The 54,970-nt window shown below is 70.5% G+C and carries 43 protein-coding genes, 1 tRNA gene, 1 other RNA gene and 1 pseudogene; 19 read left to right on the top strand and 27 right to left on the bottom strand.

Translation table 11 applies throughout. The features are described 5' to 3' along the window. From dnaX to Q0C41_RS05865, 4 genes are all read right to left on the bottom strand, one after another. A partial coding sequence (dnaX, locus tag Q0C41_RS05880) for a DNA polymerase III subunit gamma/tau (protein WP_291981822.1) occupies nucleotides 1–1,177 on the bottom strand: 1,177 nt, incomplete at its 3' end. A 51-nt stretch (nucleotides 1,178–1,228) separates the two neighbouring features. Beyond that, an RNA gene (gene ffs / locus Q0C41_RS05875) (signal recognition particle sRNA small type) lies at nucleotides 1,229–1,326 on the bottom strand. Between the two features lie 92 nt (nucleotides 1,327–1,418). Next, nucleotides 1,419–2,300 (bottom strand): carbon-nitrogen hydrolase family protein, encoded by an 882-nt coding sequence (locus tag Q0C41_RS05870; RefSeq protein WP_291981820.1) that lies wholly within the window; start codon nucleotides 2,298–2,300, stop codon nucleotides 1,419–1,421. A 6-nt stretch (nucleotides 2,301–2,306) separates the two neighbouring features. Beyond that, entirely contained in the window at nucleotides 2,307–3,224 is a 918-nt protein-coding gene (locus Q0C41_RS05865; RefSeq protein ID WP_291981818.1) for an SDR family oxidoreductase, read from the bottom strand. 31 nt (nucleotides 3,225–3,255) lie between these two features. On the opposite strand from Q0C41_RS05865, the gene Q0C41_RS05860 reads away from it, so the two are divergent. Further along, complete coding sequence (locus Q0C41_RS05860; RefSeq protein WP_291981817.1) at nucleotides 3,256–4,095, top strand: ChbG/HpnK family deacetylase; 840 nt, start codon at nucleotides 3,256–3,258, stop codon at nucleotides 4,093–4,095. Nucleotides 4,096–4,103: 8 nt separating this feature from the next. Here the strand turns inward: Q0C41_RS05860 and Q0C41_RS05855 are convergent, their stop codons facing one another. Both Q0C41_RS05855 and Q0C41_RS05850 read right to left on the bottom strand, forming a co-directional pair. Beyond that, on the bottom strand, nucleotides 4,104–5,546 hold the full coding sequence (locus Q0C41_RS05855; protein WP_291981815.1) for a hypothetical protein: 1,443 nt from the start codon (nucleotides 5,544–5,546) through the stop codon (nucleotides 4,104–4,106). A gap of 128 nt (nucleotides 5,547–5,674) precedes the next feature. Beyond that, nucleotides 5,675–6,418, bottom strand: coding sequence for an SDR family oxidoreductase (locus Q0C41_RS05850; protein ID WP_291981813.1), 744 nt, complete (start codon nucleotides 6,416–6,418; stop codon nucleotides 5,675–5,677). A 42-nt stretch (nucleotides 6,419–6,460) separates the two neighbouring features. Between Q0C41_RS05850 and Q0C41_RS05845 the strand changes: the two genes are divergently transcribed. The 5 genes and pseudogenes from Q0C41_RS05845 (at nucleotide 6,461) to Q0C41_RS05825 (ending at nucleotide 8,278) form a co-directional block, all read left to right on the top strand. After that, the gene (locus tag Q0C41_RS05845) at nucleotides 6,461–7,045 is read left to right on the top strand and encodes a TetR/AcrR family transcriptional regulator (protein WP_291981811.1); all 585 of its coding nucleotides are present in this window, start codon (nucleotides 6,461–6,463) and stop codon (nucleotides 7,043–7,045) included. A gap of 73 nt (nucleotides 7,046–7,118) precedes the next feature. Continuing rightward, nucleotides 7,119–7,523, top strand: coding sequence for a hypothetical protein (locus Q0C41_RS05840; protein ID WP_291981809.1), 405 nt, complete (start codon nucleotides 7,119–7,121; stop codon nucleotides 7,521–7,523). A gap of 104 nt (nucleotides 7,524–7,627) precedes the next feature. After that, nucleotides 7,628–7,805, top strand: a pseudogene (locus tag Q0C41_RS05835) (BrnT family toxin); the annotation flags it as partial. Further along, nucleotides 7,786–8,049: a ribbon-helix-helix protein, CopG family gene (locus Q0C41_RS05830; protein ID WP_291981805.1), complete on the top strand. Its 264-nt coding sequence runs from the start codon at nucleotides 7,786–7,788 to the stop codon at nucleotides 8,047–8,049. The pseudogene Q0C41_RS05835 and the gene Q0C41_RS05830, both read left to right, overlap by 20 nt. A gap of 139 nt (nucleotides 8,050–8,188) precedes the next feature. Further along, a tRNA-Ser gene (locus Q0C41_RS05825) sits at nucleotides 8,189–8,278 on the top strand. A 348-nt stretch (nucleotides 8,279–8,626) separates the two neighbouring features. Here the strand turns inward: Q0C41_RS05825 and Q0C41_RS05820 are convergent. After that, complete coding sequence (locus Q0C41_RS05820) at nucleotides 8,627–9,568, bottom strand: AraC family transcriptional regulator (RefSeq protein ID WP_291981803.1); 942 nt, start codon at nucleotides 9,566–9,568, stop codon at nucleotides 8,627–8,629. Nucleotides 9,569–9,661: 93 nt separating this feature from the next. On the opposite strand from Q0C41_RS05820, the gene Q0C41_RS05815 reads away from it, so the two are divergent. Continuing rightward, nucleotides 9,662–10,519, top strand: coding sequence for an SDR family oxidoreductase (locus Q0C41_RS05815; RefSeq protein WP_291981801.1), 858 nt, complete (start codon nucleotides 9,662–9,664; stop codon nucleotides 10,517–10,519). A 36-nt stretch (nucleotides 10,520–10,555) separates the two neighbouring features. On the opposite strand, the gene Q0C41_RS05810 is transcribed toward Q0C41_RS05815, so the two are convergent. Then, entirely contained in the window at nucleotides 10,556–11,122 is a 567-nt protein-coding gene (locus Q0C41_RS05810; RefSeq protein ID WP_291981799.1) for a YdeI family protein, read from the bottom strand. 190 nt (nucleotides 11,123–11,312) lie between these two features. Between Q0C41_RS05810 and Q0C41_RS05805 the strand changes: the two genes are divergently transcribed. Both Q0C41_RS05805 and Q0C41_RS05800 read left to right on the top strand, forming a co-directional pair. Beyond that, on the top strand, nucleotides 11,313–13,721 hold the full coding sequence (locus Q0C41_RS05805; RefSeq protein WP_291981797.1) for a helicase-related protein: 2,409 nt from the start codon (nucleotides 11,313–11,315) through the stop codon (nucleotides 13,719–13,721). Nucleotides 13,722–13,811: 90 nt separating this feature from the next. Then, complete coding sequence (locus tag Q0C41_RS05800) at nucleotides 13,812–14,903, top strand: ATP-dependent DNA ligase (RefSeq protein ID WP_291981795.1); 1,092 nt, start codon at nucleotides 13,812–13,814, stop codon at nucleotides 14,901–14,903. A 15-nt stretch (nucleotides 14,904–14,918) separates the two neighbouring features. Here Q0C41_RS05800 and ligD read toward each other — a convergent pair whose 3' ends face one another. The 11 genes from ligD to Q0C41_RS05745 form a co-directional block, all read right to left on the bottom strand. Beyond that, nucleotides 14,919–15,962: a non-homologous end-joining DNA ligase gene (ligD, locus tag Q0C41_RS05795; RefSeq protein WP_291981793.1), complete on the bottom strand. Its 1,044-nt coding sequence runs from the start codon at nucleotides 15,960–15,962 to the stop codon at nucleotides 14,919–14,921. 416 nt (nucleotides 15,963–16,378) lie between these two features. Next, nucleotides 16,379–16,750 carry a LysM peptidoglycan-binding domain-containing protein gene (locus Q0C41_RS05790; protein ID WP_291981791.1) on the bottom strand — a complete coding sequence of 124 codons (372 nt, stop codon included), beginning with the start codon at nucleotides 16,748–16,750 and terminating at the stop codon, nucleotides 16,379–16,381. 144 nt (nucleotides 16,751–16,894) lie between these two features. Continuing rightward, nucleotides 16,895–17,878, bottom strand: a complete 984-nt coding sequence (locus Q0C41_RS05785; RefSeq protein ID WP_291981789.1) for a YihY/virulence factor BrkB family protein — start codon at nucleotides 17,876–17,878, stop codon at nucleotides 16,895–16,897. Nucleotides 17,879–17,913: 35 nt separating this feature from the next. Further along, nucleotides 17,914–19,842, bottom strand: coding sequence for a PAS domain-containing sensor histidine kinase (locus Q0C41_RS05780; RefSeq protein ID WP_291981787.1), 1,929 nt, complete (start codon nucleotides 19,840–19,842; stop codon nucleotides 17,914–17,916). A 9-nt stretch (nucleotides 19,843–19,851) separates the two neighbouring features. After that, nucleotides 19,852–22,047, bottom strand: a complete 2,196-nt coding sequence (glgB, locus tag Q0C41_RS05775; protein ID WP_291981785.1) for a 1,4-alpha-glucan branching protein GlgB — start codon at nucleotides 22,045–22,047, stop codon at nucleotides 19,852–19,854. A gap of 2 nt (nucleotides 22,048–22,049) precedes the next feature. Next, nucleotides 22,050–22,607 (bottom strand): DUF2892 domain-containing protein, encoded by a 558-nt coding sequence (locus tag Q0C41_RS05770; protein WP_291981783.1) that lies wholly within the window; start codon nucleotides 22,605–22,607, stop codon nucleotides 22,050–22,052. Between the two features lie 60 nt (nucleotides 22,608–22,667). Beyond that, on the bottom strand, nucleotides 22,668–26,375 hold the full coding sequence (locus Q0C41_RS05765; protein ID WP_291981781.1) for a PAS domain-containing hybrid sensor histidine kinase/response regulator: 3,708 nt from the start codon (nucleotides 26,373–26,375) through the stop codon (nucleotides 22,668–22,670). 36 nt (nucleotides 26,376–26,411) lie between these two features. Beyond that, entirely contained in the window at nucleotides 26,412–28,412 is a 2,001-nt protein-coding gene (locus Q0C41_RS05760; RefSeq protein WP_291981779.1) for a TonB-dependent siderophore receptor, read from the bottom strand. Then, complete coding sequence (locus Q0C41_RS05755) at nucleotides 28,409–30,340, bottom strand: ATP-binding protein (protein WP_291981777.1); 1,932 nt, start codon at nucleotides 30,338–30,340, stop codon at nucleotides 28,409–28,411. Before Q0C41_RS05755 ends, Q0C41_RS05760 begins: the two co-directional genes overlap by 4 nt. Beyond that, entirely contained in the window at nucleotides 30,337–30,891 is a 555-nt protein-coding gene (locus Q0C41_RS05750) for a YfiR family protein (RefSeq protein ID WP_291981775.1), read from the bottom strand. Before Q0C41_RS05750 ends, Q0C41_RS05755 begins: the two co-directional genes overlap by 4 nt. A 148-nt stretch (nucleotides 30,892–31,039) precedes the next feature. Continuing rightward, on the bottom strand, nucleotides 31,040–32,182 hold the full coding sequence (locus tag Q0C41_RS05745) for a Gfo/Idh/MocA family oxidoreductase (protein WP_291981773.1): 1,143 nt from the start codon (nucleotides 32,180–32,182) through the stop codon (nucleotides 31,040–31,042). Between the two features lie 122 nt (nucleotides 32,183–32,304). Between Q0C41_RS05745 and Q0C41_RS05740 the strand changes: the two genes are divergently transcribed. From Q0C41_RS05740 to Q0C41_RS05725, 4 genes are all read left to right on the top strand, one after another. Then, nucleotides 32,305–33,756: a putative Na+/H+ antiporter gene (locus tag Q0C41_RS05740; RefSeq protein WP_291981772.1), complete on the top strand. Its 1,452-nt coding sequence runs from the start codon at nucleotides 32,305–32,307 to the stop codon at nucleotides 33,754–33,756. Between the two features lie 3 nt (nucleotides 33,757–33,759). Next, on the top strand, nucleotides 33,760–34,539 hold the full coding sequence (locus tag Q0C41_RS05735) for an ATP-binding cassette domain-containing protein (protein ID WP_291981771.1): 780 nt from the start codon (nucleotides 33,760–33,762) through the stop codon (nucleotides 34,537–34,539). Between the two features lie 112 nt (nucleotides 34,540–34,651). Next, nucleotides 34,652–34,954 (top strand): DUF3072 domain-containing protein, encoded by a 303-nt coding sequence (locus tag Q0C41_RS05730; protein WP_291981769.1) that lies wholly within the window; start codon nucleotides 34,652–34,654, stop codon nucleotides 34,952–34,954. A gap of 1 nt (nucleotide 34,955) precedes the next feature. Next, a complete protein-coding gene (locus tag Q0C41_RS05725) occupies nucleotides 34,956–36,554 on the top strand; it encodes a YdiU family protein (protein WP_291981767.1) in 1,599 nt (532 codons plus the stop codon). Nucleotides 36,555–36,558: 4 nt separating this feature from the next. Here the strand turns inward: Q0C41_RS05725 and ggt are convergent, their stop codons facing one another. Beyond that, entirely contained in the window at nucleotides 36,559–38,346 is a 1,788-nt protein-coding gene (ggt, locus tag Q0C41_RS05720) for a gamma-glutamyltransferase (protein ID WP_291981766.1), read from the bottom strand. Between the two features lie 29 nt (nucleotides 38,347–38,375). Between ggt and Q0C41_RS05715 the strand changes: the two genes are divergently transcribed. Then, on the top strand, nucleotides 38,376–38,840 hold the full coding sequence (locus tag Q0C41_RS05715) for a CBS domain-containing protein (RefSeq protein ID WP_291981764.1): 465 nt from the start codon (nucleotides 38,376–38,378) through the stop codon (nucleotides 38,838–38,840). A 36-nt stretch (nucleotides 38,841–38,876) separates the two neighbouring features. On the opposite strand, the gene Q0C41_RS05710 is transcribed toward Q0C41_RS05715, so the two are convergent. After that, a complete protein-coding gene (locus tag Q0C41_RS05710) occupies nucleotides 38,877–39,992 on the bottom strand; it encodes a Gfo/Idh/MocA family oxidoreductase (RefSeq protein WP_291981762.1) in 1,116 nt (371 codons plus the stop codon). 110 nt (nucleotides 39,993–40,102) lie between these two features. Between Q0C41_RS05710 and Q0C41_RS05705 the strand changes: the two genes are divergently transcribed. After that, entirely contained in the window at nucleotides 40,103–42,526 is a 2,424-nt protein-coding gene (locus Q0C41_RS05705) for a PAS domain S-box protein (RefSeq protein ID WP_291981760.1), read from the top strand. Nucleotides 42,527–42,534: 8 nt separating this feature from the next. On the opposite strand, the gene Q0C41_RS05700 is transcribed toward Q0C41_RS05705, so the two are convergent. Continuing rightward, a complete protein-coding gene (locus Q0C41_RS05700) occupies nucleotides 42,535–43,095 on the bottom strand; it encodes a hypothetical protein (protein ID WP_291981758.1) in 561 nt (186 codons plus the stop codon). Nucleotides 43,096–43,129: 34 nt separating this feature from the next. Then, nucleotides 43,130–43,642: a hypothetical protein gene (locus tag Q0C41_RS05695; protein WP_291981757.1), complete on the bottom strand. Its 513-nt coding sequence runs from the start codon at nucleotides 43,640–43,642 to the stop codon at nucleotides 43,130–43,132. Nucleotides 43,643–43,738: 96 nt separating this feature from the next. Here Q0C41_RS05695 and Q0C41_RS05690 point away from each other — a divergent pair, with 96 nt between their 5' ends. Then, nucleotides 43,739–44,773: a 2-hydroxyacid dehydrogenase gene (locus tag Q0C41_RS05690; protein ID WP_291981755.1), complete on the top strand. Its 1,035-nt coding sequence runs from the start codon at nucleotides 43,739–43,741 to the stop codon at nucleotides 44,771–44,773. Between the two features lie 43 nt (nucleotides 44,774–44,816). Here the strand turns inward: Q0C41_RS05690 and Q0C41_RS05685 are convergent, their stop codons facing one another. Beyond that, nucleotides 44,817–46,412 (bottom strand): nucleoside hydrolase-like domain-containing protein, encoded by a 1,596-nt coding sequence (locus Q0C41_RS05685; protein ID WP_291981753.1) that lies wholly within the window; start codon nucleotides 46,410–46,412, stop codon nucleotides 44,817–44,819. A 7-nt stretch (nucleotides 46,413–46,419) separates the two neighbouring features. Then, the gene (locus Q0C41_RS05680) at nucleotides 46,420–47,007 is read right to left on the bottom strand and encodes a carbonic anhydrase (RefSeq protein ID WP_291981751.1); all 588 of its coding nucleotides are present in this window, start codon (nucleotides 47,005–47,007) and stop codon (nucleotides 46,420–46,422) included. Between the two features lie 167 nt (nucleotides 47,008–47,174). Here Q0C41_RS05680 and rbsK point away from each other — a divergent pair, with 167 nt between their 5' ends. Then, a complete protein-coding gene (gene rbsK / locus Q0C41_RS05675; RefSeq protein ID WP_291981749.1) occupies nucleotides 47,175–48,092 on the top strand; it encodes a ribokinase in 918 nt (305 codons plus the stop codon). 97 nt (nucleotides 48,093–48,189) lie between these two features. Here rbsK and Q0C41_RS05670 read toward each other — a convergent pair whose 3' ends face one another. Next, nucleotides 48,190–49,248 carry an FAD:protein FMN transferase gene (locus Q0C41_RS05670; protein ID WP_291981747.1) on the bottom strand — a complete coding sequence of 353 codons (1,059 nt, stop codon included), beginning with the start codon at nucleotides 49,246–49,248 and terminating at the stop codon, nucleotides 48,190–48,192. A gap of 154 nt (nucleotides 49,249–49,402) precedes the next feature. Further along, nucleotides 49,403–50,344, bottom strand: coding sequence for an amidohydrolase family protein (locus tag Q0C41_RS05665; RefSeq protein WP_291981745.1), 942 nt, complete (start codon nucleotides 50,342–50,344; stop codon nucleotides 49,403–49,405). Nucleotides 50,345–50,525: 181 nt separating this feature from the next. Between Q0C41_RS05665 and Q0C41_RS05660 the strand changes: the two genes are divergently transcribed. Further along, on the top strand, nucleotides 50,526–53,123 hold the full coding sequence (locus Q0C41_RS05660; protein ID WP_291981743.1) for a c-type cytochrome: 2,598 nt from the start codon (nucleotides 50,526–50,528) through the stop codon (nucleotides 53,121–53,123). Nucleotides 53,124–53,322: 199 nt separating this feature from the next. After that, nucleotides 53,323–54,970 (top strand): glycoside hydrolase family 3 N-terminal domain-containing protein (locus tag Q0C41_RS05655; RefSeq protein WP_291981741.1); only part of this gene is annotated, 1,648 nt, incomplete at its 3' end.

Raw genomic sequence — 54,970 nt, 5'->3', positions numbered from 1 at the left:
GCGCTGCGGGGCGCGCCACGCCACCGCCGGGCAGCGGTCGACCGCTGCCGAGCGCCGCGAGCACTTCGGCAATCGGCATCAGGTTGCCGAGGTGAATCCACCGCAGCAGCGCCATCTCGAGGTGGTAGCGCGGCTGTGCGGCGTAACGCACGTCCTGCTCGGCCCGCGCCAGCACGTCGAAGGCCCGCAGCAGGTCCTCCCGCGAGAACCGCGCCGCCAGCGCCTGCAGGCGTTCGGCGTCGGTGGCCAGTTCGGGATCCTCGAGCCGCGTCGGATCGATGCTGACGATCATCAGATCGCGCACGAGGCCGGTCAGCTCCCGCACCACGAGCTTGAGGTCCTGGCCGGACTCGACGAGCCGACCGACGGCCTCGAAGACGTCGGACGCGCGCCCATCGGCGACGATCTCGGCCATGTCCATCAGCACGTCGCGGCCGATCAGGCCGAGCACCGATGCAACGTCGGCCGACGTGATCCGTTCGCCCGCGAACGCGATCACCTGATCGAACGCGCTGAGGGCATCGCGCATGCTGCCCTCGCCCGATCGCGCCAGCAGCAACAGCGCATCGGGATCGGCCTGGATCTGCTCGGCCTCGGCGATGCGGGCCAGCTGGTCGGCGACGCTGCGCGCGCCGATCGTCCGCAGTTCGAACTCCTGCGACCGCGATCGGATGGTCTCCGGGATCTTGTGCAGTTCCGTCGTCGCCATCATGAAGACGACGTGGGGCGGCGGTTCCTCGACCGACTTGAGCAAGGCGTTGAACGAACTGTTCGACAGCATGTGCACTTCGTCGATGATGAAGATCTTGTAGCGATCGCGCGCCGGGGCGATGCCCAGCCCCTCGATGATCACCTCGCGCACGTTGTCGACGCCCGTGTGGGTGGCGGCGTCGAGTTCGATGACGTCGATGTCGCGCCCCTCGGCGATCTCGACGCAGGCGTCACAGGTGCCGCAGGGATCGGCGGTCGGGCCGTGCTCGCAGTTGAGCGCCCGGGCGAGGATGCGCGCCGTGGTCGTCTTGCCCACGCCACGCGCGCCCGAGAAGATGAACGACTGGGCGATGCGCCCGCGTTGAATCGCGTTGCGCAGCGTCTGGGTGACCCCGATCTGCCCGACGACGTCGTCGAAGCGCTGGGGGCGCCACTTGCGGGCGAGCACCTGATACGGACGGGACACGGGTGTCTGGGTCGGGGTGTGAGGATTGGCCGGCCGGGCATCGATCCCACCGCGGCCCGGAGTCCCCATGCACACGGCAGGATCCCCTTAGCGCTGCTACCTTCCGGTCCTGACGCGTTTCGAGGTCTGGCGTTGCACAGGCTCCGGACCGCGGTGCGATCGACCACGGCCGGCGGCCATCCGTAGCGGCCGAACCCCCAGTGTAGTCCGGGGGTCACCGGCGGGCAAGGACCGCGCGGCGCTACGGCTGCGCGAGCCGTCCGTAGAGCTCGGGGCGCCGGAAGCGAAACGTGTACTCGAAGGCCGCCCGCGCCTCGATCTGCGCCTCGCGGTCGAGGTCGGCCACGACCATGTGGGCCCCGCGGTCGTCGTCTCGGTGGCGCGCCAGTTCCCGGCCGTCCGGCCCGAGCACGACGGCACCACCCCCGAAAGTCTGCTCGGCACCCGCGAACTCGACGTGACCGTGGACGTTGCACGCCACGCCGAAGATCCCGTTCTCGACGCAGCGGGCGTGCACGATGGGCCCGGCCCAGGCCCGCCAGCCCTCGGGGGTCACGGGCGAGGGGTCGGCGGCAAACGGAAACAGCACGATCTCCGCCCCCTGGACCGCCAGGAGCCGCACCGACTCCGGCAGGAAGGCATCGATGCAGATGGTGATGCCGACGCGTCCGATCGGGGTCTCGACGACCGGCGGCACCCCGCCGCCGTTGTAGAAGGGCATCTCGAACAGCGGGATGTGCATCTTGCGCCACGCGCCGAGCAGGCCCGTGGGCCCGACCAGCACGTGGGTGTTGTACAGCACCGCGCCGGCATCTTCGAGCAGTCCCGCGGCGATGAGCAGGCCCGTCGCCGTGGCGATGCCCGTGAGGCGACGCACCGACGGGCCATCGAGCGGCTCGGCCATCCGGCGGCCGCCCGTCAGCGCCTCGCGCAGCCACGCCGCGTGGTCCTCCTCCGGATGGTTGGGCAGGAAGCCCGTGAGGCTCAGCTCCGGGCACAGCAGCAGCGACGCGCCGGCGTCGGCGGCCCGATGCGCCCAGGTCTCGATGCCGTCGAGATTGTGACCGGGCTCACCGGGCTTGGCCTCGATCGCGGCCGCGGCCACGCGGACGTGCTGCAGCATGGTCGGCTAGGCCTTCCAGGCCGCGGCGCACTCGGCCGCGAAGGCGCCGAAGGCGCGCGGAGGGTGTCCGAGCAGAGTGGTGAGCCGCGCGACGGCGTCGGGGGACGCCCGCAGACCCTTCTCCTGGAAGTGGGCGTACATGTGCCGGAAGTCGAACGCCATCCAGTCAGGCAGCATCGTCAGGGCCTGCTGCTCCCACTGATCGAGGTCGTTGCCGCCATAGGCGATCGGGCGGCCGAGCGCCTCGCTCCAGGCGGCAGCCGTCGAGGCGCCAGTGGCGACCTCCGGGCCGACCAGGTCGTAGGTCTGCCCGGCGTGTCCGGACTGCGTGAAGGCGATGGCGGCGGCCTCGCCGATGTCGCGGACGTCGACGCGCGACGTGCCGACGTCACCGAGCGGCTGCGGATAGATGCCGTACTGCAGCAGCACGTCCTTGTACCAGACGTCGTTCTGGAAAAAGTTGTCGGGGCGCAGGATCGTGTAGGCGATCCCTGACGCCTTGACGGCCGCCTCGATGCCGACCTTGGCGCCGAAGTGCGGCAGCCACGGCGCGCCATCGACCTGGTGCACCGACAGGTAGACCAGATGCCGGACGGCCGAGCCGCGCATGGCGCTGATCGCGAGCAGGGCTTCCTGCGACTCGGTCGGACTGACGGCGTTGAGCAGGAACACCCCGTCGACGTCGGTGAAGACGCGACGCAGCGTCGGGATGTCGAGCAGGTTGCCTTCGACGGCGGTCACGCCCTCGGGCAGCCGCGCCTTCGCGGGATCGCGCGTCAGCACGCGGACCTCGGCGCCGCGTGCCAGCAGTGCCTTGACGACCTCGGAACCCACGGTTCCCGTCCCACCCGTCACCAGTACCCGCATGCCGTCCTCCTCAGGACTCGGGCGCGACCAGCCACGCACCGCCGGCGATCTTCGCACGGCCGCCTCTCCGCGGGGCTATAGTGCGCGGATGCGCCTGCTCGCCCTGCTACCCCTCGCGATCGCCCTGCTGACCCAGACGCCGGCCACCGAGATTCGCCTGATCGTCAAGGGGGACGACATGGCGGCCGGCCACGGCATCAACGTCGCGACCATCGACGCCTACACCCGCGGCGTGCTGACGACCACCAACGTGATCGTGCCGGGCCCCTGGTTCCCCGAGGCGGTCCGCCTGCTGCAGGCCAACCCGGGCCTCGACGTCGGCGTCCACCTGACGATGACCAGCGAGTGGGAGAACGTGAAGTGGCGCCCGCTGACCCATGCGCCGTCGCTGGTCGATCGCGACGGTTACTTCTTCCCGCTGGTGTCGCCGCGCCAGGGCTACCCCGCCGGCACGAGCCTGCGGGAGAGCAAGTGGACGCTCGACGAGATGGAGCGCGAGCTGCGCGCGCAGCTCGACCTCGCCAAGCGGCACCTGCCGCGGATCACCTACACGTGGAACCACATGGGGTTTGCCTCGGTCTCACCCGAGGCCACGGCGCTCGTGGCCCGCCTCAGCAAGGAGTACGGCCTGATCGTGCCGAGCGACCTCGGCATCCAGAGCGTGGGCCGCGTCTACGAGAGCCGGGACACGGGCGCCGTCAAGGCCGAGAAGCTGGCGCGGCGACTCGAGTCGCTGACGCCAGGGCTGTGGCTGCACATCGATCACGCCGCCACCAACGACCCCGAGATGCAGGCCTTCGGTCACGCCGGCTACGAGTGGGTGGCGGCCGACCGCAGCGCCAACCTCGAGGCGTGGACCAGCCCGATGGTGCGCGAGGTGATCACGCGCAAGGGCATCAGGCTGGTCGGCTACCGCGATCTGAAGTAACTGTTCGGTTACTTCTTCTTCGACAGGTTGGCGCACCGCGGGTCGTCCGGCGGCGGCGCCTCCTGCTTCTTGCGGCCGAAGCGGCCGAGCAGGCGGCCGCCGGGAATGGCATCGGCCACCGACGGCTTGTTGCGCTGCTGCTCGGCCAGCTGCGCGCAGTATTCCTCGTCGGAGAGCTTCGGGTCCGGCTTCGACCCGCTGCCGCCGCTCATCGCCGTCATGTCCATGACGCCCTCGGGCGAAATCATGTCGAGGCGCACCGACTTGTAGCTGACCCGCGCGAACCACTCCTGGTCCCAGGTCACCTTCGGATCGGCGGGCCGCGCCGGGTGGATGAAGGTGGCCTCGTCACCGAAGGCGGTGAACATCAGCATCGAGCCGTTCTTCGTCGCCGTGATCACCTCGGCCGGCACGGCGCAGTCGGTCGTGGTCGGCGGCAGCACGGCTTTCAGCTCGATGAGCCGCTTCACTTCGGCGGGCGTCAGGTGCTCCATCTGAACGAACGTCGCCGGACGCTCGGCCGACGACCACATCACGATGTTGGCCGACTCGTCGTCCACCTTCTCGGGAGCCATCACGCCGACCGAGTAGCCCGTGGCGCGCGGCGGCGCCGTCCAGCGGAGCGCAATCGCCCCCGACGGCTGCACCGTGGTCGAGGTGTAGGTCACCGGGGCCATGAACGTCTTGTCGTCAGGCAGCGTGAAGTCCACCTTGGTGGTGTAGGTCCCCTCGATGACGTGCGGTCCGGCCAGGGACGCGCCGAGCGGGAACGTCGCCTCGAGGTCGCGGTTCTTCTTGCGGCGATCGCCGTGCGGCCAGTCGCCGTAGGTCTTCGAGTTGCTGACCTGCGGCGTGCGCACCCCGCGCGCGCCGACCGAGGCCTGCAGCGCCTGCAGCTCGGGGTCGTTCTCACCGCGCATCAGCCTGTCGAAGGTGAGGACGACGGGCTGGCCGGGACCGGCCTTCTCGCCGCAGCCCCAGTAGAAGCTGATCTGCCCCTTCGGCTCCTTGTAGCCGGTGGGGACACCGACCTCGCCCTTCCCGGGCTGTGGGGTCTCCAGATAGATCGGCTGGTTCACCTGCGCGCCGGTCGGGAACGTGTGAAAGGCCTCGGGTTCGCCGGTGGGCGCCAGCGACGTGCCGAGCCGCAACTCGATCGTCTGGCTTGCCGACGGCGGCCCCGACATCGCCATCTTCATCAGGGAGCCCATCGAGGGGCGCCCACCGCTGGCCATGCCGCTCATCGCCATCAGGCCACCGCCGGTGGTGACGCCCATCCAGTACCGCGACTCCGGTGGCGTGACCGGCTGCTCGGACGCCGCAGGCGCCGCCGCCTTCGGCGTTGCGGCCCTGGGCGCCCCGGCCTTCGGCGCTTGCGCCAGGCCCGTCACGCCCACCAGCACCGCAAACACGGGTACGGCCGCCACGAGCACGGCCACAGATCTCCGCATGGTCGAATCCTTTCGGTCCGGGCCGCCTGGCAGGACAGATGCCCCACCAGCGGCGGCCTCAGGATTCAGTGTGGTCCCAGCCCGGCGTTTCGTGACAGCCGACGCGTCCGTCGGTGCGGTCCCGCCGCTCAGGCCGATGCCGGCTGCGGCTGCTCGAGCTGCCTGGGGCCGGCATGGAACGCCGCGCCGATCTGGCGCGCCATCGGGTCGGGCAGGATGTCCTCCTGGCCGGCCTCGAGGCCGTCGAGAATCGCGTGGGCGACGTCGCGCGGCGAGGTTTTCTCGAAGGGGAGGTCGGCAGCCATGTCGGTGTCGACCGGGCCCGGATACACCCCGGCGACGTAGGTCCCCTGCTCGCGCAGCTGCATGCGGGCGTACTGGGTGATCGAGTGCGTGCCGGCCTTGCTCGCGGCATAGGTGGGCGCCGGCGGGAAGCTGATGAACGAGGCGACGGAGGCGACGTTGGCCACCGCGCCGCCGCCGTGGCGGGCCAGGACGGGAGCCAGCTGCTGCGTGACCGCCAGGGTGCCGAGCACGTTGACCTCGAACTCGGTGCGCCCGGCCTCGAGCCAGGCGGCGTCGCCGAAGGCGCCGAACATGTGGGCGGCCACGCCGGCATTGTTGATGAGCAGCGTCACGTCGTCGGCTTGGCCGGCCAGGGTGGCGACCTGCGCCGCATCGGTGACGTCGAGCTCGATCGGCACGACGCGGCCGGAACCGCGGGCGACCAGATCGTCGAGCGTCTCGCGGCGCCGCGCGGTGGCGTAGACGCGAGGGGCCCCGCGTTCGAGCAGGGCCTCGACGAGCGCCTTGCCGAGACCGCGGTTGGCGCCGGTGACCAGCGCGGTGGTGGTGGAGAGGTGGACGGCCATGGGACGCACTCCTGTAGGAGAAAGGGAACGGGCGAATGGTCGGTGAATCGTTCACCCGATCCCTCTCCCCCGCAGGACCCCACCCCTTCGGGCGGGTCCTGCGTCGTCGACCGGCTGCTGGCCACCGCGGGCGAGTTGTTCTATCGGGACGGGATCCACGCGGTCGGCATCCAGCGAGTCATCGAGGAGGCCGGCGTCGCCAAGGCGTCGCTGTACGCCCACTTCAAGTCCAAGGACGACCTGGTCGCGGCCTATCTGGCGCAGCGCAGCGCGGCGGTACGCGCGGCGATCGTCGCCGAACTCGCGGACATCGCGGCGCCCACCGATCGCCTGTTGCACCTGTTCGATCGCGGCGTGGCCTGGATCGCCTCGCCCGAGTTCCGCGGCTGTCCCTTCCAGAACGCCCAGAGCGAGCTCGCCTGCGACACGCACCCGGGCCGAACCGTGCTGGCCGACCACCGCGCGTGGATGCGCGATCTGCTCACGGGACTCGTGCAGGAAGCGGGCGCGGCGGACGCGCCTCGGCTCGCGGGAGCGCTGATGGCCCTGCTCGAAGGAGCGGGATCGCGCGGCCCCGCGTCGCACGTCCGGACGGCGGGTCGTCGTCGCCGTCGCACGACGGCGTGAGCGGCGTCAGACCTCGACCGCAGCCGTCGTCAGGGGCCAGAGCGCGGGACGTCCTCGCGCCGGAGGGACATCGATGCTGAGCAACGTGCTGGCAGTCGTCGTGGGCATCATCGTGGGCGGGATCGTCAACACCGCGCTCGTCGCGATCGGACCGACGGTCGTGCCGCCCCCGGGTGGCGTCGACATGACGACGGCGGAGGGCCTGCAGGCGGGGATGGCGCTGCTGGCACCGCGGCACTTCGTCTTTCCCTGGCTCGCGCACGCCGTCGGGACGCTGGTCGGCGCCCTGGTCGCGGCGCGGCTGGCCCGCAGCCACCGCCTGCCCCTCGCGATGGTCGTCGGCATGGTCTTCCTGGCCGGCGGCATCATGGCGGCGCAGATGATTCCTGCGCCGACGTGGTTCGTCGCCCTCGATCTGATCGGCGCGTACCTGCCGATGGCGTGGCTCGGCGCGAGGCTGGCTGGCGCCCGAGGGTGAGGCACGCGACAGCGCCGGATGCGGCTGGACATTCGCAGGTACCGTGGTTCGTCGTGCCCACGAGGCTTGCGCAGACGCATGTTAAGGTATAGTTTTTATACCTAATGGAGTTCGAGTTCGATCCGGTGACATCGGCCTCGAACCTGCGCAAGCACGGCATCGACTTCGTCCAGGCACAGTCGCTCTGGCAGGACCCGCGGATCGGCCTTCACCACGACGCGTGCGGGTCGAGTGCGCATCATCTCCGTCAGAAGAGCACGCGATGAAGAAGAAGAAGCCTACCGCCAGGACGGAACCGCTGTCTGCTGCCCGGCTCGATGCCTTGCACGACGCGGGGGAGAACATGTCCGGGCACATGGACCTCAGCAAGGGCACTCGCCCCGGACGCGCGGTGCAGCGCGTGAACGTGGACATCCCCGTCGACCTGCTGCGCGAGATCGATCAGGAAGCGCGCCGGCTTGGCGTCACGAGGCAGGCGTTCATCAAGGTCCGTCTGGCAGACGCCCTCGTGAAGGTCGGTCAGTAACGAGGCGCTGACGGCCTGCCTCCTGACCTTGCCCGAGGGGGCTCACGTCACAGTTTGGCGTTGGCGGGGTCGCCGCCCTCCGCTAGACTGATGATTCCGCTCATGCGGCCCGCCGCGCGCGAGCCGCGGCGAGTCGAACGGAGAGATGGCCGAGAGGCTGAAGGCGCACGCTTGGAAAGCGTGTGTAGGGGAAACCCTACCGTGGGTTCGAATCCCACTCTCTCCGCCACATTCGCCTGCGGCGAATGTGGGCGGAGAGAGCCGTCTTCAGGCTGCGGGCCCTCGTCTGCGGCTCGGCCCCTGCAGCTCGAATCCCACTCTCTCGGTGGCGGTGACGTCACCACCAGTGCCTCGCGCCATCGCCTTCGGCTCGGCACACGCCTCCCCACCACCGCCACATCGCCAGCACCATGCTTCGCACCATCGCTTGCCCTGAGCGAAGTCGAAGGGCCTTCGGCTCGGCGCACGCGGCTCACACACCGCCGCGTCGCCAGCACCGGAACGTCGATGGGAGGGCCCGTTCGCCGAACGGGCCGTGGGGCCGCACCCACGCGCCTGACAGAACCAGCGACCGGCGCTACTCGGCCTGCAGGCGCCACGGCTGCAGCCGATCCCGTGCATCCTGCTGGCGGAACGCACGCGGCGACACCCCGGTCGTGCGCTTGAACACCTTCGAGAAGCCGAACGCGTCCTGATACCCCACGGCCTGGGCGACCTGCTCCAGGTTCTTGTCCGTCTCGCACAGCAACTGCATGGCCTTCTGCATGCGCAACGTGCGCAGGTGGCTCAGCGGCGTGTCGCCCAGCGCGGCACGAAAGCGCTCCGCCAGGGCCGTGCGCGACAGGCCCGCACGGCGCGCCAGGTCGTCCAGCGTCCAGGGGTGCGCCATGTCCTCGTGCATGACCGCCAGCACGATGCGGATCTGCGGGTCAGCCACGGCCTGGCTCCAACCCGGATGTTCGGCCGCTTGCCGCTGCGTCAGGTCACGCAGGGCATAGGTGAACACGGCGTCGAGCAGGCCGTGCACGATGGTGGAGGTGCCCAGGTCACCGCGGCGGACCTCGGCGTCCAGCAACCCGAGCGTCAGGGCCAGCGGCCCCAGTCGCGGCACGGACTCGGCAGGCAGCACGAACCACGGCGGCATCTCGCGCAGGAACGGGTGCAGCGGGTCATTCCACAACTGGTAGGCCCCGCTGATCACCTGGGCGTGGTGGATCGACGCCGGATCTCGCCCGTCACGCGCGAAGGTGCCCACAGGGACCACCTCGGTGGGCCGGTCCGCGCGGAGGCTGAGCACGTGGTGACAGCGGCGCGCCATCACGGCCACGTCGCCCGCCTGCAGCAGCAGCGGCTCGTCCAGCGTCGGCGCATGGATGAACAGTCGACCCGCCGTCACCGCATGGAGGCCGATGCTCCGCTCGCACGGGAACCGCAGCGACGCCGCTGATGTGAGGGTGCTGAGGTCGAGGAGTCGGCGTCGCACCCCCGCCTGCTGCAGCAGATCCGTGAGCAGATCCATGGGTCCATTCAACTACACGATCCGTACGGACGGACATGAAACCATGTACGAGTTGCCATTCCATCGACTCTTCTGAGGCCCGACACTGTCGTCATGGCAACCCTCACCGAGACCTCGTCGCACACCACCCTCATCGTCGGCGCCCACGGCACGGTCGGCTCGGCGTTGAGCCCGCTGCTGACCGCCCGGGGCCACCGCATCCGGCGCGCGACCAGCCGGACACCCCAGGCCGCCGACGACGTGCACCTGAACCTTCTGATCGGCGAGGGCTTGTCGACCGCCCTGACTGGCGTGGACCACGCGTTCCTGATGGCCCCGCCGGGACACCTCAATCAGGATGTCCTGCTGGCGCCCGTCATCGACGCCGCCCGCGCCCAGGGCGTGACACGCGTGGTGCTGATGTCCGCCATGGGCGCCAATGCCGACGAGCAGGCGCCCCTGCGCAAGGCCGAGCGGCACCTGCAGGCGAGCGGGCTCGCGTGGAACGTCATTCGCCCCAACTGGTTCATGCAGAACTTCAACACCTTCTGGCTGCAGGGCATTCGGCAGCAGGGGCAGATCTTCCTGCCCGTGGGTCAGGCCAGGGGCAGCTTCATCGATGCCCGCGACATCGCGGCGGTCGCCGCGACGCTGCTGACCACCGACACGCACGCCGATGCCGAGTTCGACCTCACCGGCGCCGAAGCGCTGGACCACGACCAGGTGGCCGCGATCCTGTCGACAGTGACAGGTCGCACCATCGGGTACACCGACGTCACACCCGACGCCATGCGCCCCGGACTGCTGGCGGCGGGCCTGCCGGCCGACTACGCGGAGTTCCTGCTGACGATCCTGGGCTACTTCAAGGCCGGGTACGCAGAGAGGACGACGGATGCCGTGCAGCGGATCACCGGCCGCGCCCCCATCGGCTTCGAGGAGTACGCGCGCGATTACCGCGAGTCCTGGGCCTGACGTCCGGCTCTGGACTGCACGGCGCCGCCGCGTACGTCAGATGTCGTCGAGACGGCCGCCGTCGTTCCAGTTGCCGAACATCTGCCCCTGCGCGGTGCGCGTCACGAGGTTGGCGAGACGCGTCGCGAACTCGTCGGGGCGGCTCCGCATCTCCTGGACGTAGCCCGCCCGCACGCGCTGATAGAGCGGGGGAAAGCTCGTGAAGGTCGTCCACGTGGCGGGGTCCGCGCGCAACGCGCGTTCGACCTCCGCCTCGAGGTGGAACGGCACGTCCAGATCGGGAAGTACGGCGCGGCCGGCGGCGGTCATCAGCCCGAGCGCGATGAGCCGCCGCGCCCGCGCCTTGTTCAACTCGGTCCAGTTGCCACGGGGGCGGCGCGGCGTGAAGCGCTGCGCCGACTCCTCGGCACTGATCGACTTGCCGAGGCCGTCGATCCACCCGAAGCACAGCGCCTCTTCCACACTGTCGAGATACGACACCGCGGCCGCTGCGGCCGGCTTGCGGGACACCAGCCAGATCTCACTGGCACTCGCATGGTGCGCCTCGAGCCACGCCCGCCACTCGGCCCGCGACGCCGGGCGATACATCTCCCCGACCTCCATCGTGCTCCCCCCTGCGCGTCCGGCGCGCCAACGACATGTTGCTGACGGTGACGGCCGGCTCGGAGAGCCGGCCCTACCCTACCGCGCACTGACACCCACCCTGCACGGTGAGCCAACCATGTTCGCTGCGCGCTTCATTCTGAATTCTGAATGAGAGTGCATCTGCCTCAATTGCTGCCAGAATCTCTCGATGCACGCCTGGTCCGTCGGGGACCACCTGACCCACCGCTTCAACACCGATCTCGGCACCGGACGCGTCACCGCCATCGAGGGCCGCATCCTCGTCGTCCATTTCCCGGAAGGCAGGACCACGCTGCGGCTGGCCTCGAGCAGCGATGCGCTCGTCCCTGACGCCGCACCAGTCCGCCAGCGCGACCTGTCCCCGCTCGAGCGGCTCGCCGCCGGCAAGGTCGACGAGACCGAGGACGTGCTGACGCGCCTCGACATCCTGCACCTGCTCGCCACCCGCGAGGCGCACGGACTCGGGTCGTTCCTCGGCGGACGCGTCCGTCTCTTCCCGCACCAGTTGCACGTCGCCGAGCGGGCCACCGCTCGCATGCCGGTGCGCTGGCTGCTGGCCGACGAGGTCGGCCTCGGCAAGACCATCGAGGCGGCTCTCGTGATGAACCGGCTGCTGCACACCCAGCAGATCGAGCGCTGCCTGGTCGTGGCGCCAGAGGCCCTGACGGTGCAATGGCTCGGCGAGCTGTGGCGCAAGTATCACCAGGTGTTCACGCTGCTCGATGCCCCACGCCTCGCCGACGTGGCGCGCGACTTCGGCACGGCCTTCAATCCCTTCGACGTCCATCGCCGCGCGGTGATCGCGCTCGAGACCCTCGTCGAACGACCCGACCTGACGCGCCAGGCCGTCGCCGCCGGCATCGACCTGCTGGTCGTCGACGAGGCCCAGCGCCTCCGTCGTCGTCCGCGGCACCCCGGCGAGCCGACGTACCGCGCGGTGGCCCCGATCGCGGCGCTCGGTCGGCACGTCCTGCTGCTCAGTGCGACACCCCTCGAAGACGACGCCCACGGCTTCTTCCGGCTGCTGCAGCTGCTCCGGCCGGACGAATTTCCCGAGGAGCTCGACGTCGAGGCGCGGCTCGCCTCGGGCACGCCACTGCCCCCCTGCACGAGTTCGACCCGCCGCGTCGACATCGGGGGACTTCCCCCGCGTGCGCCCGTCGCCATCGACCTGCCTCCCACGGCGTTCGGTGGCGTCGAGCTGCAGGCGCAGCTGATCGCCGAGGGTGCCCCCCATCGCGACCTGCTGGCGCGACGACGCGTGCTCGAACGCATCCGGCGCAGCCTCGCGTCCGGCGCGGCACTGACGGCCGTGCTCGGCCCGGACGACACGTCGCTGCGCGAACAGGCCGAGGCCATGGACCGCACCGACCCGCGCGTCGAGTGGCTGCTCGCGCAGGCCACGCGGTGGCGGGTCGCCAACGACAAGACCCTGGTGTTCGTCGCCCATCGCGAGACGCTCGACATGCTGCGCGACGTACTGTCGGCGCGCGCGCAGCTGGCCACTGGCGTCTTCCACGAGGCCCTGTCGGCGGCGAGACGCGACACCGAAGTCGCACGCTTCCGCGCCGACGACGGCCCGAGCCTGCTCGTCTCCACCGAGGCCGGCGGCGAGGGACGCAACTTCGAGTTCTGCGACCGTCTCGTGCTGTTCGACCTGCCATGGAAGCCCTCGACCATCGAGCAGCGCATCGGACGCCTCGACCGCATCGGACGACGGATTCCGGTGGAGATCATCTACTTCCGCCCCAGCGCGGGCATTGGCGCCCACGTCGTGCGGCTCTACGAGCATGCGGGGCTGTTCCGTGAGCCGATCGCCGGCGTCGAGCCACAGCTCGCGCTCGTGGAGGGCACGCTCGACACCCTCGCGCTCGATCCGGCGGCCACGCTGACCGATGCGCAGATCGCGCAGGTCCTGGCCGACGCCCAGGCGGCTCGCACGCGCATCCACGACGCGGCGTACCGACAACTGCACCAGGATCCCTATCGGGCGGAGCTCGGGCCGGCGATCCTGTCGCGCGTGCCACCTGATCTCGACGCGCTGATGGAAACCGTCGTCGTCCACGCGGCGACACGCCTCGGCTTCCGCGTCGAGCAGGTGCGCGGTCGACGCGCCTACGCGATCGAGTTCGGCAACGAAGCGCTCGTCGACAGCCTGCCCGGCGTGTCGGCGGGATCGTCGTTCATCGGGTCGTTCGATCGCGAGTACGCCGTCGAGGACGAGACGCGCGACTTCTTCGCCTCGGGTCACGCCCTCGTCGAGGGCATCCTGGCGCACTTCGAGGACGCCCCGAAGGGCCGCGTCGGCCGCCTCGAACTGCGCGTCCAGGGGCATCGCGGCGTCGGCCTCGTCGCGATCTACAAGGATGGCGCCGAGTTCGACGTCATCGCGCTCGACGACGACGGGCAGCCGCAGCCCGCCTGGGCGGAGGCCTTCCGTCGGCGACCGGTGGCGATTCGCCGCATGCCGGCACAGGACGTCGCCGCCCGCGACTGGCCTGCCCTCGTTGCACGCCTGGGTGCGCGCCTGGACGCGCGTCGCCCGCATCTCGTCGCGGCGGTCGTCGTCCGCGGCTGATGCCCCCTGACGGCCGGCTCGGAGAGCCGGCCCTACCCATGGCAATCGGCTGAGCTCGCGTCGCGGCGGCGCGGCGACGCACAATCGGGCATGGCGCACGCCACCGTCCTGCCCCCGGTCGAGCCGATGCTCGCGAAAGCCGCCACGGCCCTGCCGGAGGGCGAGGGCTGGTGCTACGAACCGAAGTGGGATGGCTTTCGCGCCATCGCCTTCCGCGCCGATGGCGACGTCCACATCCAGAGTCGCGACCTCAAGCCGCTGGACCGCTACTTCCCCGAGGTGCACGACGCGCTCGTCCGCGGCCTGCCTGACGGCTGCGTCGTCGATGGCGAAATCGTGATCGCCACCTCCGAGGGCCTCGACTTCGACGCGTTGCAGATGCGTCTGCATCCGGCCGCCTCACGTGTGCTGAAGCTCTCGACGGAAAGCCCCGCCTCGTTCGTGGCCTTCGATCTGCTTGCCGACGCCGAGGGGGACCTGCGCACACAGCCGCTCGCCGAACGTCGTCGCCGTCTGGAAGCGCTTGCGCACGGGTTCTCGCCATCGATGCACCTGACGCCGCTGACGCGCGACCGGGCGACGGCCGTGGACTGGCTGGCGCGCTTCGAGGGCGCGGGCCTCGACGGCGTGGTCGCCAAGCGCGAGACCGATGCCTACGCGCCCGGCCGACGCGTGATGGTGAAGGTCAAGCACGTCCGCACTGCCGATTGCGTCGTCGCCGGCTTCCGCTGGCACAAGACCGGCCCCGGTACGCTCGTGGGCTCCCTGCTGCTGGGCCTCTACGACGATGCGGGGGTGTTGCAGCACGTCGGGGTCACGTCCGCGTTCACGATGGCGATGCGACGACAACTCGCGATCGACCTCGAGCCGGAACGCGCGGAGGCCCTGCGCGACCATCCCTGGCAGGCGTGGGCGACGAGCGCGGGCGAGACCAGCCGCATGCCAGGCGCGCAGAGCCGCTGGAGCGCCGGCAAGGACTTGTCCTGGGAGCCGCTGCGCATCGGCCGCGTGTGCGAGGTCGCCTACGACCACCTCCAGGGCGATCGCTTTCGCCATGCCACCGTGTTCCGGCGCTGGCGTCCCGACAAACCGGCGAGTGCGTGCCGCTACGACCAGCTCGAGGTCACGACACCCTTCGAACTCGCGCGCGTGTTCGGCGCGATCGACATTGCTGACGAGTAAGTCAGCGGCGACGCCTCACGCCTGCGGTGGCGTGCGACGCGGCGCGCGGCGCCTCGACGGCTGCGCGCGCACGGGCTCGCCCTCCTGCTTGCGGTAGTGCGGCGGCCATGGCGCATCGCCGACGCCCTCGCGCGCATGCCGTTCGGACACATCGAGCAGCGCCGACAGGTCCTCTGGCACGTCGTCGATCCCCGCGTGCCGGTCGCCGACCTCGGCGAAGCGTGCCGGCATCGTGGCCAAGGTGAAGTCCGCGGGATCACAGAGGGCCACGTCGTGCCAGTCGAGCGGCGCAGAGACGCGGGCGTCCGCGGTCGGACGCACCGAGTACGCCGCGGCGACGGTCCGATCCTTGGCGTTCTGGTTGTAGTCGAGGAACACGCCGTGCCGTTCCTCCTTCCACCACTTGCTGGTGGCCAGGGCGGGCACCCGTCGCTCGACGTCACGAGCCAGCGCCAGGGCCGCGCGTCGCACCTCCGCGAAGGTCCAGCGCCGGTGCACCCGCACGAGGATGTGGATGCCGCGCGACCCCGAGGTCTTCGGCCACCCGGTCAGCCCGACGTCGTCGAGCGCCTGGTGGACGACGGTGGCCACCTCGCGCACCTGCGCCCATGGCACCCCGGGCACCGGATCCAGATCGATGCGCAGTTCGTCGGGATGGTCCAGATCGTCGGCACGAACCGGATGCGGATGCAGTTCGAGACAGCCGAGGTTGGCCATCCATGCCAGGGCGGCAGCCTCACGCGGCACCACCTCTTCGGCCGTGCGTCCGGAGGGGAACGCCAACGACACGACATCGATCCACGGCGGCCGCGACGAGGGCGCGCGCTTCTGGAAGAAGAACTCCCCGCCTACCCCGTGCGGGTAGCGCACCAGCACCGTTGGGCGCCCGTACACGCCTCGCAACGCGCCGTCAGCCACTGCCAGGTAGTACTGCACGAGGTCGAGCTTCGTGTGGCGCGTCTCCGGGAAGAGCACCTTGTCCGGACTGGTGATCACCACCTTGCGGTCACCGATGGTCACGGTGATCGGCGTGGAGGCGGCAGCAGGCGTACGAGACACGGCGTGTGTGATTCCGCTACGCCGAAAGCGCCTGTGTACGCGCGACCGACGGCGGTGGCATCGGCAGCGTGTTGGAGTGCGGCCGCACGACCGGAACGCGCCGGCCCCCGGTCTCTGCGGAGCCGGGCGACGGCCGCGTTCCCCACACCAGCCACACGGCGCACAGGCACAGACCGACGGCGAGCCACATCCAGAGGGCCCTGGCGTCGCGACGGTGAAGGATGAACTGTTCGGACATCGAGCCACGCTCCCGGCATCGTGCGCAGCAGTGCGCGCACCGGATCGTGCAAGCCGCGAGCCAGACTGGGGGCTGGGGGGAACCGGGAACCGGAAGCCGGGAACCGGAAGCCGGGAACCGGGAACCGGCCACCGGGCTCTGACGGAGCCCGGTGGCAGGTGGCCGGTGGCCGCGACGACTACGCCGTCGGGATCGTCAGCACCTGGCCGACCTGAATCTTGTCGGGATCGGAGAGCTTGTCCTTGTTGGCCTCGAAGATCTTCATGTAGGCGTTGGCATCACCGAGGTGGGCTTTCGCGATCTTGCTGAGGGTGTCGCCCGACTGCACCGTGTACTGCACGGACGGCGGGGCTTGCACGTCGATCACCGCGTGGAGGTCGTTCTGCCAGCTCGGCACCGACTTGAGCGCCGTCCAGATCTGGTTCTTGGCGTCCTCGGACGTGACCGTGCCGTGGAACACCAGCTTGCCGTCCTTCTCCTCGGCCGACCCTTGCATCCCGACGGTCTTGGCCACGTGAATCGCGGCGGCGTACGTATCTCGCAAGCTCATTGCAACAACTCCCTCGTCAGACGACGACAAAAGACAACTCCACCATGCCGCTCGTGGGCACATCCCGGAGCGACAGCAGAGGGGTGGCGACGCGTGAGACGCGTGGCCGGTCCCTGTAGATGCAACCGCAAGAAGCGAGGCACGTCAATCTGTGCCTTGGACGACAGACGTCGCCGCGGTGCCCGGCCGCGGGCGCCGGAGCGCCGCGTGGCGGGCCTGCCACGCGCGGGCGGCCAGCGCCCCGATCTTCCGACGCTCCCCCGGCACCTTCTCGCCGGGATCTTTGCCATGCGGCGACGCATGCTCGATCTCGGCATTCAGTTCGGCCCCGACCAGGATGGCCAGGCTCGACACGTAGAACCACAACAGCAGCACCATCACGCCCCCGACGGCGCCATAAGTCGCGTTGTAGTCGGAGTAGTGGGTGACGTAGAACCGGAAGCCGAGCGAGGCAACCAGCCAGAGCACCGTGGCGACAATCGCTCCAGGTGAGATCCACACCCATTCCTGCTCGGCGTCGGGGGCCACGTAGTAGACGATGGCGATCCCCGCCGACACGAGGGTGAACACGAGCGGCCACTGCAGGATCTTCCAGCTCCACTCGACGAGCGGCCCCATGCGCAGCGTGCGCCCCAGATACTCGGCGATCTCCGGACCGGCGAGCACCAGCGACACCGAGATGAGAAAGAACAGCGCCAGGGCGAGCGTCAGGCCGATGGCGATGAGCCGCACCTTCCACCACGGTCGGGCTTCCTCGATGTCGTAGGCCGCGTTCAGGGCGTTGGTCGCCGCGGCCATGGCGGCCGAGCTGCTCCACAGGGCGGCCAGCACGCCGAACGTCAGCAGCCCGCCGTCCTGAGACTCGGAGATGTGACGGATCTGATCGGCGATGAGCTCGATCATCTCCGGCGAGGCAATGGGGCTCAGGATGCGGACCAGATCACCCGAGAGGTCCTGGAGCGGAAAGAAGCTGCCGAGCGCCAGCAGGAAGAGGATGGCCGGAAACAGCGCGAGGAACAGGTAGTAGGAGAGCTGCGCCGCCAGGCCGAGACAGTCGTCGGCCACCATTTCCTTCGCGGTGCGCTTGCCGAGTTCCCCCCAGCTGATGGGGATGTCGAAGAGGGCCATGGCCCTCGACTGTTGCAAGGGGGTCGCCAACCCGCTCAGGGCTGGCTGCGCTCGAGCTGGTCGCGCAACAGCTGCGCGAGCGTCGGGAAGTCGATCGGCTTGTTGACGAACGGGAACACGGGGCCCACCCCCGCCGCCCGGGTCAGCATCTCGCTCGGGTAGCCCGACATCAACACCACGCGCAACCCCGGCAGACGATTGGTCAACGTCACGGCCAGGGCATAGCCGTCCATGCCGCCGAGAATCACGTCGGACAGGAGCAGATCGATCTCGTGGCTGTGGGTGGCGGCCACCTCCAGCGCCTGTTCCGCGTTCTCCGCTTCGAGCACCCGATAGCCACGGCGCACCAGGAAGCGTTGCGCAACCCGACGCACCGCCTCACGATCCTCCACCAGCAAAATCGTCTCGTTGCCGCCGGGCAGCGTCCGTGGATCCGGCAGCACCGGCACCTGCGACGCGGTGACGGGAATCGTCGGCAGGTAGACCCGCACGTCGCATCCCTCGCCGGGCGCGGAGACGATGGCCATGCCCCCGCCGGCCTGCGTCACGATGGCGAGGACGGTCGGCAGGCCGAGTCCGGTCCCACGGTCGTCGGCCTTGGTGGTGAAGAACGGCTCGAAGGCGCGGCGCTGCACCTCCTCGGTCATGCCCGCCCCATCGTCACGAATCGAGACGCAGAGGTAGGTGCGGCCGGGCTGGGCGGCGATGCCGGTGTCGTCGGCGCAGGTGGAGGCACTCACCAGCGAGGAGACGATGCGGACGGTGCCGGCATCGGTGATGGCATCGCGGGCGTTGACGACGAGGTTGGTGAGCACCTGCTCGATCTGTCCAGGGTCGGCGAGCACGCGCGGCAGTCCGGGCGCCCAGACGACATCCAGCGCGATCCGCGCGCCGAGCAGGCGCCGGAACAACGGCGTCATCCGCGCCACGACATCGTCGAGCTGCAGCGGTTCGGGCTGCACGACCTGGCGCCGACTGAAGGTGAGCAGCTGCCGGGACAGGTTGGTGGCCTGCTGCGCCGCTTCGCGGATGCCCTGGACTTCGTCGAGCACCGGGGACTCGCGCGGCAGCATCTGGCGGACCGCATCGCAGTGGCCCAGCACCACGGTCAGCAGGTTGCTGAAGTCGTGGGCAATGCCTCCGGCGAGGCGCCCCAGCGCTTCCTGCTTCTGCGCCTGCAGCAGCCGGGCCTCGCTGTCGCGCAGCGCCTGCTCGGCGGCGCGACGAGCCGTGATGTCCTGGCACACGACGAGCAACTCCGCGGTGCCGTCGGGGCCGGGCACCGCCCGCGCCCATTCCTCGACCCACAGCACGGCGCCATCGCGGCGACACTTGCGCAGTTCCCACGCGTGGGTGGTCTCGGGCTCGCGGAAGCCGAGGGCGACCTGGCGCCGGGCGGCATCGCGGTCCTCGGGATGGAACACGTCGGCGACGGGACGGCCGACGAGCTCGTCGCGGGCGTAGCCCAGTTGCTCGAGGCCCGTCCGGTTGACGCCGATGATGCGGCCGTCCACCCCGACGGTGAAGTACATGAGGGGGCTGCGCTGGTACAGCAGCTCCATATGGGCCGCGGTCGCCTCGCCGGGCCGGCTGCGTGGCTGGACGACGTCGAGGTCGAGCACGAGGGTGGCCCAGAGCGGCCGGGGCTCTGTCAGGCGCCAGGTGAGCAGCACCACGCGCACGTCGGCGCGCCCGGGGCGGCTGACTCGCTGCTCGCGCGGGGCCTGCGCTCCGAGCCACGCCGCGAGATCGGCAGGGGTGGTCCCGAACGCCAGCCCGAACACGTCGCGCACGGACTCCTCGCCCGGCGTCCATCGCCGATCAGCGCCAGCGAGCCAGTGCTGCACGCGCGTATTGGCCCCCAGCACGGCGCCCGTCTCGCCATCCCACACGAGCGCACCGCATCCCTCGTGCGCAAGCCACCACTGCACGTGGTCTGGCACGGGGATGTCTGACTGGGCCACGTGCGCGCCTCAGGGTGCGGGTTTCAGGACGACACAACTGAGCGGGGGCAGGGTCACGCTGAGCGACTGGGCATGGCCGTGGGCCGGTGCGGCGATCGTGGACACCTGCCCGCCGTTGCCGAGATTGGTCCCGCCATAGGCCGAGGCGTCACTGTTGATGATCTCGTCGTAGCGCCCGGGCACCGGCACACCCACGACGTAGCGTTCGCGCGGCACCGGCGTGAAGTTCATCAGCACGACGAGGAAGTCGGCCGGATTGGCCGCCCGCCGGATGTAGGTGATGACGCTGTTCTCGTTGTCGTTGCAGTCGATCCACTGGAAGCCGGTGTGGTCGTAGTCGCGCTCGAACAGCGCCGGCTCGCGCCGGTACAGGTGGGCGATGTCGCCGACGAACCGGAGCAGGCCGTCGTGCGGCGCGTGCTCGAGCAGGAACCACGGCAGCGACTCGGCGTGGTTCCACTCGCGCCACTGTCCGAACTCGCAGCCCTGGAACAGCAGCTTCTTGCCGGGATGCGTGAACATGTAGCCGTACAGCGCCCGCAGGTTGGCGGCCTTCTGCCACGAGTCGCCCGGCATCTTGTCGATCAGCGAGCGCTTGCCGTGCACGACCTCGTCGTGGGAGAACGGCAGGATGAAGTTCTCGTTGTAGGCATAGAGCATCGAGAACGTCAGGTGCGTGTGCTCCCACCGGCGGTGGATCGCATCCTTGGACATGTAGGTCAGGATGTCGTGCATCCAGCCCATGTTCCACTTGTAGGTGAAGCCGAGGCCGCCGAGGTGCACCGGCCGACTCACGCCCGGCCACGCCGTCGATTCCTCCGCGATGGTCACCACGCCGGGATGGCGCTCGTGCACCAGCGTGTTGAGCTGCTGCAGGAACGACACCGCGTCGAGGTTCTCGCGTCCCCCGAAGGCGTTGGGGACCCACTCGCCCGCGTTGCGCGAGTAGTCGAGATACAGCATCGAGGCCACCGCATCGACCCGCAGGCCATCGAGATGGAAGTCCTCGATCCACGCCAGGGCACTCGCGGTGAGGAAGTTGCGGACCTCGTTGCGCCCGTAGTTGAAGATCAGCGTGCCCCAGTCGCGGTGCTCGCCCTGCCGCGGATCGGCATGCTCGTAGAGCGAGGTGCCGTCGAAGCTGGCCAGCCCGTGGGCGTCCTTGGGAAAGTGCCCGGGCACCCAGTCGAGGATGACCCCGATACCGGCGCGATGCAGGGCGTCCACGAAGGCGCGGAAGTCGTCGGGCGTGCCGAAGCGACTGGTCGGCGCGAAGAAGCCCGTGACCTGATAGCCCCAGGAGCCGTCGTAGGGGAACTCGAGCACCGGCAGGAGCTCGACGTGCGTGAACCCGAGCTGCTGGACGTGTGCGATGAGCCGCGTGGCCAGGTCCTGATAGGACAGGAAGGCCCCGTCGGCGCCGCGCGCCCACGACCCGAGGTGCACCTCGTAGATCGACAGCGGTCGATCGAGTGCCTCGCGATGCCGGACGCGGTCGGCGATCCATTCGCCGTCCTGCCACTCGAAGACGCTGTCGGCGCAGACGATCGAGGCGGTGGCCGGTGGCACCTCCGCGGCCGACGCGCACGGGTCGGCCTTGAGGAACGGCGGGCCACCTGCGGCCGCGACCAGCTCGAACTTGTACCGCGCCCCGGCGCCGACCCCCGGCACGAACAGCTCCCACACGCCTTGCGGCAGGCGTTGTCGCATCGGCTGGATGCGGCCATCCCACCCGTTCCAGTCGCCCACCACGCTGACGCGGCTCGCATTGGGGGCCCACACGGCGAACCGCGTGCCCGCCACACCGTCGATCACGGTCGGGTGCGCGCCGAGCGCGCGATGCAGTTCCTGATGACGCCCCTCGCCCATCAGGTAGAGGTCGAGGTCGCCCAGCAGCAGCCCGAATCGATACGGGTCGTCGATCGTGACCTGCTCGCCGCTGTCTCGCCAGGTCACCTCGAGCCGGTAGGGCACGATCGCCGTCACGCCGGGCAGCACGGCCTCGAACAGGCCATCCGGATGCCGCACCGTCATCTCCTGCACCGCCGTCGCCTGACCGCCGATGGCGACGCGGACGGCCGTGGCCCGGGGCTGGAAGGTGCGGATGACCAGCCGCCCCTCCTCGAGGTGAGGGCCGAGGACGGCGAACGGGTCGCCATGCGTCGCAGTCAGGATGGCGCGGAGGGACGGATTGAGAGGACTCACGGTCAGGACTCCAGGGACGCGGCGGGGGGACGAACGGCGACCAGCCACGCATCGCGCTCGGCTTCGTCTGGGTGGTCGCCGGGACCACCCACCGACGTGACGCCCTGCGCATCGTAGACCGGGCACCACCCGATCACCGCGGTCAGGGCCAGGCCGACGGCGGCCACGCGGAGCGGCACCCGCATCGGCGCGGGCACGTCGCGGGTCGCGAGGATCGTCAGTCCGGCCCCGGTCACCCGCAGGAGACGCTCGAGATCGCCGACGTTCTGTCCGTGCTCGAAGGCATGCACCGTGGACGGGGCCAGCAGCCCCGCCTGCTCCAGCGCCCGCACCAGCGCGCGATTGGACGGCTCCACCAGCACGGTGTCGCCCACCCGCACGACCGGCGTGCGGCGAAGCCCGCCGGTCAGGCGCAGCACCTCCTGCAGGCCGTCGAGGTGATCGTCCACGTCGATGGCGTGGTGCGGCACCCGAAGGCGACGCAGGCACCGCAGCGTGCGCGCGGTGTCCACACACCAGGCGGCCCCCAGGACGTGGACGGCAGGCGAGACGTCGGTCATGACCGGGTCACGCTATCGGACTGCAGCAACCCCGTCAATCTGGGCGGGCGCCCGTGAAGCTCAGGCACGGGGCCGGGCGGGACCGTCGGTGAGACGTCGAACGATCTGGGGCACGACACCGAGGAACAGCGCGCTCTCGTGCCGGACGTCGCCCAGCAGTTCGGACAGCGGGCCGCCGTCGCCGTACTTGAGGAAGAGCTCGACCCCGCTGATCGCGCCGGCCAGCCGGACGGCGGCCAGCGTCGCGGCGGCGCCACGGATCTTGTGGGCGATGCTGGCCATCGCCACGGCATCGTCGGCCGCGGCCGCGGCGTCCAGCCGCTCGAGCTCCGCCGGCAGCGACTCGGCGAAGAGCACGAGCATGCGCGCGCCGAGATCGCCGTTGTTGTTGCAGCGCAGCAGGACTTCGGCCGGATCGAGGATGTCCTCGGCGTCCGGGGTGTCGCCGAGCAGCGCCTCCGGCACGAGGTCGGCGGTCGGCGTCGCCGTGGTGACCGACGCGGCGGTCGCCTCCTCGTCGGCCAGGGCCACGGCGCCATCGATGGCGAGCAGGCGCTGCAGGGTCCGCTGCAGCACGGTGCTGCGCACCGGCTTGGTGAGGTAGGCGTCCATGCCGGCGTCGAGACAGGCACGACGGTCGGCGGCGGTCGCGTTGGCAGTCAGCGCGATGATGCGGGGCGCCGGCGCGCCGCGATCGACGGCGAGGGCGCGGCGGATGTGCCGCGTCGCCTCGAGCCCGTCGAGGACCGGCATCTGGCAGTCCATCAGGATGACGTCGTACGGCACGGCCAGCGCGGCGGCGACCGCCGCCTCGCCGTTGCCGACGACGTCGACCTCGAGGCCCATCGCCAGCAGCATCTCGCGCACGACCATCTGGTTGATGGCGTGGTCCTCGGCCACGAGCACACGGCGCGGCCGTCCCCAGTCCGGCGCCCTGGTGCCATCGACGGGCATGACGCCGGCACCGACGACGGCCTGCATGATCGCGTCGAAGAGCGCCGCGCCGCGCACCGGGCGCTCGACCTGCTCGCGCACGCCCGAGACGTCGGCCGGCAGGTGGCCGTCTTCGGGCATGACCCACACGATGCCGGGCTCCGGGCTCATCTCGCGCAGCTGCTGCGCCAACGACGCGGCGCCTGGCGCGAGCCCATCGAGCAGCACGACGCCGAAGCGCCAGCGCGAAGGCGTGGTCGCCCGGACATGGCCGAGTGCGGTCGCACAGTCGCCGACGACGGCGGCGTCGAAGCGCCAGCCTTCGAGCAGCCGTCCGATCGTCTCCCGCTCGCGGTCATCGGGCAGCACCGCGAGCACGCGGAGCGGCACGTCGCCCTGCCGCTGGCTCTCGACCATGGCGGCATCGGCCACTTCGAGCGGCAGCGACACGGTGAAGGTGGCGCCGGCACGTTCGATGCTGCGCACCGCGATCGTGCCCTGCATCGCCTCGACGAGGCGCTTGCAAATCGTGAGGCCCAGACCGGTCCCGCTGTGGCGCCGGGTGCTGGAGGCATCGCCGGGCGTGAACGGTCGGAAGAGCCGCTCCACGACCTCCGGGGCCATGCCGATGCCGGTGTCGTGGACGTCGAGCCGCAGTATCGCCTGCCGCGTGTGCAGGTCCACCTGCGCGCTGGCCTGGACGTGCACCTCGCCCTGCTCGGTGAATTTCACGGCGTTGGCCAGCAGGTGCACCAGCACCTGACGCAACCGGCCGGGGTCGCCGATCACCCAGGTCGGCACGTCCTGCGTGACCGTGCAGGACAGGCGCAGCCGCCTGGCCGCGGCCGCCGAGGCCAGCACATCGAGGCTGCTCTCGACGAGGTCGGGCAGGTCGAACAGCGTGCGCTCGAGCGTCAGCGCGCCGCCGTCGATGCGCGACAGATCGAGGATGTCGGAGATCAGCGTCGCCAGGTGCGTCGCCGACGCGCGCGCCACCGCCACGTAGCGCGCCTGCTGGGCGTCGAGCCGCGTCGCCCCGAGCAGTTCCATCAACCCGAGCACGCCGTTGAGGGGCGTGCGCATCTCGTGACTCATCGACTTGAGGAACTCGCTCTTGGCGGCATTGGCCTTCTCGGCGGCGACGCGGGCCCGTTCGAGTTCCTGTTCGGCCTGCCGCCGCACGCTCACGTCGGTGATGGTGCCCGCCACGCCGATGAACAGGCCTTCTTCGATCACCGGTCGCGCATGCACCGCGGTCCAGCACGCCGATCCGCGGTGGGTGACGAACCGGAGTTCCTGCCGGCACTCATCCCTGCGGCCGGCGAGCATCCCCGCGCACATCTCCTGCGCCACGACGCGATCGTCCGGATGCACGTAGCCGGCAAACGGGTGCCCGATCGTCGCCGACACGTCGTAGCCGGTCAGGTCGTGCCAGGCCCGGTTGAGGAACGTCCACTGGCCGTCCGTGTCCAGCTGGAAGATCACCTGCTCGACCTGCTCGACCACACGCCGGTACTGCTGCTCGCTGAGCTGCAGCGCGTCCTGCGCCCGACGTTCTGCCGTGATGTCCCGCGCCACGGCGATGAAGGTGGTGACGACACCGGCCGCGTCGTGCACGGGCTGGATCTCGAAACTGACCCAGTACGGCACCCGTGCCTTCGTGTAGTTCACGGTCTCCACGCGGCAGCCCTGCCCCGAGGTCAGCGCCGCGCGCACCGCCTCCACGGCATCGAGGGGCGTCTCCGGGCCATGCAGCAGCGTCCACGCCACCTGCCCCACGACATCGTCCTCGGCGTACCCGTTGGCACGGAGGAACGCCGCATTCGCCCACTCGATGCGGCCGAGCGGATCGGTCAGCAGGATGAGATCGGTGGCGTGCCTCGCCACCAGGGAGAGCTTGCGCGTCTCGGCTTCCTCGCGCCTGAGCGAGGCGTGGCTGGCCGCCGCCTCCTGCGCCAGTCGCTCGCGAGAGGCCGCCAGCGTGTAGACCAGCCACGCCAGGCTGCCCGTCTGCAGGGCGCCGAGCAGCGTGACGACGCCGACGATGCTGCGGGTGCCGGTGGTGGTGCGGCGGGCATCGGTCATCGCGAGGACGAGCGGGCGCCCGCCGACGTCGATGTCGCGACGGGCCACCACCGCCTGCCCCGGGGCTGCGGTATCGAGCAGGATCGCCTGGGGACCGCTGCCGGCGGGATCCTCGACCCGCAGGCCCATCACCTCGCCGTCGATCAGGGTCGAGAAGAGATCGGCTGGCGCGATGAGCAGCGCCGCCCATCCCCGCACGGAGGCGGGGGCCGCGTCCGCAGGACCGACCACCGGGGCGAGATACAGCGCGAGGACCGTCGATCCGATCGGCAGCGCTGGCCCGAGTCGCGCCGCGCTGGTGGCGGCCAGATCGGCTGGCCGCATCGCCGCCAGCAACTGCAGCCACGTCTCGTCGCTGACGGCGCCGGCGCCGGAACGCTCCGAGCGGAACGCCACGCGCGTCGCGGCCGGGGCGGCGTCGCCGTTGGCCACGGTGCCCCCGGCCTCGAGATACGCGAGGCCCTTCACCGCGGGACACGTCGCGCCGCCAGCGACCTGCCGCCCCCAGGCCTCCCATTCGGTGGTGCTGACGACCGGGCGCGCCGCGAGCATCCCCCGCATGGCCGCGAGGCTGGCATCGAGGCAGTGGATCCGCTCGCCGAGGTGCGCCGGCACTTCCTCGGCCGACTGCGCGAGCCAGCGGCCGTCGCGCGCCGTGGTGGCCTCCCAGACCTGCCGGACGGTGACGAGGGCGACCACCGCCGACACCACGAACACCGCCGCACCGAGTCCGAGCGCCCGGGTCTGCACGGGGTCAAGGATATGCCGGCCGCGCAACTGGCCCCGTCAGAAGGTCAATGTCACCGCGGTGTACACCTCACGCTGGATCGCGACGTGGCCGGCCGTGCCTCCCGTGAACTCGACGTGCGCGGCCCGAGGCAGATTGCGGCCGACGAGCTCGAAGGTGGCGAGGTCGCGCCACCGCCACGCCACCCGGACGTCCGACGTCACGTAGGCCGGGATCTGGACGGCGGGCAACGCCCCGACTGCGCGGGCCATCCAGTCGGCCTCCCAGGTCCCGGGCAGATCGAAGGACCAGCGCAGGAGTCCTTGATGCTGCGGGCTGCCGCCCTCGCTGCGAGCTTCCTGCGACCCCGGCTGCGCGCCAGCATCGCGCGACAGCTGCACCCGCAACCATGAATACGATGCGGTCCAGCGCCACCAGGGCCGCGGCCGGGCATCGCCGGTCAGCTCGAGACCATGACTGTTGCCGTGCAGGGCGTTGACGAATTGCACGGGCAGGATCAGGCGGGGGCGGCCCGCGGCGCCTGGTTCGGCGCGCACAGCCCCGGCCCTCGTATCGAGCACGTCCTGATGGTGATTGAAGAAGGCCGACGCGGTCAGGAACATGCGTGATCCTGCGCGCACCCGATAGCCAGCCTCGTAGGCGAACAACTGCTCGGGCTCGAAGCCGTCGTTGGGCTCCAGACGAAGGAAGAAGGGGACCTGCGGCGACAGCACGCTGCCGGTGACGTAGTCGGCTTCGACACGCGACGGCGTCCGGACGGCCCGCGTAACCGAGGCCACGACCGTGTGCGCGGGATCGGGCGTCCACGCCAGGCGAACACTGGGCTGGACCTCGATGCCACTGTAGGCGTTGTGCTCGACCCGGGTGCCCAGCGACAACTCGAGCCTGGACGGCACCAGCGCGATCTGATCCTGCAGGATCGCGCTGTAGAGGTTGGTGGTGCGCCCTGCCGGGATGAACTGCCGTGGCGGCAGGGACCGCGTGTCGTCGGCGCTGACGCGATAACCCAGTCCCCACACCAGCCGGTGACGGCCGACCGGCGCCAGCGCCACCTGCAGATCGAGGTCCATCGTCTGGCGGGTTTCCTCGAAGGCGACGTCGCGGCGGTGGGTGCGGTCGTACCAGGCCTGCATCGTCACCGCCGTCCCCGTCGATGTGCGTGAGACCCACCGGGCGAGCAGATTGCCGCCGCCCATCGCCACCTCATCGTCCACCTCGCGACGGTAAGGTGCGTCGTACGAGGTGACCGTGACGCGCTGCCCGGCCTCGCCGCGAAAGAGATCGCCCTGCACGGTCAGGCGGCGGCGGAGGTCGGGCGTCCAGTCGGTGCGAAAGCCCGCCTGCCCCATCCGCCAGCCGTCGAAGGTGGGCAGCCGCAGCGGCGTTGCCGCATCGCGACTGGCGCCCTTGCCGTAGGCGCGCCACGTCAGCGAGCCGAGACGCCCGCCGTGACGCACCCCGAAGAAGCCGCGCTGCTCCGACCCGGCGCCGGCGGTCAGCAACGTGCCCTGGGTGGCGTCACTGGGCCGGGTGATGATGTTGATGATGCCGGTGACGGCGTTGGCGCCCCACAGCGTACCGCCGGGGCCGCGCACCACCTCGATGCGATCGACATCCTCCAGCAGCGTGTCCTGCATCTCCCAGTACGTGCCGGCGAACAGCGGCGAGTAGACGGCCCGCCCGTCGATCAGCACGAGCATGGCGCGCGACAGCCGATCGGTGAAGCCACGGATGCCGACAGCCCACTTGTTGGCATCGACCTGGGCCACGTGGACGCCCGGGGCCAGTCGCAGCGCGTCGGCGAGCGTGGTGACACCCGAGCGCCGGATGTCCTCGCGGGTGATGACGGTGACGGCCGCCGGCGTCTGCGCCGGGCTGTCGGGCACACGGGACACGGTGGTCACGTCGACGTCCAGCAACTGCTCCAGGGTCAGCGTGCGGACATCGTCGGTCACCTGAGCGCGAGCGGCGCCCACGGCCGGCGGCCCCAGCAGGAACGTCAGCAGCAGGGCACGGCAGAAGCTCGAACGGGAAGTCATGCGCGGCTCACGACGCCGGCCACCAGGCGCACCAGGTCGCTCGGGCGATAGGGTTTGGTCACGTGATGGAGGAAGCCGGCCTCCAGGCTGCGGGCCTGCTGGTCGTCCGACGCGTGCGCACTGATCGCGAGCGCCGCGGTCTGCCGGTGGCTCTCGGCGTCGAGTACCTGGATGCGTTCCAGCACCTCGAAGCCACTCACGCCGGGCATCGCCAGATCGCACAGCAGGATGTCGGCTGGTTCGCTGGCCCACTGCTGCACGGCGTCGTCGCCGTTGCGGGCCATCACCACCTCCGCACCGGCCTCGGTCAGCACGGCGAAGAGCAGGTCGCGCGCGTCGGCGTTGTCGTCGACGGCCAGCACCCGCACTCCACGCAGGGACGGCACCGGTGGGAAGTCTGTTTGCACGTCCGGTGCCACACCACTGGTGACACGCGACGGGAGTGTCACCGTGAAGGTGGCACCCGTCGACGGGCCGTCGCTGCTAGCCGAGACGGTCCCGCCATGCAGTTCGACCAGGTCCTTGACGATGGCCAGACCGAGGCCGAGCCCGCCCTGCTCACGCGTCATCGACCCGTCGGCCTGGCGGAACCGCTCGAACACGAACGGCAGGAACTCCGGGCTGATGCCCGAACCGGTGTCACGCACGGCGACGACCACCACCCCGTCGCCGCAACGGACCGACACGGTGACGGTGCCTCCCGCCGGCGTGAACTTCGTGGCATTGGACAGCAGGTTCCACACCACCTGCTGCAGCCTGGCCGCATCGCCGTCGACGTCGCAGCTGGTGCGGGGCACGTCGGAGACCAACGTCACCCCCCGGTTCCGGGCCGCGGGCCCGACGACGTCCACCGCGGCCTCGACGATCGTGCGCATGTCGACGGCGGCCAGTTGCAGTCGCAGCTTGCCGGTGACGATGCGCGAGATGTCGATCAGATCCTCGACCACGCGGGCCTGTGCCCGCGCATTGCGGGCAATGCTGTCGAGACCGCGGCCGAGCGTGGTCGACGAGGGAGTCGCCGTGGTGAGAATCTGCGCCCAGCCGAGGATGGCGTTGAGCGGGGTCCGCAGTTCGTGCGACACCGTCGCCAGGAACTCGTCCTTGAGCCGGCTGGCCCGTTGCTCGCGCCCGAGCAATTGCTCACGCTCCGCATGCATCAGGCGACGCGCCTCGATCTCGTCGCGCAGGGCGTCGTTGGACTGACGCAGCGTGCGATTGGTGGCTTGCACACGCGTCACCATCGCGTTGAAGGCCGTCGCCAGTTGCCCGATCTCGTCCTCGGTCGAGACGACGCTGACGAGCGTGGGCTCCTCGTCGCGCCCCATGCGCCGTGCCGCCTGGGCCAGATCCGCGATGGGTCGCGAGATCGCCCGTTGCAGTCGGCTGGCCAGTACGAACGCGACAACGCTGGTCAGGATCAGCAGCGTCGCAGCGGTCAGCCCCGACAGCAGGGCGCGGGCGCGCAGGTCGGAGAGGTCGCGGACGATCACCACGGTGCCGGCGGCACGTGCGTCGGCGGCGGGCAGGCCGGCCGTGGCGGGAATCTCGGCCATAGCCACCACTGCCACGCGTTCCGACTGCACCAGACTGCGCCGCGCCGGACACGGCACGCCGGGCTGACGCTGGTAGGCGCCGTAGAGTGAGCCGTTGGGCAGGTAGGCGCACGCGTACCGCACCACCGGGCGGACACGCGCCGTGCCGAGCACGCGGGCGATGGTGTCCGGTTCCTCGAAGGCCACAGCGGCCGAGAGATTGCTCGCCAGGATCTCGGCGAGGCTCTGGGCCTCCTCCTGTGCCGACTGCCTGAAGCGCCAGAGGTCCACCAGGGCGAGCCCGGCGACGGCAAGCAACACGGCCGTGGTCGCGACGAGGAGGGCCGTCGCCACCAGCTTCCGGTGGATGGGCATGCGCGCGAAGATGGCGCTCATCGGGCGAGCCCCCGCACCTCGACCGCAAGGCCGAGCAACTGGGAGTTGAGTCGCAGCCCGACGCGCTGCGCCGCGGCGGCATCGATGGCGAAGCGCAGCCGTGGGCCTGCCACGTGCAGGGCGATGATGCCGCCCTGGTCGAGGAAGTCCGGGTCGTCACCGACGGTCAGGACCGGCAGGAGGGCCGCGCGCGCCAGCAGTCGCTGGCGGCCCGTCGCCTCCCCGGGCAGGAAGAGCACATGACAGGGCGCCGGGTCGTCTTCGGGCGCAAGCACACGTGCGGCGAGAGGCTTGCCGCGCAGATGCGTGCCATGTGTGAGGTCCTGGAGGTGCTGAAAGACGGCGCCCGGGGCCGCGACGCACAGAACGAGGGGGGCGCGCGACCAGGACGAGGCAGGCCAGTCCACGAAGCCCGGAAATCGGGACAGGAACGCCGCCTTCAGCCGTGGCTCATCCGTGGTCTGGCCGAACGCGTCTGTCGCCCCCGCCAGGAGCAGGACAACCGCCGCGCACCGGACGCAGCCAAGGGGTCCACGTCGCTGGCGAGGCATCGCGCCGCCGATCCTATCGAAGCGGCATGCGTTCCGTCAGTAGATACTTACTGCTGAGTCTGTCGACTGACCATGCCGACGACACCGGCAGCCGTGGCCTGCAGCGATGGACGACGCGAGGCGACCATCGCTGCGCCCTTGGGCGCCATCACGGCGCGGGGAAGACGACCGCCTTGCCCGTCCTGGCGCTCTCGCGTGCGGCGTCGAGAATCTCCGACACGATCAGGTTGTTCTCGAGCGAGGTCGGGCCCGACGGCACGAGGCGTCCGCGCACCACGGCGGTGAGGTAGTTCAGCGCGTTCTGCTCGTCCACGGGCCAGTCCTCGGCGGGCACGTCCGCCATCGGCTTGCCCCGCAGCTTGGTCCGCACGGCGCCGCCACCGGTGGCCCACGCCGCGGCGCTCTCGGTGTAGACCTCGAGATCCTTGCGGTGATCGGGCCAGTTCCACGACGCCTGGACGATCGCCTGCGCCCCGTCGTACTCGATGACGATGGTCGCCTCGTCGTCCACCTTCGCGTAGATGGCGGGCTTGTGCGTCTGCGTCACGGCGGTCACGCGCAGCGGGCGCGCGTTGTCGAGCAGCCAGGTCGCGATGTTGGCGCCGTAGCAGCCGAAGTCGTAGAGCGCACCGGCGCCGTTGCGCACCGGATCGGAGAGCCACGCGAAGAACTCCGGCTGCGTGCCGATCTCCTTGGGTCCGAAGTGCCCGTCCATCGCCACGATCTTGCGGATGCGACCGCCGGTCTTCTCCTGATGCATGAGCCGCCACACGGCCCGGTGGCTGCGGTACCAGGTGGTCTCGTAGTTCACCAGCACCTGGATCCGTCCACGCCGCGCCGCCTCGGCGATCGCCTTCGCGTGTGCCGTCGAGACGGCCAGGGGCTTCTCCACCATCACGTGGACCCCGTGCCTGGCCGCGATCTCGATGACCTTCAGGTGATCGAACGTGTCCGTGTAGACCACGAGTGCTTCCGGCTTCGTCGTGGTGATCAGGCGGTCGAGGTCGGCGAACAGCTTCGCGGCATCGATGGCGTGAGTGGCCGCGAACTTCTCGCGCAGGCCGGCGTCGGCGTCGTACACGCCGACCAGCTCGATGTCGGTGCGCTTGACCATGGCGTTCATGTGCCCGCGCACGTGACCGTGCACGAGACCGGCGATGGCGATGCGGAGCGGTCGGGTCTCAGCCGCCTGAGCGGCAGCCGGGACCGGCGCCAGCGACAGCGGCGCCACCATCAGCCACGCCGCGAGCAGGATCAGGGTGCGCCGCGAGACCGCGGGGCGTGAGGACACGGATTGGGGCATGGCACGGGCCTCCGGATGACGGAACGGCGCGAGCGTATCACGCAGTTCCACGCCTGCCCTGCGGCGACGGGCGCTTGTGAAGCTGGACGCACCTCCGCTATGTTCGGCGGATGGCCGGACCGCTGACGCCCACGCATTTCCCGACGCCGTTGTCCGACTACCCGCCCGCCGCGGCGGGCGGCCTGCTGCAGACCCTCACGGATCGCATCAGCCAGGACCCGTTCAACCTGATCGCGACCGGCATCTTCCTCCTGGCCATCATTCACACCTTCATGGCGCCGCGGTTTCTCGCGCTCGCCCACCGGATCCAGCACCAGGCCGACCACGACGCCGATGCGGCCGGGCGCGCCCGCCAGCCGGCGTTCGCCTCCGAGGTGCTGCACTTCGTCGGCGAGGTCGAGGTGGTCTTCGGGCTGTGGGCCCTGGTGCTGATGGTGGCGGTGACCTGGAACCGCGGCTGGGACACGGCCAAGCACTACCTCAACGACACGGTCAACTACACCGAGCCGCTGTTCGTGATCGTCATCATGGCGCTGGCCTCGACCCGCCCCATCATCGTCTTCGCCGAACGGGCCATGAGCAAGGTGGCCGCCCTCGGCAAGGGCACCCCGGCGGCGTGGTGGTTCGCCACGCTCACCGTCGGTCCGCTGCTCGGCTCGTTCATCACCGAGCCGGCGGCCATGACCATCTGCGCCCTGCTCCTCGCGCGCCAGTTCTACGACCTCGAGCCGAGCCCCCGCCTGAAGTACGCCACGCTCGGCCTGCTGTTCGTCAACGTCTCCATCGGCGGCACGCTGACCCACTTCGCGGCGCCGCCCATCCTGATGGTGGCGCGCACCTGGGAGTGGGACCTCTGGTACGTGATGTCGCACTTCGGCTGGCGGACGCTCATCGCGGTGTTTGCCTCAGCCCTGCTGTACTACCTGATCTTCCGCAAGGAGCTGCAGACGCTGTCGGCCCGCCCCGCCGTGCGGGACGCCGAGGTGCCCGACTCCGATGCCGCCACCTCCGGGTTCGGCGCGCTGCTGCCGGTGCCGGCCTGGATCATCCTGGCCCACGCCGCGTTCATGGGGTGGACCGTCCTCAACTCGCACTACCCGGCGCTGTTCCTCGGCGGCTTCCTGTTCTTCCTCGGCTTCGTCAAGGCCACCAGCCCGTACCAGTCGGAGGTCTCGCTGAAGTCACCGCTGCTCGTCGGCTTCTTCCTCGCCGGCCTGGTCATCCATGGCGGGCTGCAGGGCTGGTGGATTGCCCCCGTGCTCGCCAGCCTGAGCGAGACGCCACTGTTCTTCGGTGCGGCCATCCTGACCGCCTTCAACGACAACGCGCTCATCACCTATCTCGCCACACTCGTGCCGAACATGAGCGAGACGGCGAAGCTCGCCGTCGTGGAAGGTGCCGTCACCGGCGGCGGTCTGACCGTGATCGCCAATGCGCCCAATCCCGCCGGGCAGGCCCTGCTGTCGCGCTTCTTCGGCGGGGCCATCGCGCCGCTGTCGCTGCTCGCCTCGGCGTTGCTGCCGACGGTGGTCGCGGTCATCTGCTACCGGTTCATCCCGTAACGCATGACCGACGCCCTGCTCGCCTTCTCGCACGTCACGGTCATCCGTGACGGCGCCACGATCCTCGACGACTTCTCCCTGGAGATTCCCGCCGGGCAGCACGTCGCCATCGTCGGTCCCAACGGCTCGGGCAAGAGCACGGTGCTCAAGCTCGTGACCCGCGATCTGTGGCCCGTGGCGCGGCCCGAGGCCTCGGTCACGGTGCTGGGGCAGCAGCGCTGGACGCAATGGGATCTGCGCGCCGCCATCGGCATCGTCTCCAACGACCTGCTGGCCACCTGCACGCGCAAGGTCACCGGGCGCGACCTGCTGCTGTCGGCGTTCTTCGGCAGCATCGGGCTGTGGCCGCATCACGCGCCCACCGCCGCGATGCACGCGCGGGTCGACGAGGTCCTCACCTGGCTCGGCCTGCCGCATCTGGCCGACCGCCTGATGACCCGGATGTCCTCGGGTGAGGCGCGGCGACTGCTGATCGGACGCGCGCTCATCCACCGGCCGCGCGCCCTCATCCTCGACGAGCCGATGACCAGCCTCGACCTCGGCGCCGCCCACGACATCCGGGCGACGATGCGGGCCCTGGCACAGGAGGGCACGACCCTGCTGCTGGTGACCCACGACCTGGCCGACATCGTGCCGGAGATCGGCCGCGTGGTGCTGCTCAAGCAGGGCCGCGTCGAGGCCGACGGCCCGACGCACGAGCTCCTCACCACCGAGCGCCTGACGGCGCTCTACGACCGGGCTGTCGAGGTGACCCACCGCGACGGCCACTACCACGCGTGGTGAGACCACGATGATGGATGGGCCGGCGGTGAGCCGCATGCGGATGGCGCCGGCTCGCCGAGCCGGCCGACTCCGCGGTCCCTGGTTGGCCTGGTCCGTGCAAGGGCGGGATGCCATGACCAGTGCGAACAACAGCCGTCCGGCGGGCGACCGCGACCAGCCGGGAGACATCCACGAGGCCGTCGAGGCCACGGGCGGCACCGGCATCGAACCGGGCCGCGGGCCGGCGTCCAACCTCCAGAAGGACCCCGATGACTGGACCACGGGCGACGAGTCGATGACCGACGCCCAGCGCTCGTACCTCACGACGCTGTCCCAGGAAGCCGGTGAGGACCCGCCGGGGGACCTGACGAAGGCCGAGGCGTCCAAACGCATCGATGCGCTCCAGCAGCAGACGGGACGCGGCATCGATCGCTGACATGAACCTTTCCGACCTCGAGTCGCTGTCCTTCGCCAGTGCGTTCGTCGACACCCTGCCCGGAGACCCGTCGTCGCGCAACGTGCCGCGACGGGTGCCGGGGGCCAGCTACTCGCTCGTCGCGCCGACACCCGTGGTGGCGCCGTCGCTGCTGGCATGGTCCGACGCTGTCGGGGCGCAGCTCGGGATCGCCCGCCCCCCGCTGGGGCCCGGGCCGGTGGCCGACGTACTCGCCGGCAACCGGCTGCTGCCGGGCATGCGTCCCTACGCGGCGCGATACGGGGGACACCAGTTCGGGCACTGGGCCGACCAGCTCGGCGATGGCCGGGCGATCACGCTCGGCGAGGCACAGGGTCCGGACGGCCGCTCGTTCGAACTGCAGCTGAAGGGCGCCGGCCCCACCCCGTACTCGCGCCAGGCCGATGGGCGGGCGGTGCTGCGCTCATCGGTGCGCGAGTTCCTGTGCTCCGAGGCGATGCACGGTCTCGGGGTGCCGACGACGCGGGCGCTGAGCCTGGTGGCGACGGGCGATCTCGTCGTTCGCGACATGTTCTACGACGGCCACCCCGAAGCCGAGCCGGGGGCCATCGTCTGCCGCGTCGCGCCGTCGTTCGTCCGCTTCGGACACTTCGAGATCCATGCCACGCACGGCGAGATCGACATCCTGCGGACGCTCGCCGACTACGTCGTCACGACGCACTACCCGGAGCTCGGCGCGCCCTCGAGCGCGACCTACCTCGCGTTGTTCGAAGAGGTCTGCCGTCGCACGGCTGTCCTCGCCGCGCACTGGACGCGCGTCGGGTTCGTCCACGGTGTACTGAACACCGACAACATGTCGATCCTCGGCCTCACCATCGACTACGGCCCCTACGGCTGGCTCGAAGGGTACGACCCGACGTGGACGCCCAACACGACGGACGCGGCGACGCGGCGCTATCGCTACGGCCAGCAGCCCAACATCGCGCTGTGGAACCTGGCGCGGCTCGGCGAAGCCCTGTCGCCCCTGATCGACACTCCGGACGACCTGCATCGCGGGCTCGAGGTGTTCCGCTCGACCTTCAGCACGGTCTACGGAACCATGCTGGGCGACAAGCTGGGCCTCGACACGCTCGACACGACCGGGGAGGACCCGCTGCTGACCGGGCTGTTCTCGCTGCTCGAAGCGGAGGAGACCGACATGACGATCTTCTTCCGCGGCCTCGCGCGGGTGCCGGTCGACGATGACGGCAGCGATGACTCGGCGTGGGTGGCGCCGGTGCGTGAGGCGTTCTACGACCCGGCCGTCCTGGACGGCCCGCACCGGGCGCGACTGCTGGCCTGGCTGCGCGAGTACGCCGCTCGCGTGCGCGGCGAACGACGCCCGCGCGAACAGCGCATGGCCCGCATGGACGCCGCCAACCCGAAGTACGTGCTGCGCAACTACCTGGCGCAACAGGCCATCGATGCGGCCATGACCGGCGACACGGACGTGATCGCGCGACTGCTGCGGGTGCTGGCGCGCCCGTACGACGAGCAGCCGGGCGAGGACGACCTGGCCCAGCGGCGCCCGGAGTGGGCCCGCCATCGTCCGGGCTGCAGCGCGCTCAGCTGCAGCTCGTAAGGTCCTACTTCCCTGTCGCGATGCCTTCGCGGCGCGGATCGGCGCCGGCCGCCCATCCGGTGGCCGTGCGCGCGATGCCCTGCACTCCCGACGTCTGCTCGAGGTAGCGGACCTCGTGCCCGCGGGCTTCGAGTGCGGCGCCGACGACGGCGTCGATGCGGTGCTGCTCCAGTTCGGTGGGGCCGTTGCGGCTGCCGAAGTTCGGCAGGCTGATGGCGTCCTGCACGGGCAATCTCCAGTCGAGCGTGCCGATGAGGACCTTGCCGACGTAGTTGATGATGGCCGAGCCGCCTGGGGATCCGAGCGTCATCTGCAACTGCCCGGACGTGCGGTCGAACACCAGCAACGGCGTCATCGACGATCGCGGGCGCTTGCCCGGCTGCACGCGATTGGCCACCACCGTCCCGGCCGCGTCGCGCGGGGTCAGCGAGAAATCGGTGAGCTGGTTGTTCAGCATGAAGCCGTGCACCATCTGGCGCGACCCGAACGCATCCTCGACCGTGGTGGTCATCGCGACGGCATGGCCAGAGGCATCCACCACCGAGATGTGCGAGGTGGACGCCTGCTCGAGACTCGGGGCCGCGACGGCCGCCTGTGTCCGGCCCGGCGGGACCCCGGGCTCGGCGCGGCCCATCGACCGTTCGCCCAGCAGCGTCGCGCGCTGGCGGATGTAGGCCGGGTCCATCAGGCCGGCGACCGGCACCTCCACGAACGCGGGATCGGCCAGGTAGGCGTCGCGGTCGGCGAACGCCAGGCGCCCAGCCTCCGCGAACAGATGCACGGCCTCGGGCGACACGCGCCAGTGCCCGGCATCGAGACGGGTCGGCGCGAGCGACCTGAGGTCGCGCGTTTCGAGGGTCCCCAGCATCTGCGCCAGCGCGACGGTGCCAGACGACGGCGGGGGAAAGCCGCAGATCCGCGCGGCACGATAGACGAAGCAGAGCGGGTCGCGCTCGACGGGCTGGTAGGCCGCGATGTCGGCCTCCGAGAGCAGCCCGGGGTTGGTCGGATGCGTGCGCACCTTGGCGACGATGTCGCGCGCGAGGGGTCCGCCGTACAGCACGTCGGCGCCCTCGCTGGCCACACGGCGAAGCACGGCCGCGAGCGCGGGGTTGCGCAGGCGGAACCCCGCCGGGTGCGGCTGCCCGTCTGCGGCGTAGAAATACGCCCGTGCATCAGGATCGGACGGCAGCGCCTTCTCGTTGGCGAGCAGACGTGCGAGCCGCGGGCTGATCAGGAACCCCTGCTCGGCCAGGGCAATTGCCGGGGTGAACAGTCGCGCCCAGGGCAGCGTGCCGTGACGCCGGTGCGCGAGCGCCAGCATGCGCACCACGCCTGGCACCCCGACGGACCGCCCACCGACGATCGCCTCGGCGGCGCGCATCGGCACGCCATCGCGCAGGAAGAGGGCGTCGGTTGCGGCCGATGGCGCCGTCTCGCGCCCATCGAGCGCCGTCGTCGTCTGGCCGTCCCAGTGCAGCAGGAAGGCACCGCCGCCGATGCCGCTGGACTGCGGCTCCACGAGCGTCAGCACCATCTGGACGGCAATGGCGGCATCGATGGCCGAGCCACCCGCCTCGAGCATCTCCGCCCCCGCCGCCACCGCGAGCGGATTGGCCGCCGCGACCATCCAGCGCGACGATGACCAGCCCGGCTTGTCGGTCCAGCCGCTGCCCGATTCGGGAGGGCCGTCCTGCGGCGTGGCCGCAGTGCGCCCGCTGCGCACAGGCGCGGCGCAGGCCGCGAGGAGAAGGAGTCCGGACAGGGCCAGGCCGCCCAGCAATCGCTGCATGAGGCGGAGCATACCGTAGGGCCATGCCGATGGCCGCGCCCTTGCATGGGAAAGCGGCCATGAACATCGAAGGCCTGATGACGCCCGATCCTGCCTGCTGTACGCCCGACACCTCCATCCAGGACGTCGCACGGATGATGGCGCTGCACGACTGTGGCGAGATCCCCGTCGTGGACGCCGCCGAGGGCGGTGCCCTCGTGGGTGTGGTCACCGACCGCGACATCGTCGTGCGCCTGCTGGCACGCGACAACGACGTGGCCAGCGCGACGGCCGCGTCGTGCATGACGCAGCCGGCGCTGTCTCTGCCCCCGGACGCCAAGGTCAGCGACGCGATCGAGATGATGCAGTCGCACCAGATTCGCCGCCTCCCCATCGTCAAGGCCGATGGCACCGTGTGCGGCATCGTCGCGCAGGCCGACCTGGCGCGATGGGCCACCTCCGAGCAGACCGGCGACCTCGTGCGCGACGTCTCCGAGCCGCAGCGGATCGGCTAGCGCGCGGCGTTCGCCGTCGCCGTGCTGCGGTCGCCGCTAGATGCTGGCGATGCGCAGCGAGCGGTCGAGTGTCGGTGGGGTGACCGTGGTGCGGGTGAGACCTGCCTGCATCACGGCCACGCCCAGGGCCAGCGAGCGCGTCGCCGCCTCGAGCGACAGTGCCGGGGCCTGCCCCGTCGTCATCGCGTCGAGCAGTGCGCCGAGCACGGACCCGCCGACGAGGTCCTCGGGCGTCATCCACGCGGACGGATCGACCGGGGACAGTTCGCGGTAGCCGGTGTAGCGCGGGCTGTCGGCCGGCGTGGCGACCTCCCAGACGTCGTTGCCGATCCGGACACGTCCTGCGCTGAAAACCAGATCGAACTGGAAGACGAAGTACTGCTTGGCGCCGCCGGTCACGAACACTTCGGTGCCATCCGCGAAGACGATGTGCGCCCGGCCGCCGCGGTCGTGGATGCCGTCGCGCAGCGCGCTGGCGTACCGCGCAGCATCCGCGGCGTCGCGCGTGTGATCGTCGCCTGAGGCGGCCGCCTCGTGGGCCGGTGTGTCGAGGTCGGCATCGACGCGCACCCAGGGACCGCACCAGGCCAGCAGCAGGTCCCACGCGTGGGTACCGGTGTGCACGACGTGCCCGCTGAAGAGCACGTGCATGGACTCGAGGCGGCCGAAGGTCCCCTCCCGAATCCAGCGGGACACGGCCCGGTAGCGTGGCTCGAGGCGCCGTGGGTAATCCACCACGGCGGCCGCGCCAGCGGCGGCCACCTCGCGTGTCAACGTCTCGCCGTCCTCGACGGTGCAGGCGACGGCCTTCTCGATCCACAGCCCACGCACCCCGGCCGCGATCGCTGCCAGGCTCATCGCCGCCCGGTCGGTCGCGTAGGCGCACACCGACACGATGTCGGGCCGCTCCTGCTCGAGCAGGTGATGGTAGTCGGCGTAGAGCGATGTGTCGGCGATGCCCCAGTCGATCCCGAACGCGGCCAGCCGATCGGCGTCCACGTCACACCCGGCGACGAGGGCCGTCCGCGGGTCGGCGGCGTACCACCCGGCGTGGGTATGGGGGCGCGGTCGCAACGGGTCCCGCTCCAGCAGCGAGGCGATCCGCCCGGTGCCGATGATGGCGGCGCGATGCGAGGAGGTGGGGCGGCTCATGCGCGGATCGTAGCGGCGGTGGCTCGCGTCCGGCCAGTGAGTTCCGTCTGCACGGGCACCACTCCCAGCTCAACCGTGCGTACAATGCACGCGGCGCGAGACGCCCATCCATGTCCGAGCGACGGTCCCACGGCGATGGTGCACTCGATGTGCAGGTGCTCGAGGCGCTGGCAGAAGGCCAGCCTCTGCTGGAGACCCTCGCGCTGATCGCCACCGGGCTCGAACGGGGCATCGACGGGGCGCTGGTCTGCGTCAAGCTCGTGTCCGATGACGGCCGTCGCCTCGACTACGCCAGCGCTCCCAGCCTGCCGGCCAGTTATGTCGAGGCGACGACTCAGCAGCCGGTCGGCCCCCTCGACGGCGCCTGCGGGACCGCGGTTCACACGCGCCGGGCGGTGTTCGTCGAGGACATCGCGACCAGTCCGCTGTGGCACCAGCACCGTGACGTCGCCCTGGCGCACGGATTGCGGGCCTGTTGGGCCCTGCCCGTGCTCGGCGCCGGCGATCAGCCCCTCGCGGCGTTTGCGGTGTATCACCGGACCCCGACCCGTCCCACCTGGGGACAACTGCGCGACCTGGATCGCTTCCGGCATCTCCTCCGCATCGCCGTCGAGCGCGATCGGAGCGAGCGCGAGCTCAGGGCAAGCGAGGAGCGTTTTCGCCTGGCCTTCCGCGACGCGGCGTTTGGCCTCGCGGTGTCTGACCTGAGCGGACGGCTGCGCATGGTGAACCGCGCGTTCGCGCGCATGCTCGGTTACGAGGTCGACGAACTGCTCGCGCGCGAGGCGCTGGATCTGACTCATCCCGACGATCGCGCTGACAGTGATCGGCATGCCCGGGAACTCGCCCTCGGCCAACGGCAGTCCTTCACGCGCGAGAAGCGCTATGTCGCCAGGGACGGGCGCGCCGTCTGGGCCCGCGTCACAGGGTCGGCACGGCGTGATGACCAGGATTGCGTCGCGGAGCTGTTCGTGATCGTCGAGGACATCTCGCGGCAACGGGCCCTCGAGCAGGAACGCCGCTACGAGCAATCGCTGCTGCAGATGGCGTCGCGCGTCGGCCGGTTCGGCGCCTGGATCATCGACCTCACGACTGGCGTGCCACACCTGTCGCGCGAGGCGCTCGACATCCACGAGCTCCCTCACGACACCGTGACGACACCAGAGGTGGTCCTCGCGCAGTACCCGACCGAACACCGGGCCAGGCTCGTCGCCTGCCTCGAACGATGCCAGCGCGACGGCACACCGTTCGACGAGGAGTTCCCGTTCATCACGGTCAAGGACACGCCACTCTGGGTGCGGGTGATCGCCGAGGCGTCGCGCGACGAGACTGGTGCGATCGTCCGCCTGCAGGGGGCGCTGCAGGACATCACGGAGCGGAAGGTTCTCGAGCAGCAGTGGCTGCGATCCCAGCGGCTCGAGAGCATCGGGACACTCGCGGGCGGGATCGCCCACGACCTCAACAACGTCCTGACGCCGATCACGATGGGTCTCGGTCTCCTCAGACCGGGGGAGCCGGACCCGGCGCGGCAGCAGATGTTCGCGGTCGTCGAGGCCAGCGCCTCGCGTGCGGCCGCCATGGTGCGACAGGTGCTGTCGTTTGCGCGCGGTGCCGAGGGACAGCGGTCGGTCGTGTCACCGGTGACCCTCGTCCACGACGTCTCCGCCCTCCTCAGGGAGACGCTGCCCAAGCACATCACGCTCGCCGTCGATGCCCAGGACGACACCTGGCAGGTGGAGGTCGAGCCGACCCAGCTCCATCAGGTGCTGCTGAACCTGTGCGTGAACGCACGCGACGCCATGCCCGGTGGCGGCACGCTCAGCATCCGCACGCGGAACCACCGGCAGCAGCCCGACGCCGTGGTCTACGCCGACCTGTCGCCGGGACGGTATGTCGTCTTCAGCGTCGAGGACACCGGCGTCGGCATCAGCCCTGACATCATCGGCAAGATCTTCGACCCGTTCTTCACGACCAAGCCGCCAGGCAGCGGCACCGGTCTCGGTCTCTCGACGTCCATGGGGATTGCACGCGCACACGGTGGACACATCGACGTGTGCAGCTCGGAGGAGGGCACGAGGTTCGACGTGCTCCTGCCCGCGGCCGAGGACGCCGATCCGGAGGTGAACGCGACTCGCGACGATGCCGTGACGGAGGGCTCCGGCGTGACCGTGCTCATCGTGGATGACGAGCCGGCCGTGCGGATGCTGATGCGACACGTGCTCGAGGGCGCGGGCTACCGGATTGTGGAGGCCGACAGCGGCGCAGGCGCCCTGCAATGCCTCGAAGAGTCACCAAAGCGGTTCGCGGTCGTCGTGACCGACCTGATGATGCCCGGGATCGATGGCGTGGCCCTGCTCCGACGCATCAGGGCGAGCTATCCCGACATGCCGGTCGTGGCGACCAGCGGCATGGCCAGCGCCGAGCGCCTGGCGGAACTCGACGCGGCCGGGCTGACCGCCTTCCTGCAGAAACCCTACGCCCCCGCCGACCTCCGCGCCACCGTGGAGCGCGCCCTGTACGCCAGCCACGCGTAACGCGTCGCCTACCTGGCCGGCACGGCGTGATCCTTCATCGCCTCGGCCCGCCCATTGGCGATGAAGGCCGTGACCACGTCGGCGTGGGCCTGAATCAGCTTCACCACGTAGGGATCGGTCGAGGTCTCGACCACCTTCACACCTCTGGCCGTCACCTCGTGCTTCAGGACGATCTTGTCCGCGTGGGCGAACACCTCGCGGAACAGCGGATCGCGCTGATGGATCGGTCGGGCCTGAGTCACGCGGGCGGACATCGCCTCGACATGTCCCTGGATGGCCTTCGCGATCACCGGATCGTCGGACTCGGTGATCGACTCGACGCCGTCCGGCCGGGCGGTCACCTGCCGGCGAATCTTCGCGCCGTTGTCGAGCAGTTGATGGAAGACGGCCATGTCGGCCTGGTGCGAGGCGTCCTGCATCATGCCGCGCCCGCGGCCCATCCCCTGCCCCATCCCCTGCCCCGCGCCTGCCGGGGGCCCCTGCGCGGCGAGCGAGATGGTGGCGGCAGCCGCCACCATCGCTGTGGTCACGACGACACGAAGACCTGCTGTCAACGAATGCGTGGTCATGGACGACTCCGGAGAAGGAAGGCGCGGCGCGCTGTCACGCGCACCGCTGGAATGCCGGCAAGTGGGCCAGCAGGGAGGCGCTGCGATTGCTCTCGAACACCTGCCGTACGTCGGCAGGCAGGTCCTGCTTCAGCAAGTCGTCGTAGAGCGCGATGTTCTCGCGCTCGGCCACCACGCCGGCCGCACAGGCGGCGGTCACCGTGGGGAAGTGCGGGACGGTGGCCACGGTCCAGGCCGACGCCGGCACCGGCAGGGCCCGTCGCGTGAACATCAGGGCGATGGCGGCAGAGTGCCGCTGCTCCGCCCCGATGACGTTGACGAAGGGGGCGACCTGCCCGAAGTCGGCGACGACGCCCTCGTAGATCGTCTCGGCGCGATACTCGTCTTGCAGACCCCGTTCGAGGGCGGCACGAAGCTCGACGGTCAGCACCGTACTCGACGTGGTGGATGTGGGAGACGTCGGCGACGACGGACCGTCGTCGCAGGCGATCTGGGCACTGCTCGCCAACGTGACGAGCATGACGGCCAACACGAGTCTTCGAGTCACGGGGCACCTCCTGGCGCGCGTGCCTGCACGTCAGAGATGCGGGTGGTAACGGGAAGGTGACACGGGCCTCGGGGCCAGCCGGGATACGCTGGCGGCATGGACATCGCTGTCTTCGACACGCGTCGCTACGACCAGGAGGCCTTCGAGCAGGCCAACGCGACCCACGGCCATCGGTTGCGCTTCTTCGAGCCCCGGCTGACCAGCCATACGGCACCCCTGGCGGCCGGCGCGCCCGCCGTCTGCCCGTTCGTCAGCGACCGCGTCGATGCCGACACCCTGCGCATCCTGCACGACGGCGGCACCCGCCTGATCGCGCTCCGGTCGGCCGGATACAACCACGTGGACCTCGAGGCCGCCGCCACCCTCGGCATGCCCGTCGTCCGCGTGCCCGAGTACTCGCCGTACGCCGTGGCCGAGCTGGCGATGTGCCTCGTGCTGACGCTCAATCGCAAGGTGCATCGGGCCTACAACCGCGTGCGCGAGGCCAACTTCTCGCTCGAAGGCCTCGTCGGCTTCGACCTCCACGGCAAGACCTTCGGCATCGTCGGCACCGGACGGATCGGCCGGACCCTGGCGCGCATCGCGCACGGCTTCGGCTGTCGGGTGATCGCCACCGACGCCTGGCCCAATCAGGCGCTGCAGGACGAACTCGGCGTCACCTACGTCGTCGCCGAGGACCTGTACCGACAGTCGGACGTCATCTCGCTGCACGTCCCGCTGACGCCCGAGACCCATCACCTCATCAACGGCGCGGCGTTCGCCCAGATGAAGCCGGGCGTGACGATCGTCAACACCAGCCGCGGGGCGCTGATCGACACGCGGGCGCTCATCCACGCGTTGAAGACACGGCGGGTCGGCGCCGCTGGACTCGACGTCTACGAGGAGGAAGGGCCGATCTTCTTCCGCGACCTGTCGCAGCAGGTGCTGCAGGACGATGTGATGGCGCGGCTGCTGACGTTTCCCAACGTTCTGATCACGGCGCACCAGGGCTTCCTGACCCGCGAAGCCCTGGCCAACATCGCCGACACCACGCTCGCCAGCGTTTCGGCCTTCGAGCGCGGCGAACCGCTCGTCCATCAGGTCGAGGCGAAGACGGGATCGGACGCCTCGGCGAGGCGTCCCTCCCGATGACTCGGCGAGCGTCCGTCCCAACGACGGACGGCGCCCCTCGGTCTCAGGGCGCGATCGAGAGGATGACGCGCCGGTACGACGTGAGGCTGGGCGTGCCGGCGTCAGTCACTTCGAGGAGCACGTGGGCGAGGCCGGGGACGAGCGGCGTCACCGTAGCTCGTGCTGTGGCGTCGGCGGCGATGCGCACGCGCGGCGCCTCGCGGACGCCCCGCGCCGCCGGTGGTGATCCGCTGCTCGACTCGGGCGGCATGCTGGGTGGCGGACCGCTCGCCACAGGCACGCCGGGGATGCCGGCCCCAGCCTCGGGGTAGAACCACCAGCGATACGTCAGGGCGTGGCCATCGGGGTCGCGGGTGCCCGCCGCGTCGAGCACGACGGGCGTGCCGACCGCAGCCGTGATCGCGACCGGTGCCGCACCCGACTGACCGTTCACGACGACCACCGGGTTGTGGTTGGCGGCGGCCGGTTCGAGGACGGTCCACGCCATACGGGCCGCGAAGTCATGCTGGAAGGCCTCGCGCCAGCGCCACACCGTCGCCTGATCCGAGGTATGCATCTGCCCGTCGGTGCCCCGCACGGTGTCGCGCGACGACGAGAGGCGGCCCGGGTACGAGTCGCCGCCCTGGGTCCAGAAGGCGCGTGGCTCGCCGTGCGGCTGGCGCCACACGTACCGTCCGCCCCACCCGCCATGCGCCGGGCTCATCGCACTCGCCAGGCCGTTGTCGATGAGACCGAGGTACGCCGGCGTGTCGCCTTCGTGGATGCAGCACGGATACGGGTAGTGCTTGCCGAGGGGGCCGCGGGCCCGGATGTTGGCGTCGACCCAGGCGTCGGTGAAGGTGCGGAAATCCGCGCCCGGCGCGTTGCGGTAGAAGAGGTCACCGCTGATGCCGGTCCCCGTGGCCTCGGCATACTCCTGCCCGTCCTGCGTCGAGGGCGACGCGATGTAGTGCAGGTCGGGGAACTCGCGACGCAGCCATGCCCCGGCGTCGTCCTGGTCGGAGATCGTGTAGACACGAAGGCGCGAGACGAGTCGCGCGAGTTCGTCGGTCGACAGCTGTGCACGGGCGTCGATCAGCGCCTGCGCGAGAGTGTTGGCACCGCCCCAGGCCGTCACCCACAACGGGCGCGGGTCGTCGCGGCGCATCGCCGCCAGGAGCAGCGCCGAGCCCGCCGTCCCCTTTCCCGCGCCGGTCGCTGCCATGCCGTACCCATCCTGGCCCGCGGCGACGAGACGCTTCAGATCCGCGGCGGCCGGAAACCCGGGAGCGTGGCGAAGCAGATTCGGCTGCACCGCCGCGTAGGCATCGAGCACCGTGTGCAGCACGTCGGGACGCACACCGGTCCTGAGCCAGGTGGACGTGGTCGCCACCAACCCCTCGAGGTCGAAGTGGTTGGCGTAGACGAGCAGTCGCACCAGCGACATCTGGTCGTCCGGCTCGTTGGCGATGTCGGTCAGCACCACCATCCGCACGCGCGACGTGTGCGGGTCGATGCGACTGGCGATGGGATGCGGTGCCGGCGCAGGCGCCTGCGCGGCTGGCATCGCCACGACGCCCAGCGCCAGCACGGCCCCCAGGGATGCCGTCAGCGACGCGGACGCCACACGACGAGCACGGAGTCGACGATCGATGGGCATGGGTAGCTCAGGCCGTCGTGGCCGCGCCCACGGTCGTGGCGTCTGGCACCTCGATCAACCTGCCCGATCGGACGTCGTAGACGTAGCCGTACACGGGGATGCTCGCCGGCACCAGCGGGTGCTGGCGGATGCGCGTGACGTCGTCCACCACGCTCTGCGTCTGGTCCTTGATCGTCAGCCAGTCGATGTACTCGCCCGCCGATGATCCCGGGCCAGTACCGACGTCGGTGAAGCCCTCCGCCGTCAGCTGCGCGGTCTCGAGGCTGCTGCGCAGAAGTCCCCGCATCACGTCGTCGGTGAAGAACAGCATGCCGCAGTCGGTGTGGTGGATGACGAACCACTCGCGCGTGCCGAGCAGCTTGTAGGAGATCACCAGCGACCGGATGGCATCGTCGCTGGCCCGTCCGCCGGCGTTGCGGATCACGTGCGCGTCACCTTCGGCGAGGCCTGCGTACTTGGCCGGGTCGAGGCGAGCGTCCATGCAGGTGAGGATGGCAAAACGGCGCGCGGGGGGGAGCGCAAGGCTGCCCTTGTCGCCGAACGACGCGGCGTAGCTGGCGTTGGCATCGAGGACGGCTTGGCGGGTCTGGCTCACGGGTCTGGCTCCTGGTGCGCCGGTCGGCTGGGCGCGAACGATATCTGCGGACGTGGTGAGGGTCGACGCTATCGCGGACGGTCACGCCCCACAAGCGCGACGTGTGTCACACGCCCGCCACCCTGCCCCTGTTGTCGAGATGTCGCTCTTCCTGTATTCCTTCCCTCGTGCCGCGCATCGCCGTCGTCGGTAGCCTGAACATGGACCTGGTTGTGGTGGCGCCGCGGTTCGCCCAGCCTGGCGAGACGATTGCCGGGGACCGCTTCCTCACGGTGCCGGGCGGCAAGGGCGCGAATCAGGCCGTGGCGGCGCAGCGGCTCGGCGGAGAGGTCGCGATGATCGGCGGCGTCGGCGAGGATGCCTTCGGCGCCAGCATGACGCGCGGGCTGGCCGATGAAGGCATCGACGTGCGGCACGTGGACGTGCGTGCCGGTCATGCCTCCGGGGTGGCGCTGATCACCGTCGACGGTGCCGGGGAGAACACGATCATCGTCGTCGCTGGCGCCAACGGCACGCTCACGCCAGACGACGTGACGCTGGCGCGCGAGGCCATCGAGGCGGCCGACGTGCTGCTGCTGCAACTCGAGATCCCGATGGCGGTGGTGCTGGCGGCGGCGCGCACGGCGCGAGATGCCGGGCGCATCGTGATCCTCAACGCAGCGCCGGCGGCCGCCCTGCCCGACGCGCTGGTGCCGCTGATCGACTACCTCGTGGTGAACGAGACCGAGCTGTTCGCCATCGCGGGCGACGCGGCAGACGACCAGCCGGCGGCGCTGGCGGCGCTGCGCGCCCGCGGGGCTGGCGCCGTGGTGGTGACGCTTGGCGCCGCGGGGGCGCGTCTCGAGCCGCGCGAGGGCGCGGCCAGTCTCGTGCGGGCCTATGTCGTCGAGGTGGTGGACACCACCGCCGCCGGCGATGCCTTCGTCGGGGCGTTCGCGGTCGCCCTGGCGGAAGGACGGCCTGCCGTCGAAGCCCTGCGCCGCGGCAACGCGGCCGGCGCGTTGACGGTGACGAGGGCTGGCGCGCAACCATCGATCCCGACCCGCGCCATCGTCGACGCCTGGCTGGCCGACCGCCTCACGTAGCTGTCGACCTTGCCTCACGTAGCCGTCGACCTCTACCTCACGTAGCTGTCGACCTTCAGGTCGACAGTCGACAGTTTGCCAGCTCGACAGGCGCCCCTCACCGCACCGGCGTGCTCTCGCTGGCGCCGATCAGCGCGCGCATCCGATCCGAGACCTTTGCGGTGGTCGTGCCGTCGCGCCGCACCACGATCAACGCAGCGGCTTCGTGGTCGCGCTCGACGAGCGCCAGACCGCGATCCACGCCGAGCACGCCAATCGCCGTATCCAGTCCGTCGGCATCGATGCCGTGGCGAGACACGACCGTGACGGTGATGTCGTCGACGAGGCCCGTGCGCGACGCCGGGTCGATGACATGCGAGTACCGGCGCCCACCGACATCGAGGTGCTGTTCGGCATTGCCGGAGGTGGACACGGCGCGATGCGTGAGGCGCAGGATCGGCGGGATGGTCGCATCGGTGAGGGAGCCGTCGTGGATGCGGATGCGCCAGCCCGGCTGCCCGGGCGGCGCGTCGCTGCAGGCGATGTCGCCACTCACGGCCACGAGCGCACTGCGCACGCCGGCGCGCGTCACCGCCGCGAGCGCCTCGCTCGCCGCGTAGCCCTTGCCGATGGCACCGACGTCGAGCTGCATCCCGGGGATGTCGAACACCACGGTGCGGCGCGTCTCGTCGAGGGTCACGTGCGTGTAGCCGCTGCGCTGCGCCGCCGCCTGGAGCGCCGCGGCGTCGGGCAGCTGCCTGGCCTTGCGCGCCTCGCGCCACAGCCGAATCACCGGGCCCTGCGTCACGTCGAAGGCGCCCTCGGTCGCTGCCGACAGCCGCAGCGACCGCTTCAGGACCGCGAACAGATCGGCACTCACCGCGACCGGGGTGCGCACCGCCTCGCGCGTCACCCGATTCAGTTCGCTGTCGGGCACGTAGTCCGACAGGATGGCGTTCAACTCGCGAATCCGCGCGAACCCCGCCGTGAAGGCCACCCGCGCCGCGGCCGCGTCGGGCGCGTACACCGTGATGGACACCAGCGTGCCCATGTGGGGCTCGACCCCCTCGAAGCGCTCGAGCGGCGCGTCTGCCGCTGGGAGGGACGCCTCGCCGAGGCGTCCGACCACCCCCAGCAACACGAGCATCATCCCCGCGATCCCGCGCCCCATCTCCATGGCATGTCCCGACCTTCTCATCCGACTTCTGACTTCTGACTTCCGACTTCCGACTTCCAACTTCCAACTTCGGCCTTCCCGGTGCCCGGTGCCCGGTGCCCGGTTCCCGGTTTCCGGTTCCCGGTTCCCGGTCTCCGCGTGGCCCTGCCGTCCCCTACAGTCCGAACACCCGCGTCGCATTGTCGTGCAGCAGCTTGCGCTCGATCGCCATGCTGGCGGCCAGGCGGCGCACGACGGCGATCGTCTGCGCGCCCTGGCACGTCTCGCCGCCGCCCACGTGGTCGTTGCAGTCGCTGCCGTAGAGCAGCTTGTCCTGGTGGCGCGTGAGGAAGTCCCGCGTGAACGCCTCGTCACGCGTCAGCGCGTTGAGGCCCGAGCCGGCCGAGAGGTCGGCGTACATGTTCGGGTAGTCACGAAGATACCGGTCGGTGAGGCCCCCGGGCGTGACGGGCCCCTTCGGATACAGCACCGTCTGATCGCGATGGTTGGCGTCGATGTTGGCCCACCACGTCTGCGCATGCCCGATGAAGGTCACCCGCGGAAACTTCTCGAGCATCGTCGAGAAGCGGTCGAAGCCGTGGTTGTACATGCCGAACTGCCAGTGCATGAGCACGGGGACGCGTCTCGCCTCGGCCAGTCGGTAGATCGCCTGCATCGCCGGCGAATCGCAGGCGACACCGAACTTCTGCTCGGCGATGACGATGGCGCCGCGATCGATCTGTCGCCCGATCTCGTCTGTGGCCCCGTCGAGGTCGGGCACGTCGTTGGCGCCGAAGCGGTAGGCCTGCGGATGCGCCGTCGCGAAGGCGTAACAGGCGTCGTTCCCCAGCGCCTCGGCCTGCAGGCCGTTGGCCTTGCCGTCGTGTGTGGAGGCCCGAGTCGCCGGGCGCCCGGCCGGCAACAGGATGGTCGTGGTGACCCCCATCGCCCGCTGATGCGCCAACAGGACGTCGTCGGGGCGCCCGCTGTAGCCGACGTGCTGGTGGATGTCTATGATGGGGTCTCCCGGCGCCTGGAGGCCAGACGACAGGCGCGGGAACGCCATGCCGGCGACTGCCAGCCCCGAGGTCGAGAGGAACGTCCGCCGAGAAGCCATGCGCCTCATTGTGTCCCGACTTGTCCGCCGTAGCCTCGGCAGAGGCGGGTTCCTCATCGTCTTTTTGCTCGTGGCGGCCGTGCCCGGCGACATGCCGCCAGTCGCGCGAGGCCTCGCGCCGGCGACGCTGCATGGTCAGGCGCCTGCCAGCGCTCGGCCGTGGCCGCCGGGTGTCCAGGCGGTGTCGCCCGCCTCCCCGGCCCTCTCGCCCGACGCCGAGCACGCGACGTTCCATCTCGCACCGGGCTACCGCATCGAGCTCGTGGCCAGTGAGCCGCTCGTGCAGGATCCGGTCGCCATCGATTGGGACACGGCTGGTCGCCTGTGGGTGGTGGAGATGCCGGGCTTCATGCCCGATATCGCCGCGACGGGCGAACACGAACCGGTCGGGCGCATCGTCGTGCTGGAGGACCGCGACGGAAACGGCGTGATGGACCGGCGCACCGTCTTCGCCGACGGGCTGGTGCTGGCGCGCAGCGTGAAGGTGCTGTCGGACGGCGTGCTCGTGGCCGAGCCGCCCAACGTGTGGCTGATGCGCGACACGAACGGCGACCTGCGGATGGACACGAAGACGCGCATCACCGACCAGTTCGGCCGTCTCGACATCGACGTCGAGAACAACGCCAACGGCTTCGACTGGGGGCTCGACAACCGCATGCGCACCGCGGGACAGTCGCGGCTGCACTTCCAGTGGAAGGCCGGCTCGATCCTCGCCGCGCCGTCGCCAATCCGCGGCCAGTGGGGCACGACGCATGATGATGTCGGGCGGACGTTCCGCAATACGAACGAGTCGGCCCTGCACGTCGATCTGGTGGCAGGCGAGTACTTCGCGCGGCATCCGCAGTTGCTGCGCACGCGCGGCAGCTACGAGCGGCTGGCCATGCCGGACAACGACCTCAATGCCGTGTGGCCGGTGCGGCCGACGCCTGGCATCAACCGCGGCTATCAGGCGGGGGTCCGTCGCGCCGACGGCACGCTGGCACGTCACACGTCGGTGTGCACGCCCGTCGTGTACCGCGGCGACCGGTTGCCTGCCGACGCACGCGGCAACGTCTTCGTCGCCGACCCTGCCGCGAACTTGGTGAGCCGCATCACGCTGCGTGAGGAGGGCGTCACGCTTCGCGCGGCCAAGTCTTACGCCAATGCCGAGTTCCTGGCCTCGACCGACGAGCGGTTCCGGCCGGTCCACCTGTCCAATGCCCCGGACGGCGCGCTCTACCTCGTCGATCTCTACCGCGGCGTCGTCGAGCATCGCCTGTCGCTGACGACGTACCTCAAGTCGTACATCGAGGCGCAGGGGCTGCTCGAGCCGAGGGGGATGGGACGCATCTGGCGCATCGTGCAGGATGGCGTCGCGCGCGACACGTCGCCACTGGCGATCGCCACGCCGCAGGCGCTCGTGGCCACGCTGTCGCATCCCAACGGCTGGCGGCGCGACACGGCGCAGCGTCTGCTCGTCGAGCGAGGTGATGCCTCGGTGGCACCGTCGCTCGTGCGGCTCGCGCGCGAGGCGACCGACGAGCGGACGCGACTGCATGCGCTGTGGACGCTCGATGGCCTGGACGCCATCACCGTGGCGCACGTCGAGGCCGCACTGTCGGATGAGTCGCCGCACGTGAGGGCTGCTGCCCTGCGGATCGCGGAGCGCTGGCTCGATGCCCCGACGCCGGCGCTGCGCGCGGCGATCGAGGCGCGTGCCGAAGACGCCGATGCGCGTGTGCGCCTGCAGGCCGCCGCGACGCTGGGCGTGCTGCCGGCCGACGACCGCAAGTGGGAGGCGCTCGCCCGTCTGCTCGCGCGGGCGGGCGATGACCCGATCCTGATCGACGTGGCGCTGACGGGGGCACGTGGCGCCGAAGGGACGCTGCTGGCGCGGCTCGTCCGCCTTCGTGACGTCGACGACGGCCCGCTCGGAGAGCGGGCCCTACCCACGACGACGTCCCCCACCGGGGCGCGAAGTGCGATGGCGATGCTGGCGGCGACGATGTATCGCGGGGGTCGCGATGCCGACGCGCAGACCTGGCTGGCGCGGACGGCAGACGAGGCGGTGCCGGCCTGGCAGCGTGAGGCCCTGATGCACGGGGCAGAGCTGGGCATTCTCGGCGCGCCGATTCCCGGCCAGTTGCCGCCGCTTCCCGCGCTGCCGGGCACCGCGTGCCCGACGTGCCCGGGCGGGCGCCAGAGTGCCGGGGGCGACTACGCCTTCGAGTGGCCCGCGGCTGCCAACTCGTACACGCGTCCGGGCAACGCGACGCCCCCGCTGCGGCTCGCGCGCGCGCCAGAGACGTTCCTGCGCCTCGCCGCGCAGGACACGCCCCTCGGCAAGCAGGCGGCGGCGGTGCTGACGCGCATCACGTGGCCCGGCAAGCCGGGCGACGAGGCCGCGCCCCCGCCGCTCTCGCCGGTCGAGCAGACGCGCTTCGATGAGGGGCGGACGCTTTACGAGGCCATGTGTCAGGCCTGCCACCAGGCCGATGGGCGCGGGCAGCCCGGCCGCGCCGCCAGCCTCGTCGGTTCGCCGATCGCGCTGGCAGGTCCCGAGGTGCCGGTGCGCGTCCTGCTCGGTGGCAAGGAAGGCACCACCGGCCTGATGCCGCCGCTCGGCGCCGGCCTGACCGACGCGCAGGTGGCCAGTGTGCTCACCTACGTGCGCCGCGAGTGGGGCCATGGCGCGTCACCGGTCGACCCGGCGCTCGTCGCGCGCGAGCGCGGCGCCGGCAAGAGCCGCACACGCCCCTGGACCGACGCGGAGCTGATGCGGTCAACGCCCCGGATGTAGGCGTCGGACCGGCGTCGCGGGGTAGGGCCGGCTCTCCTGGGTAGGGCCGGCTCTCCGAGCCGGCCGTCACCGTCAGACCGCCGTCACCGCTGACGCGCGCGCGACGGCCCGTTCGGAGAACGGGCCCTACCCACTGTCGCTGACCGCCGTCCCCCACGGGCGTACAATCCGAGGCATCCCGCTTCCTGGAGTTGCCCGCATGTCCTCGCGTTTCGTTCTCAGCACGGCCCTGCTCGTCGCGGCGGGCATCGGCCTTGTCGCGCGCGGGCAACAACCCGCGCCGGCCCAACCCGTCCTTGGCACGCGCACCGTCGCGCTGCTCGCCGTCGACGGTCTGAAGTTCAAGGACCTGAACAAGAACGGCAGGCTCGACGTGTACGAGGACTGGCGCAAGCCAGCCGACGTGCGCGCCGCTGACCTCGTATCGCAAATGACGCTCGAGGAGAAGGCCGGCCTGATGGTCAGCCCGACGCTGGTGATGGGCCCGGACGGCACGGTGAACGAAGAAGCGCGCACGATGCCCAACCCGTTCGGTGGCCCGTCGTGGACGATGCCGGGGACGTCGGATGCGCTGCTGACGCTGCACATCCGACAGTTCATCAACCGCGCCAACGTCAGCCCGCGCGTGATGGTCAACGGTCTCAACGGCGTGCAGGCGATCGCCGAGACGTCGCGCCTCGGCATCCCGGCGTTCTTCGTCACCAACCCGCGCAACCATCTCGGCGGCACCGCGGTGGTGGGCATCCAGGAAGCGGGCGGCAGCTTCTCGCAGTGGCCGGGCTCGCTGGGCCTGGCGGCGACGCGTGACATGGCCCTCGTGGAAGCGTTCTCGCGCATCTCGGCCGAGGAGCACATCGCCGTGGGCATCAGAGGCGCCTACCATCCGCAGATCGACCTCGCGACCGAACCGCGCTGGGCGCGCATCTCGGGGACGTTCGGCGAGGATGCCGAGCTGACGAGCGACATCGCCCGCGCCATGGTGCGCGGCTTCCAGGGGCCCACACTCGGCCCGAAGAGCGTGGCGCTGATCTTCAAGCACTTCCCGAGCGGCGGACCCGCCATCGGCGGGCAGGACTCCCACTTCGAGTACGGCAAGTACGCGGTCTACCCCGGCAAGAACCTCGAATACCACATCAAGCCGTTCAAGGCGGCCATCGATGCGGGCGCGGTGGCCATCATGCCGTACTACTCGATCCCGAAGGACATCACCACCGAACAGGTGGGCATGTCGTACAGCAAGGAGATCGTCACCGATCTGCTGCGCACGCGGCTCGGCTTCACGGGCGTCGTCAACTCCGACTCCGGCATCACCACGAGCATGGTGTGGGGCGTGGAGTCGCTCACCGTCGAGCAGCGCTACAAGAAGGGCATCGAGGCCGGCGTCGACATCTACAGCAATGACGCCACGCCCGAGCATGTCGTGAACCTCGTCAAGAAGGGCGAGCTGACGGAAGCGCGCGTCGACGAGTCGGCGCGACGCATCCTGCGCGTACGCCTCGGTCTCGGCATCTTCGAGAACCCGTACGCGGATGCCGACCACGCCGAGCGCGTGATCCGCAACGCGGCGTTCCAGAAGCAGGGCCTCGAGGCGCAGCGCAAGTCGCTGGTGCTGCTGCACGACCAGAAGCAGGTGCTGCCACTCAAGGGCGGCGCCAAGGTGTATGCCGAGGGCGTCGATCCGAAGGTCCTCGCCGTGCGCGGCTTCACCGTCGTCGCCACGCCGGAGGAAGCCGACATTGCCGTGCTGCGCGTGACGTTCTCGGAGGTCGCGACCGAGGTGCCGGGCGCGCGGCCGATGGGTCCGCGTGCAGGTGGCGGCCGGGGGCCCGGGGCAGGGGCGGGTCAGG

The sequence above is a fragment of the Luteitalea sp. genome, assembly GCF_022842525.1.
Taxonomy (GTDB): domain Bacteria; phylum Acidobacteriota; class Vicinamibacteria; order Vicinamibacterales; family Vicinamibacteraceae; genus Luteitalea.
Note: the sequence above shows the minus strand (reverse complement) of the source record. Positions and strands in the feature narration are given on the sequence as shown.

What these genes read in the sequence shown, in the direction of transcription:
- Q0C41_RS05870 (WP_291981820.1), bottom strand. Translation starts at nt 2,300, where the DNA reads ATGCTGCAGCACGTCCGCGTGGCCGCGGCCGCGATCGAGGCCAAGCCC.
- Q0C41_RS05860 (WP_291981817.1), top strand. Translation starts at nt 3,256, where the DNA reads ATGCGCCTGCTCGCCCTGCTACCCCTCGCGATCGCCCTGCTGACCCAG.
- Q0C41_RS05855 (WP_291981815.1), bottom strand. Translation starts at nt 5,546, where the DNA reads ATGCGGAGATCTGTGGCCGTGCTCGTGGCGGCCGTACCCGTGTTTGCG.
- Q0C41_RS05850 (WP_291981813.1), bottom strand. Translation starts at nt 6,418, where the DNA reads ATGGCCGTCCACCTCTCCACCACCACCGCGCTGGTCACCGGCGCCAAC.
- Q0C41_RS05840 (WP_291981809.1), top strand. Translation starts at nt 7,119, where the DNA reads ATGCTGAGCAACGTGCTGGCAGTCGTCGTGGGCATCATCGTGGGCGGG.
- Q0C41_RS05830 (WP_291981805.1), top strand. Translation starts at nt 7,786, where the DNA reads ATGAAGAAGAAGAAGCCTACCGCCAGGACGGAACCGCTGTCTGCTGCC.
- Q0C41_RS05820 (WP_291981803.1), bottom strand. Translation starts at nt 9,568, where the DNA reads ATGGATCTGCTCACGGATCTGCTGCAGCAGGCGGGGGTGCGACGCCGA.
- Q0C41_RS05815 (WP_291981801.1), top strand. Translation starts at nt 9,662, where the DNA reads ATGGCAACCCTCACCGAGACCTCGTCGCACACCACCCTCATCGTCGGC.
- Q0C41_RS05810 (WP_291981799.1), bottom strand. Translation starts at nt 11,122, where the DNA reads ATGGAGGTCGGGGAGATGTATCGCCCGGCGTCGCGGGCCGAGTGGCGG.
- Q0C41_RS05805 (WP_291981797.1), top strand. Translation starts at nt 11,313, where the DNA reads ATGCACGCCTGGTCCGTCGGGGACCACCTGACCCACCGCTTCAACACC.
- Q0C41_RS05800 (WP_291981795.1), top strand. Translation starts at nt 13,812, where the DNA reads ATGGCGCACGCCACCGTCCTGCCCCCGGTCGAGCCGATGCTCGCGAAA.
- Q0C41_RS05790 (WP_291981791.1), bottom strand. Translation starts at nt 16,750, where the DNA reads ATGAGCTTGCGAGATACGTACGCCGCCGCGATTCACGTGGCCAAGACC.
- Q0C41_RS05785 (WP_291981789.1), bottom strand. Translation starts at nt 17,878, where the DNA reads ATGGCCCTCTTCGACATCCCCATCAGCTGGGGGGAACTCGGCAAGCGC.
- Q0C41_RS05770 (WP_291981783.1), bottom strand. Translation starts at nt 22,607, where the DNA reads ATGACCGACGTCTCGCCTGCCGTCCACGTCCTGGGGGCCGCCTGGTGT.
- Q0C41_RS05760 (WP_291981779.1), bottom strand. Translation starts at nt 28,412, where the DNA reads ATGACTTCCCGTTCGAGCTTCTGCCGTGCCCTGCTGCTGACGTTCCTG.
- Q0C41_RS05755 (WP_291981777.1), bottom strand. Translation starts at nt 30,340, where the DNA reads ATGAGCGCCATCTTCGCGCGCATGCCCATCCACCGGAAGCTGGTGGCG.
- Q0C41_RS05750 (WP_291981775.1), bottom strand. Translation starts at nt 30,891, where the DNA reads ATGCCTCGCCAGCGACGTGGACCCCTTGGCTGCGTCCGGTGCGCGGCG.
- Q0C41_RS05740 (WP_291981772.1), top strand. Translation starts at nt 32,305, where the DNA reads ATGGCCGGACCGCTGACGCCCACGCATTTCCCGACGCCGTTGTCCGAC.
- Q0C41_RS05735 (WP_291981771.1), top strand. Translation starts at nt 33,760, where the DNA reads ATGACCGACGCCCTGCTCGCCTTCTCGCACGTCACGGTCATCCGTGAC.
- Q0C41_RS05730 (WP_291981769.1), top strand. Translation starts at nt 34,652, where the DNA reads ATGACCAGTGCGAACAACAGCCGTCCGGCGGGCGACCGCGACCAGCCG.
- Q0C41_RS05725 (WP_291981767.1), top strand. Translation starts at nt 34,956, where the DNA reads ATGAACCTTTCCGACCTCGAGTCGCTGTCCTTCGCCAGTGCGTTCGTC.
- ggt (WP_291981766.1), bottom strand. Translation starts at nt 38,346, where the DNA reads ATGCAGCGATTGCTGGGCGGCCTGGCCCTGTCCGGACTCCTTCTCCTC.
- Q0C41_RS05715 (WP_291981764.1), top strand. Translation starts at nt 38,376, where the DNA reads ATGGCCGCGCCCTTGCATGGGAAAGCGGCCATGAACATCGAAGGCCTG.
- Q0C41_RS05710 (WP_291981762.1), bottom strand. Translation starts at nt 39,992, where the DNA reads ATGAGCCGCCCCACCTCCTCGCATCGCGCCGCCATCATCGGCACCGGG.
- Q0C41_RS05705 (WP_291981760.1), top strand. Translation starts at nt 40,103, where the DNA reads ATGTCCGAGCGACGGTCCCACGGCGATGGTGCACTCGATGTGCAGGTG.
- Q0C41_RS05700 (WP_291981758.1), bottom strand. Translation starts at nt 43,095, where the DNA reads ATGACCACGCATTCGTTGACAGCAGGTCTTCGTGTCGTCGTGACCACA.
- Q0C41_RS05690 (WP_291981755.1), top strand. Translation starts at nt 43,739, where the DNA reads ATGGACATCGCTGTCTTCGACACGCGTCGCTACGACCAGGAGGCCTTC.
- Q0C41_RS05685 (WP_291981753.1), bottom strand. Translation starts at nt 46,412, where the DNA reads ATGCCCATCGATCGTCGACTCCGTGCTCGTCGTGTGGCGTCCGCGTCG.
- Q0C41_RS05670 (WP_291981747.1), bottom strand. Translation starts at nt 49,248, where the DNA reads ATGGAGATGGGGCGCGGGATCGCGGGGATGATGCTCGTGTTGCTGGGG.
- Q0C41_RS05665 (WP_291981745.1), bottom strand. Translation starts at nt 50,344, where the DNA reads ATGGCTTCTCGGCGGACGTTCCTCTCGACCTCGGGGCTGGCAGTCGCC.